Origin of the sequence: Helicobacter pylori (genome assembly GCF_014498195.1) — a bacterium.
Taxonomy (GTDB): Bacteria; Campylobacterota; Campylobacteria; order Campylobacterales; family Helicobacteraceae; genus Helicobacter; species Helicobacter pylori_DO.
In genome coordinates, this window is the sequence record NZ_JACTGH010000003.1 from 1 (window position 1) to 57,671 (window position 57,671).

At 38.8% G+C, this 57,671-nt stretch carries 55 protein-coding genes, 1 tRNA gene and 3 pseudogenes (1 of these 59 running past the window's edge); 37 read left to right on the forward strand and 22 right to left on the reverse strand.

The features are described 5' to 3' along the window. Window positions 1-424: 424 nt before the first annotated feature. The 5 genes from H7N67_RS01900 to H7N67_RS01920 all read right to left on the reverse strand — a co-directional run bounded on the left by H7N67_RS01900 (window position 425) and on the right by H7N67_RS01920 (window position 5,254). The gene (locus tag H7N67_RS01900; protein WP_187938868.1) at window positions 425-1,180 is read right to left on the reverse strand and encodes a HugZ family heme oxygenase; all 756 of its coding nucleotides are present in this window, start codon (window positions 1,178-1,180) and stop codon (window positions 425-427) included. A gap of 59 nt (window positions 1,181-1,239) precedes the next feature. Next, on the reverse strand, window positions 1,240-2,865 hold the full coding sequence (gene argS, locus H7N67_RS01905) for an arginine--tRNA ligase (protein WP_187938869.1): 1,626 nt from the start codon (window positions 2,863-2,865) through the stop codon (window positions 1,240-1,242). Between the two features lie 2 nt (window positions 2,866-2,867). After that, a complete protein-coding gene (gene tatA / locus H7N67_RS01910) occupies window positions 2,868-3,107 on the reverse strand; it encodes a twin-arginine translocase TatA/TatE family subunit (RefSeq protein ID WP_000508592.1) in 240 nt (79 codons plus the stop codon). 70 nt (window positions 3,108-3,177) lie between these two features. Beyond that, a complete protein-coding gene (gene gmk / locus H7N67_RS01915) occupies window positions 3,178-3,798 on the reverse strand; it encodes a guanylate kinase (protein WP_000551230.1) in 621 nt (206 codons plus the stop codon). Further along, the gene (locus tag H7N67_RS01920) at window positions 3,791-5,254 is read right to left on the reverse strand and encodes a hypothetical protein (protein WP_187938870.1); all 1,464 of its coding nucleotides are present in this window, start codon (window positions 5,252-5,254) and stop codon (window positions 3,791-3,793) included. The genes gmk and H7N67_RS01920 overlap by 8 nt, the downstream gene beginning before the upstream one ends. Window positions 5,255-5,395: 141 nt before the next feature. On the opposite strand from H7N67_RS01920, the gene H7N67_RS01925 reads away from it, so the two are divergent. Then, window positions 5,396-5,938 (forward strand): phospholipase D-like domain-containing protein, encoded by a 543-nt coding sequence (locus H7N67_RS01925; RefSeq protein ID WP_000932810.1) that lies wholly within the window; start codon window positions 5,396-5,398, stop codon window positions 5,936-5,938. 7 nt (window positions 5,939-5,945) lie between these two features. Here H7N67_RS01925 and H7N67_RS01930 read toward each other — a convergent pair whose 3' ends face one another. Next, window positions 5,946-6,683 (reverse strand): outer membrane protein, encoded by a 738-nt coding sequence (locus tag H7N67_RS01930; protein WP_187938951.1) that lies wholly within the window; start codon window positions 6,681-6,683, stop codon window positions 5,946-5,948. A gap of 131 nt (window positions 6,684-6,814) precedes the next feature. Here H7N67_RS01930 and flgH point away from each other — a divergent pair, with 131 nt between their 5' ends. From flgH to pseH, 4 genes are read left to right on the forward strand one after another with little or no spacing between them, the layout of a single operon-like run. After that, window positions 6,815-7,528: a flagellar basal body L-ring protein FlgH gene (flgH, locus tag H7N67_RS01935; RefSeq protein ID WP_022576909.1), complete on the forward strand. Its 714-nt coding sequence runs from the start codon at window positions 6,815-6,817 to the stop codon at window positions 7,526-7,528. Window positions 7,529-7,546: 18 nt separating this feature from the next. Next, window positions 7,547-8,236: a pseudaminic acid cytidylyltransferase gene (pseF, locus tag H7N67_RS08080; RefSeq protein WP_187938871.1), complete on the forward strand. Its 690-nt coding sequence runs from the start codon at window positions 7,547-7,549 to the stop codon at window positions 8,234-8,236. Continuing rightward, window positions 8,227-9,099 carry a CMP-N-acetylneuraminic acid synthetase gene (locus H7N67_RS08085; RefSeq protein ID WP_269566000.1) on the forward strand — a complete coding sequence of 291 codons (873 nt, stop codon included), beginning with the start codon at window positions 8,227-8,229 and terminating at the stop codon, window positions 9,097-9,099. Before pseF ends, H7N67_RS08085 begins: the two co-directional genes overlap by 10 nt. Beyond that, on the forward strand, window positions 9,096-9,638 hold the full coding sequence (gene pseH / locus H7N67_RS01950) for a UDP-4-amino-4,6-dideoxy-N-acetyl-beta-L-altrosamine N-acetyltransferase (RefSeq protein ID WP_187938872.1): 543 nt from the start codon (window positions 9,096-9,098) through the stop codon (window positions 9,636-9,638). The genes H7N67_RS08085 and pseH overlap by 4 nt, the downstream gene beginning before the upstream one ends. Here the strand turns inward: pseH and H7N67_RS01955 are convergent. Both H7N67_RS01955 and H7N67_RS01960 read right to left on the reverse strand, forming a co-directional pair. Next, window positions 9,571-10,509, reverse strand: a complete 939-nt coding sequence (locus tag H7N67_RS01955) for a tetraacyldisaccharide 4'-kinase (protein ID WP_187938873.1) — start codon at window positions 10,507-10,509, stop codon at window positions 9,571-9,573. The two genes, pseH and H7N67_RS01955, sit on opposite strands and share 68 nt — an antisense overlap. Beyond that, on the reverse strand, window positions 10,506-11,288 hold the full coding sequence (locus tag H7N67_RS01960) for an NAD+ synthase (protein WP_187841949.1): 783 nt from the start codon (window positions 11,286-11,288) through the stop codon (window positions 10,506-10,508). Before H7N67_RS01960 ends, H7N67_RS01955 begins: the two co-directional genes overlap by 4 nt. Window positions 11,289-11,372: 84 nt before the next feature. Between H7N67_RS01960 and H7N67_RS01965 the strand changes: the two genes are divergently transcribed. The 15 genes and pseudogenes from H7N67_RS01965 (at window position 11,373) to H7N67_RS02035 (ending at window position 19,671) form a co-directional block, all read left to right on the forward strand. Then, window positions 11,373-11,449 (forward strand) — tRNA-Arg (locus H7N67_RS01965). Between the two features lie 87 nt (window positions 11,450-11,536). Then, window positions 11,537-12,529, forward strand: coding sequence for a ketol-acid reductoisomerase (gene ilvC / locus H7N67_RS01970; RefSeq protein WP_187938874.1), 993 nt, complete (start codon window positions 11,537-11,539; stop codon window positions 12,527-12,529). Window positions 12,530-12,552: 23 nt separating this feature from the next. Further along, on the forward strand, window positions 12,553-13,359 hold the full coding sequence (minD, locus tag H7N67_RS01975; RefSeq protein WP_187938875.1) for a septum site-determining protein MinD: 807 nt from the start codon (window positions 12,553-12,555) through the stop codon (window positions 13,357-13,359). Beyond that, a complete protein-coding gene (gene minE, locus H7N67_RS01980; protein WP_000051414.1) occupies window positions 13,356-13,589 on the forward strand; it encodes a cell division topological specificity factor MinE in 234 nt (77 codons plus the stop codon). The genes minD and minE overlap by 4 nt, the downstream gene beginning before the upstream one ends. Before the next feature lie 6 nt (window positions 13,590-13,595). After that, entirely contained in the window at window positions 13,596-14,396 is an 801-nt protein-coding gene (dprA, locus tag H7N67_RS01985; RefSeq protein WP_187938876.1) for a DNA-processing protein DprA, read from the forward strand. After that, a complete protein-coding gene (gene ruvX / locus H7N67_RS01990; protein WP_187938877.1) occupies window positions 14,393-14,797 on the forward strand; it encodes a Holliday junction resolvase RuvX in 405 nt (134 codons plus the stop codon). The genes dprA and ruvX overlap by 4 nt, the downstream gene beginning before the upstream one ends. Before the next feature lie 129 nt (window positions 14,798-14,926). After that, a pseudogene (locus tag H7N67_RS01995) lies at window positions 14,927-15,477 on the forward strand (tetratricopeptide repeat protein). A 129-nt stretch (window positions 15,478-15,606) separates the two neighbouring features. Next, a complete protein-coding gene (locus tag H7N67_RS02000; protein ID WP_000699936.1) occupies window positions 15,607-15,912 on the forward strand; it encodes a hypothetical protein in 306 nt (101 codons plus the stop codon). After that, entirely contained in the window at window positions 15,896-16,462 is a 567-nt protein-coding gene (locus tag H7N67_RS02005; protein ID WP_042636018.1) for a hypothetical protein, read from the forward strand. The genes H7N67_RS02000 and H7N67_RS02005 overlap by 17 nt, the downstream gene beginning before the upstream one ends. Beyond that, window positions 16,459-16,725, forward strand: a complete 267-nt coding sequence (locus H7N67_RS02010) for a lysozyme family protein (protein ID WP_232262995.1) — start codon at window positions 16,459-16,461, stop codon at window positions 16,723-16,725. The genes H7N67_RS02005 and H7N67_RS02010 overlap by 4 nt, the downstream gene beginning before the upstream one ends. Before the next feature lie 2 nt (window positions 16,726-16,727). Next, entirely contained in the window at window positions 16,728-16,979 is a 252-nt protein-coding gene (locus H7N67_RS02015) for a hypothetical protein (RefSeq protein WP_001874674.1), read from the forward strand. Window positions 16,980-17,283: 304 nt separating this feature from the next. Continuing rightward, window positions 17,284-17,666 (forward strand): annotated as a pseudogene (locus H7N67_RS02020) (DUF1294 domain-containing protein). After that, window positions 17,666-18,451, forward strand: coding sequence for a hypothetical protein (locus H7N67_RS02025; RefSeq protein ID WP_187938878.1), 786 nt, complete (start codon window positions 17,666-17,668; stop codon window positions 18,449-18,451). Before H7N67_RS02020 ends, H7N67_RS02025 begins: the two are co-directional and overlap by 1 nt. Then, entirely contained in the window at window positions 18,441-18,626 is a 186-nt protein-coding gene (locus H7N67_RS08125; RefSeq protein ID WP_001885497.1) for a hypothetical protein, read from the forward strand. Before H7N67_RS02025 ends, H7N67_RS08125 begins: the two co-directional genes overlap by 11 nt. Before the next feature lie 214 nt (window positions 18,627-18,840). After that, on the forward strand, window positions 18,841-19,671 hold the full coding sequence (locus H7N67_RS02035; protein WP_080317449.1) for a hypothetical protein: 831 nt from the start codon (window positions 18,841-18,843) through the stop codon (window positions 19,669-19,671). On the opposite strand, the gene H7N67_RS02040 is transcribed toward H7N67_RS02035, so the two are convergent. From H7N67_RS02040 to pyrG, 3 genes are read right to left on the reverse strand one after another with little or no spacing between them, the layout of a single operon-like run. Further along, entirely contained in the window at window positions 19,665-20,561 is an 897-nt protein-coding gene (locus H7N67_RS02040; RefSeq protein ID WP_187938879.1) for an RluA family pseudouridine synthase, read from the reverse strand. The genes H7N67_RS02035 and H7N67_RS02040 overlap by 7 nt on opposite strands. After that, a complete protein-coding gene (gene recJ, locus H7N67_RS02045) occupies window positions 20,561-22,111 on the reverse strand; it encodes a single-stranded-DNA-specific exonuclease RecJ (protein ID WP_187938880.1) in 1,551 nt (516 codons plus the stop codon). The genes H7N67_RS02040 and recJ overlap by 1 nt, the downstream gene beginning before the upstream one ends. Window positions 22,112-22,119: 8 nt before the next feature. After that, window positions 22,120-23,736 (reverse strand): glutamine hydrolyzing CTP synthase, encoded by a 1,617-nt coding sequence (pyrG, locus tag H7N67_RS02050; RefSeq protein ID WP_000373188.1) that lies wholly within the window; start codon window positions 23,734-23,736, stop codon window positions 22,120-22,122. A 258-nt stretch (window positions 23,737-23,994) separates the two neighbouring features. Here pyrG and H7N67_RS02055 point away from each other — a divergent pair, with 258 nt between their 5' ends. The 8 genes from H7N67_RS02055 (at window position 23,995) to H7N67_RS02090 (ending at window position 33,287) form a co-directional block, all read left to right on the forward strand. Next, on the forward strand, window positions 23,995-24,663 hold the full coding sequence (locus tag H7N67_RS02055; RefSeq protein ID WP_187938881.1) for a phosphatase PAP2 family protein: 669 nt from the start codon (window positions 23,995-23,997) through the stop codon (window positions 24,661-24,663). Window positions 24,664-24,706: 43 nt separating this feature from the next. Beyond that, window positions 24,707-26,410: a flagellar basal-body MS-ring/collar protein FliF gene (gene fliF / locus H7N67_RS02060; RefSeq protein ID WP_187854210.1), complete on the forward strand. Its 1,704-nt coding sequence runs from the start codon at window positions 24,707-24,709 to the stop codon at window positions 26,408-26,410. A gap of 17 nt (window positions 26,411-26,427) precedes the next feature. Next, window positions 26,428-27,459, forward strand: a complete 1,032-nt coding sequence (gene fliG / locus H7N67_RS02065) for a flagellar motor switch protein FliG (RefSeq protein WP_000201853.1) — start codon at window positions 26,428-26,430, stop codon at window positions 27,457-27,459. Next, a complete protein-coding gene (fliH, locus tag H7N67_RS02070; RefSeq protein ID WP_000056265.1) occupies window positions 27,446-28,222 on the forward strand; it encodes a flagellar assembly protein FliH in 777 nt (258 codons plus the stop codon). Before fliG ends, fliH begins: the two co-directional genes overlap by 14 nt. Window positions 28,223-28,224: 2 nt before the next feature. Further along, window positions 28,225-30,075, forward strand: a complete 1,851-nt coding sequence (gene dxs / locus H7N67_RS02075) for a 1-deoxy-D-xylulose-5-phosphate synthase (RefSeq protein WP_187938882.1) — start codon at window positions 28,225-28,227, stop codon at window positions 30,073-30,075. Window positions 30,076-30,095: 20 nt separating this feature from the next. Next, window positions 30,096-31,886, forward strand: a complete 1,791-nt coding sequence (lepA, locus tag H7N67_RS02080; protein WP_187938954.1) for a translation elongation factor 4 — start codon at window positions 30,096-30,098, stop codon at window positions 31,884-31,886. A gap of 8 nt (window positions 31,887-31,894) precedes the next feature. Continuing rightward, on the forward strand, window positions 31,895-32,824 hold the full coding sequence (gene dcm, locus H7N67_RS02085) for a DNA (cytosine-5-)-methyltransferase (RefSeq protein WP_187938883.1): 930 nt from the start codon (window positions 31,895-31,897) through the stop codon (window positions 32,822-32,824). 61 nt (window positions 32,825-32,885) lie between these two features. After that, window positions 32,886-33,287, forward strand: a complete 402-nt coding sequence (locus H7N67_RS02090) for a group I intron-associated PD-(D/E)XK endonuclease (RefSeq protein WP_160271751.1) — start codon at window positions 32,886-32,888, stop codon at window positions 33,285-33,287. Between the two features lie 288 nt (window positions 33,288-33,575). Here the strand turns inward: H7N67_RS02090 and H7N67_RS02100 are convergent, their stop codons facing one another. The 8 genes from H7N67_RS02100 to H7N67_RS02135 all read right to left on the reverse strand — a co-directional run bounded on the left by H7N67_RS02100 (window position 33,576) and on the right by H7N67_RS02135 (window position 44,871). Continuing rightward, a complete protein-coding gene (locus tag H7N67_RS02100) occupies window positions 33,576-34,385 on the reverse strand; it encodes a flagellar hook-basal body protein (RefSeq protein WP_187938884.1) in 810 nt (269 codons plus the stop codon). 54 nt (window positions 34,386-34,439) lie between these two features. Further along, window positions 34,440-35,726 carry an MFS transporter gene (locus H7N67_RS02105; protein WP_187938885.1) on the reverse strand — a complete coding sequence of 429 codons (1,287 nt, stop codon included), beginning with the start codon at window positions 35,724-35,726 and terminating at the stop codon, window positions 34,440-34,442. Window positions 35,727-35,989: 263 nt separating this feature from the next. Beyond that, window positions 35,990-38,539 (reverse strand): DNA translocase FtsK, encoded by a 2,550-nt coding sequence (locus H7N67_RS02110; RefSeq protein ID WP_187938886.1) that lies wholly within the window; start codon window positions 38,537-38,539, stop codon window positions 35,990-35,992. Next, window positions 38,536-40,872 carry an ATP-dependent deoxyribonuclease AddB gene (gene addB / locus H7N67_RS02115; protein WP_187938887.1) on the reverse strand — a complete coding sequence of 779 codons (2,337 nt, stop codon included), beginning with the start codon at window positions 40,870-40,872 and terminating at the stop codon, window positions 38,536-38,538. Before addB ends, H7N67_RS02110 begins: the two co-directional genes overlap by 4 nt. Then, complete coding sequence (gene tkt / locus H7N67_RS02120; protein ID WP_187938888.1) at window positions 40,869-42,794, reverse strand: transketolase; 1,926 nt, start codon at window positions 42,792-42,794, stop codon at window positions 40,869-40,871. Before tkt ends, addB begins: the two co-directional genes overlap by 4 nt. A 46-nt stretch (window positions 42,795-42,840) precedes the next feature. Further along, entirely contained in the window at window positions 42,841-43,683 is an 843-nt protein-coding gene (locus H7N67_RS02125; protein WP_187938889.1) for a bifunctional riboflavin kinase/FAD synthetase, read from the reverse strand. Continuing rightward, a complete protein-coding gene (gene tlyA / locus H7N67_RS02130) occupies window positions 43,649-44,356 on the reverse strand; it encodes a 23S rRNA (cytidine-2'-O)-methyltransferase TlyA (RefSeq protein WP_187938890.1) in 708 nt (235 codons plus the stop codon). The genes H7N67_RS02125 and tlyA overlap by 35 nt, the downstream gene beginning before the upstream one ends. Further along, entirely contained in the window at window positions 44,356-44,871 is a 516-nt protein-coding gene (locus tag H7N67_RS02135) for a hypothetical protein (RefSeq protein ID WP_045005447.1), read from the reverse strand. Before H7N67_RS02135 ends, tlyA begins: the two co-directional genes overlap by 1 nt. Window positions 44,872-44,937: 66 nt before the next feature. On the opposite strand from H7N67_RS02135, the gene pyrB reads away from it, so the two are divergent. From pyrB to H7N67_RS02175, 8 genes and pseudogenes are all read left to right on the forward strand, one after another. Continuing rightward, window positions 44,938-45,861: an aspartate carbamoyltransferase gene (gene pyrB / locus H7N67_RS02140; protein ID WP_187938891.1), complete on the forward strand. Its 924-nt coding sequence runs from the start codon at window positions 44,938-44,940 to the stop codon at window positions 45,859-45,861. A 255-nt stretch (window positions 45,862-46,116) separates the two neighbouring features. Next, window positions 46,117-47,556: an outer membrane beta-barrel protein HofB gene (gene hofB / locus H7N67_RS02145; protein WP_187938892.1), complete on the forward strand. Its 1,440-nt coding sequence runs from the start codon at window positions 46,117-46,119 to the stop codon at window positions 47,554-47,556. A 90-nt stretch (window positions 47,557-47,646) separates the two neighbouring features. Further along, a complete protein-coding gene (locus H7N67_RS02150) occupies window positions 47,647-49,302 on the forward strand; it encodes an ABC transporter ATP-binding protein (RefSeq protein WP_187938893.1) in 1,656 nt (551 codons plus the stop codon). Then, window positions 49,296-49,919 carry a neuraminyllactose-binding hemagglutinin family protein gene (locus H7N67_RS02155; protein WP_187938894.1) on the forward strand — a complete coding sequence of 208 codons (624 nt, stop codon included), beginning with the start codon at window positions 49,296-49,298 and terminating at the stop codon, window positions 49,917-49,919. The genes H7N67_RS02150 and H7N67_RS02155 overlap by 7 nt, the downstream gene beginning before the upstream one ends. Window positions 49,920-49,922: 3 nt before the next feature. Next, the gene (locus tag H7N67_RS02160; RefSeq protein WP_187938895.1) at window positions 49,923-50,492 is read left to right on the forward strand and encodes a restriction endonuclease; all 570 of its coding nucleotides are present in this window, start codon (window positions 49,923-49,925) and stop codon (window positions 50,490-50,492) included. 132 nt (window positions 50,493-50,624) lie between these two features. After that, window positions 50,625-51,776: an AAA family ATPase gene (locus H7N67_RS02165; protein WP_187938896.1), complete on the forward strand. Its 1,152-nt coding sequence runs from the start codon at window positions 50,625-50,627 to the stop codon at window positions 51,774-51,776. A gap of 28 nt (window positions 51,777-51,804) precedes the next feature. Next, window positions 51,805-52,499: pseudogene (locus tag H7N67_RS02170) on the forward strand (DUF3226 domain-containing protein). Window positions 52,500-52,556: 57 nt separating this feature from the next. Beyond that, window positions 52,557-53,552: a HoxN/HupN/NixA family nickel/cobalt transporter gene (locus H7N67_RS02175; RefSeq protein ID WP_000780448.1), complete on the forward strand. Its 996-nt coding sequence runs from the start codon at window positions 52,557-52,559 to the stop codon at window positions 53,550-53,552. 3 nt (window positions 53,553-53,555) lie between these two features. Here H7N67_RS02175 and H7N67_RS02180 read toward each other — a convergent pair whose 3' ends face one another. Then, window positions 53,556-54,071, reverse strand: a complete 516-nt coding sequence (locus H7N67_RS02180) for a flagellar FLiS export co-chaperone (RefSeq protein WP_187938897.1) — start codon at window positions 54,069-54,071, stop codon at window positions 53,556-53,558. 132 nt (window positions 54,072-54,203) lie between these two features. Here H7N67_RS02180 and csd4 point away from each other — a divergent pair, with 132 nt between their 5' ends. Continuing rightward, complete coding sequence (gene csd4 / locus H7N67_RS02185; RefSeq protein WP_187938898.1) at window positions 54,204-55,514, forward strand: DL-carboxypeptidase Csd4; 1,311 nt, start codon at window positions 54,204-54,206, stop codon at window positions 55,512-55,514. 643 nt (window positions 55,515-56,157) lie between these two features. Here csd4 and copP read toward each other — a convergent pair. Together copP and copA are read right to left on the reverse strand one after the other, a co-directional pair. Further along, window positions 56,158-56,358, reverse strand: coding sequence for a copper-binding metallochaperone CopP (copP, locus tag H7N67_RS02190; RefSeq protein WP_128027394.1), 201 nt, complete (start codon window positions 56,356-56,358; stop codon window positions 56,158-56,160). Next, on the reverse strand, window positions 56,359-57,671 hold the 3' portion of the coding sequence (gene copA, locus H7N67_RS02195) for a copper-translocating P-type ATPase CopA (protein WP_187938899.1). It continues 913 nt past the right edge of the window; only the last 1,313 of its 2,226 coding nucleotides appear in the window; its start codon lies off the right edge, out of view; the stop codon is at window positions 56,359-56,361. It lies immediately after the preceding gene.

The window sequence follows — 57,671 nt, forward strand, 5'->3', positions numbered from 1 at the left end:
GGTTAAAAGCTTGCTCAAGTTTTCATAATTATCTGAAAGCTGTTGGATGCCTTTGGTGTTGGTTACCATTTGAGCGGCCTCACCGATTTGATAGCCTACGCTTGTGTAAAAGCCGTCGTCTTCAGCGTGGAGCAAAAACGAGAGAGAGAGAGAGTAAAAGGGTTTTTTTCATGTTTTCTCCTTTTTTGAAATGAGTATTTTGATGCATTATAGCATGAAAGCGTTTTTTTTTTTTTTTGTAATTTTGAAAAAATTGTGTCATTTTTTTTACTTTTTGATGTTTTTTGTGGTGCTTTTTGTTTGGTGTTAGCCCATAAAAAGGCTTTTAGCATTTTTTAAGGTTAAATAGTAAAGAGCTTGATTTTGCCATAACCTCTTTAAAAAGCGGTCTTTTGGGGCGTTTGCCCCTTATGGGTGAGAAAGCTTATTTTTTGTGGGGGAAATTGTGTGGGTTGCCTTTATCCCCAACATAAGCGATTTTATCGCCTAAAATGTCATAAGCCTGGCCAAAGCCTTTCACAAAACGCCCTTCTTTGAAATCCAATGCGATCAAATGGAAATCTTGCATGGCACGAATGGTTTTAATGCCCCCAGCACCGCCGGTTTTTTCAATGAAAGAATCAAACGCTTTGTCAAACTCCGCCCCTCTTTCAATAAATCTTGCGTTGGTTTTATAACGCAAGCGTTTCCTCAAAATAGCTGATTTAGCCTTGCTCTCATCTTCTAAAAACATCACTTCCACATTGTGGGGGTTGTTTTTAAGGCCCGCAAAATGCTCAGCCACTTCGCTCACATAAATGTAGTATTGTTTGCCATCGGTCATTAAAGGCGCATAAGAGCATACCACATGCCCATTAGGGTGTAAGGTCGCTAAACAAACAGAATCAAAGCTTCCTTTAAAGGCTTTAACTTCTTCTTCCACGCCTTTTAAGTCATGGGTTTTTTCCACGCTTTGGCACAATTCAATGATAGCGTTTTTGTAGTCTTTGGGGTCTTTAACTTCGTGGTTAAATTCAATCCTTAAGGTTTGGTTGTTGTTATAACCAATCACAATGCCTTGTGGATCCACGCTTTTAAAGGCGACATTTTCAGCGTGATGAACTTGCCCAAATTTTTTCAACAAACCTTTCATGTCTTCTACATGGTGAGCGTTCATGTGTTCTACAATACGATTAAGCAAAATATTCTCCTTAGTTTCAAAAATAAGGGGAATGTTATAACAAAAAATTAAATATTAGCTTAATCTTTAGCGGAAATTTTGGTTTTGATTTCTATGCCTAAAAGTTTGAAAGCGTTAGTCAAACTCAAACTCACCATTAAACAAATTTTTAAAAGCTCCTTAGCTTTAGGGGTGTCTAAGATTTTGCCAGCGTTATAGAAGCGGTGGAATTCTGAGGCGAGGGTTTTTGCGTATTCGCACATTTTTTGCAAGCCGTATTCTTCAAAAGAGGATTCAACCGCTTTAGGCAAGCTTAAAGCGCTAAAAAGCAAGTATTTTTCTTCAGCGTTTAAATTTTTTAAAGGGGTTTTCAAGATTTCTTCTTTAGAAAAAGGCGATTTTTCTAGCATGGTGTGGATGCGCGAATTAGCGTAATGGATATAGTAAATAGGGTTTGAGCTGTCTTGCTTTTTTAAAGTATTGACATCAAATTCTAAATGGGTATCAAGCCGTTTGCTCAAAAAAATAAACCTCAAAGCGTCTTTACCCACATCATCAATCACATCTTTAATCAAAATAAAATTACCCGCTCTTTTACTCATCTTGTAAGGCTCGTTATCTTTGAGCAAGCGCACCATTTGAGCGAGTAAGACTTCAAGCTTACTAGAATCATAGCCCAAAAACTCAAGGCTGGCTTTCACTCTAGCGATATAGCCGTGGTGGTCTGCCCCCCAAATGTTGATATATTTGGTGTAATTTTGTTGGAATTTTTCATCATGATAGACAATATCGCCGGCTAAATAAGTGCAACTTTTATCTTCTTTAATGAGCACCCGATCGCTTTCATCTTGGTAGAGTGAAGATTTGAGCCAGATTTTAGAATCCTTTTCATAAAGGGCGTTCGCTTTTTCTAATCGTTCAAACACCGCATCTTTATGTTTAAAAATTTCTTTTTCGCTCGCATAGGAATCAAAATGAATGCCTAAAGCGTCTAAATTATCTTTAATTTCTAAAAGCATTAGATCCTTAGCATAGCCGCTTAAAACTTCAATAATCGTCTCTTTATTTTCTTTAAAAAGGCTTGGCTCTAAATCGTTGTTCGCCTTTTTGGCGATTTCAATGATGTATTCGCCTTTGTAAAAGACTTCCGGGTAAGTTACGCTTTCTTTTAAAACATGCTCTCTGTAAGCGAGCCATACCGAAAGCCCTAACAAGCGGATTTGAGAACCCATGTCATTGACATAATATTCGCACAAAACTTCATGCCCTAAAAAGCGAGCGATTTTAGCCAAACTATCGCCAAAAACCGCCCCTCTAGCATGCCCTATGTGTAAAGGCCCTGTGGGGTTAGCACTCACAAATTCTAAAAAGATTTTTTGAGAATGTTTGCTTTTAACTTGAGAGCCAAATCGTTCTTTTAATTCTAAAGCCTTTTGGGTGAAACACTCTAAAAAATCTAAAGAAAGCGTGAAATTGATATAGCCCTTACAAGCCACTACGCTGTCAAAAAACCCTTGAGTTTTTTTGTGCGTGCTGATTTTAAGGGCTAACTCTTCAGCGATAACTAAGGGCGATTTTTTAAAAACTTTGGCGAGATTGAAAGCAATGGGCGTAGCGTAATGCCCATGCTCTCTGTCTTTAGGGTATTCAATAATGACTTCTTCTTCTAAAATCTCTTCTAAAACGCCCTTAATGAGAGTGTGCATGCTTAACTTTCTTGTTTGCTTTTAATCTCGCTACTCTCATGCACTTTGACTTGCGTTGCTTGAGCGTCTAGGGTTTTTGGCTCGTTTTTAGCCTCTTCTTCATCGTCTTTCACGGCCTTTTTGAAATTCTTAATCCCACTGCCTAAACCCTTAGCCAACTCTGGGATCTTTTTAGCCCCAAACAACAACACAATCACTAATAAAACGATGACCCAATGCCATATGCTTGTGAATCCGCCCATTTTTTACTCCTTAATCTATTGGTTGGTTTTTATTTGAATTATAGCTTTTTTAAAAAATAATTGATAGGTTTTATAGGGTTTCGTTTTTCCAAGCCTTACAGATTTTTTCAAAATTAAACGCTTTTAAGCGATGGACTAAAGTTTTTGCGATGCTTAAGATGATTTCTTTGGATTTTTCTAAATCTTCATTGATGATGAGGTAATCAAAGCTTTCCAAGCACTGCATTTCTTTATAAGCGTTGATCAAGCGTTTTTCTATCGTCTCTTTAGAATCCGTCCCCCTTAAAAGCAAGCGCTCTTTTAAAATCTCTTGGTTTTTGGTGCTAATAAACACTGAGCATGCGTTAGGGTAATGCTTCTTAAGGATCTCATGCCCTTGCACATCAATATCAAAAATGACGATTTTGCCCTCTTTTAAGGCTTTTTCTACAGGGATTTTAGAAGTGCCATAGTAGTGGTTATGCACGATCGCCCATTCTAAAAACTGCCCTTTTTCTATGCCTTGTTTGAATTCTTCTTCGCTGACAAAATTGTAATGCAAGCCATCAACTTCGCCCTCTCTGGGCTTTCTCGTGGTGGTGGAAAGGGAAAAATGGGTTTTTGGGATTTTTTCTTGCAAATACTTTGTAAGGGTGCTTTTACCCGCTCCGCTAGGGCCTGAAAGGATGAGTAAATTAAAATCGTTATGCATTAGGTTTTTTATCCTCTAAAGTGATTTTAATGCTTAAGGTTTTGTTTTCTAAAAGGCTTTTTAAGGACTCTTGATTGAGACTTTTTAATAAATCCTGTAAGTTTAAGCGCAATTCTAGGGGGCTGGAAGTTTTATCGCTTTCTTCTTTTTCTTGCGGGGTTTCTGTGGCATTCTCATTCTTGGAGGTTTCTGTAACACTCTCTTTAGGGGTTTCTGTGTCGTTCTCATTATTAGGAGTTTTTGCAACGGCTTCATTCAAAAAGGGCAATTCTTCCCCCATCGCTTTAGCCATCACCGGCTCAGGAATGTCTTCAATGCTTTCGTAATGGTCTTCTTGGGGTTTTTCATCTTGGGTTTGTGGCATTTCTTTTTCTTGGGTTTCTTGGGTTTCTTCTTGTGGGGTTTCTTTTTCTTGCACTTGGGGGATTTCTAATTCTTGCGGTGTTCCTGTATCTTCTTGTTTTTCTTTTTCTTGGGGCGTTTCTGCGTTTTCTTGTTTTTCTAATTCTTGTGCTTGGGTTTCTTGGAGAGCTTCTGCACTTTCTTGCGTTTTTTCTTTAGGAATTTCTAATTCTTGCACTTGGGTTTTTTCGGTAACAACTTCTTGGATTTCTTTATCTTGTGGAATTTCTGCGCTTTCTTGCGTTTTTTCTTTATTCTCTTGGCCGTTAGAGTTTTCTTGGATTTCTTTGACTAATTCTTGCATGGCTTCTAATTCTTGCGCACTTGGGGAATCTTGCGTTTCTTCTTGTTTTTCCTCCTTATTTTCTTGCGTTTCTTCTTTGATTGGCTCTTGTTCTTTGACTTGCTCTTCTTGCGTTTCTTCTTTAACTTCTTCTTGCATTTCCAACTCTTTAGAAACTTCTTTATCTTTGAGAGTTTCACCCTCTTGCGTTTCACCATCTTTAGGCTTTTCTTCTTGGGGCGTTTCTTTAACCTCTTCTTTTTCTTCTTGCGCATCTAAAGTGGGGAGTAGTTGCTCTTCATTGTTAGGCTCTTCTTTGGCTAGGGCCTCTAAATCGCCTAAATTTTCTAACTCGTCCCAATTGGTTTCTAAAACTTCTTGAGTTGGATCTAAATTCTGGCTAGGCTCTAGCTCGCTTGCGTTAGAACCAAGCTTTTTTTGAAGGACTTTCAACATTTCAGTGGGTAAAAAAGGTTTTTTGATTTTCATCTCAAAGCCCTCTAAAAAGGGCTGCGCTTCATTGCCCTTTTTATACATGCACACGCTGTTTTTATTTTGAGAGATGGTTTCTTTTAATTCTAGCCAATCCACTTGGTCTAGTTTTTCCAAACATTCATCATCGGCTATCAAAATCCATTCTGGATCTTCTTTAAGGCGTGTGGATAATTCTTGATAGTGGTTAAAATTTTCCATAGGCAATTCCAATTTCTTAGAGACACTCTCAAGCAGCTTTGTGATCATGGGGTTTTGGTTGAATAGAATCATTTTCATTTTAGGGACTCCTTATTTGATAAGAAACGCTTCTTTAAGCCTATCCATTTTATCGCTTTTTTTAAATCTTTTATTATAATCAAAAATCCACTTGGTTGGTTGTTTTTATCATAGAGTGTAGTTTAAAATAAGGATCATTTGATGTTAAACAAATTGAAAAAGATCGTTGGCGTGGGTGTGTTAGTGGGCTGTTTAGGGGTTTTGCAAGCTAAAAACAGCTTATTTGTCTTACCTTATGAGCAAAGAGACGCTCTCAATTCTTTAGTTTCTGGCATCAGTAACGCCAGAGAGAGCGTGAAAATCGCTATCTATAGTTTCACGCACAGAGATATTGCAAGAGCCATTAAAAGCGTAGCGAGTAGGGGGATTAAGGTGCAAATCATTTATGATTATGAAAGCAATCACAATAACAAGCAATCCACTATCGGCTATCTGGACAAATACCCTAACACGAAAGTGTGCTTATTGAAAGGGCTTAAGGCTAAAAACGGGAATTATTACGGCATCATGCACCAAAAAGTAGCGATCATTGATGATAAGATCGTGTTTTTAGGCTCAGCGAATTGGAGCAAAAACGCTTTTGAAAACAATTACGAAGTGCTTTTAAAAACCGATGACACAGAGACGATCCTCAAAGCCAAGAGTTACTATCAAAAGATGTTAGGGAGTTGCGTTGGGTTTTAAAAGCCCTTTAGAAGTGGTAATTATACCCCACATAAAAGGCAAAGACCCTACGCATTTGAACCTTGAGCGCATCAGTGGTGTAGTATTTGTTATTAATGGTGGGGAATTTAAAACCGATTTCAAATTCATGTTCATCTACAAATAAAGCCTTGAGGCCAAAGTTAAAGAGGAATTGAAAAGAGGTGTTATCAACCGCCTTGCTGTTAGTGATGCCTAATAATTCCTGCCCTTTACTGCCAATATACCAGCTATTCCCCGCAATCGCAATCCCCCCAAAAACGCCAATATCAACGCTAATGTCATCTTGATAGAAACTCCCTTGGAAGAAATTCCATATCGCATCCACGCCCACGCCATAAGTGATCATGTTATTGCCGCCATAATAGCCTTTAGGGTATCTCATGCCATAGCCTTGCCAGTCTAAAAAAGCGAAATAGCGCAAGCCCAAGATTTTATCCGGATGGAAAAAGTGGTTATAGCCCATGACTAATCCAATCCCATTAGATCCCATGTTGGTGAGTTTTCTAACGCTATTAACGCTAGTTATGATATTGGTGTAACCGGTTTGATAGTTAGTAACTTCTCTAACTTCATGGATATTAGTCATTAAATTGATAGAACCTGTTTGGTAATTGACTCCCATATACAAATTTTTTGTCCAAGAAGGTGCTGCACTTTCTTCTTTAGCTACTAAGGCGTGTGTTAGCAAGCTTGCACCAACTAACATTTTTAACAAGGTTCTCAATTTCATCTCCTGCAAGTTAAGTTTCATTATAAAGATCTAAATTTTACAACAACTTACTCAAAATTAAGCATTTATTCTTTATAAGAGAGTATAATTTAGGGCTTAAAATAACTCAAAAGTAAGGCTAGTGGATGAAAAAAGCGCTTTATTTAGGGGCTGTTGCGTTTAGCGTTATATTTAGCATGGCATCAGCCAATGAGCCAAAAATTGATTTTAACCCTCCCAATTATGTAGAAGAAACCCCCTCTAAAGAATTTATCCCTGAATTGAACAAGTTGGGGAGTTTGTTTGGGCAGGGTGAGCGCCCTTTATTTGCAGACAGGAGGGCGATGAAGCCTAACGATTTGATCACAATCGTTGTCTCTGAAAAAGCGAGCGCGAATTATTCCAGCTCTAAAGATTATAAAAGCGCTTCAGGGGGTAATTCCACGCCCCCAAGACTCACTTATAACGGGCTAGATGAAAGAAAGAAAAAAGAAGCGGAGTATTTAGACGATAAAAATAATTACAATTTCACCAAATCCAGCAATAACACGAATTTTAAAGGCGGTGGCTCGCAAAAAAAGAGCGAAGATTTAGAGATCGTGTTGAGCGCTCGCATCATTAAAGTGCTAGAAAACGGGAATTATTTCATCTATGGGAATAAAGAAGTGCTAGTGGATGGGGAAAAGCAAATCCTTAAGGTGAGTGGGGTGATCCGCCCTTATGATATTGAAAGGAATAACACCATCCAATCCAAGTTTTTGGCCGACGCTAAGATTGAATACACGAATTTAGGGCATTTGAGCGATTCCAATAAGAAGAAATTCGCTGCTGATGCGATGGAAACCCAAATGCCTTATTAATAAAGAGCAAAGCCTAGCATGAGAGCGATCGCTATTGTTTTAGCCAGAAGTTCTAGTAAAAGGATTAAGAATAAAAATATTATTGATTTTTTCAATAAACCCATGCTCGCTTACCCTATTGAAGCGGCACTAAATTCCAAGCTCTTTGAAAAGGTGTTTATCTCTAGCGATAGCATGGAGTATGTGAATTTAGCTAAAAATTATGGGGCGAGTTTTTTGAATTTACGCCCTAAAGTTTTAGCAGATGATAAAGCCACGACTTTAGAGGTGATGGCCTATCACATGAAAGAATTAGAATTAAAAGATGAAGATATAGCGTGTTGTTTGTATGGCACTTCAGCGCTTTTACAAGAAAAGCATTTGAAAAACGCTTGTAAAACTTTAAAACAAAATCAAAATACGGATTATGTTTTCACATGCGCTCCCTTTAGCGCTTCGCCCTATCGTTCTTTTAGCCTTGAAAACGGCGTTCAAATGGCTTTTAAAGAGCATTCAAACACGCGCACGCAAGATTTAAAAACGCTCTATCATGACGCAGGGTTGCTTTATATGGGGAAGGCTCAAGCCTTCAAAGAAATGCGGCCTATTTTTAGCCCAAATTCTATCGCTTTAGAATTATCGCCCCTAGAAGTTCAAGACATTGACACTTTAGAAGATTTAGAATTAGCCAAGCTCAAATACAGCCGTTTGAAAAACGCATGCCAGTAAAAATTTTGTGCGATTGTTTTTTAACAAGCGGTTTAGGGCATGTGAGGCGTTGTGAAAAAATCCTTTCTTTTATAGAAAAATTAGGGGTTGAAGCGAGCCTTTATTTACACAAGCAAAATAATATAAGCGCTTTTTTAGAGGGTGTTGGCAATGATGATTTTTTGATTACAGACAGCTATTGTTTAAATTCAAAGGATTTTTATCTTTTAAAAGAAAAAGCCAAAAGCCTTATGGTCATAGAAGATAAAGAGCATGCTAAGGGGTTTTACCCTAAAAACACTAAGATCATGAATTTCACGCTGAACGCTTTAAAACACTACCATCATTTATCAAAAGATTATCAGTATTATTTGGGGGCGGAATTTTACCCTGTTGATGCTCGTTTTGTTTATGAGCGTCCTATCAATACAGAAAATAAAGAAGTGCTGATCACTCTAGGGGGGAGCGAGCAAAAAACGCTTAAAGAGATAGTCAAAATTTTAGAAAATAAGGGCATGCATTTGCATATCATTTCACCCCATATCCCTAAAAATCCTCCCAAAAACACGCATTATTACAGCCCTTTAAACCCCTTAGAATTCAGTTCTTTGATGAAATTTTGCGCTTGCGCTATTAGTGCTTCTGGTCAAACCCTCTATGAATTGGCTCTTTCTCAAACGCCCTCTCTTATCCTTCCCATTGCTTCTAATCAAATCATTCAAAGCCAAGAATTTGAAAATTCAGGCATCTTCAAACAAACGAGTTTAAAAACTTTAGCTAGAGATTTTGAAAAATTACAAATTCAAAAAAATCAAGCCTGGGCAAAAAACCTGGTCTTTGGGAGTGAACTAGAGGGCGCATTAAGGGAGTTTTTAGAAATTTGAAAAAAAATTATTCTTATGGAAATATCCAAGCGATTGATTTTGTGCATTTAAACGATGGAGAAAAGTTGCTGGTTTTAGAATTTCGTAACCACCCAAACACTGCCTTATGGATGTATAGCGCTAATATTTCTTTAAAAACGCATTTGCAATTCATAGAAGATCTCAAAAATTCGCCTAGCCACCGCTATTTTTTGTTTAAAGAAGAGGGCGTTTATTTAGGGGTTGGCTCTATCACTAAAATCAATTTTTTTCATAAGCATGGGTATTTGGGGATTTATAAGAACCCTTTTTTGAAAAATAAGGGAGAAACGATTTTAAAAGCTTTAGAATGCATCGCTTTTGAAGAGTTCCAATTACATTCTTTGCACTTAGAAGTGATGGAAAACAATTTCAAAGCGATCGCTTTTTATGAAAAAAACCATTATGAGTTAGAGGGGCGTTTGAAAGGCTTTATCTCTAAAGATAAGGAGTTTATAGATATTCTTTTGTATTACAAGGATAAGAAAAAATATAATGGTCAATCTTTTCTAAAACTTTAGGGCAAATTTCTAGTTTTAAATTTAATACGCTTAAAGGCAATTTGCAATCTTGTAATTTGACGAGATCTTTTGAAGTAACCAATAAGGAAGTGGCGTTGTTTTGATAAAACTCTTTTTCTAAAAGCTCCAAATCAAAAGGGGCATGGTCTCTAAAATACAATTTTTTAACCACTTCTTTGGGTAAAAACGCATCAAGCCTGCTGGGATTAGCGATAGCCGTTACTAAAAGCATGCGTTTGGTGGGGTGGGCGATAGAGGTGATTCTTTTATAATCCTTATCTTCTGTAACGACTAAATGGGCTTCTTTATAGCTTTCAATACTTTCTCTATACAACCCGCTAGGCAAACAAAAGGGGTAGCAGGGGGGGACTTTAGGCTTTAAAAGTAAATTGAATTGGTTGAAATTAAACCTAAAACCATCGTCTAAAAACACGATTTTTGCCCCTAATTCAAGGGCTTTTAAAACGCCTAGCTCCCTTTTTTCGCTCACAATCACGCTCGCTTGTTTTAGATTTAAGGCTAAAAGATAGGCTTCATCGCCCGCTGTTTGTTGAGGAACTAAAATGTTTCCTTTAACGCTCACCACCACTAAGCCTTTAGAATCCCGTTGATACCCCCTAGAGACAATAGCCACTTCTTGGTATCTTGGAGCGATCTCTAAAATAAAGGGCGTTTTACCGCTTCCCCCAGCGATCAAATTACCGATGCTGATAAGGGGGATTTTAAAATCATGCTTTTTAGCGGTTTTTCGTTTAATTGTGGCAATGCATTGATAAATTAAAGAAAAAGGATAGAGCGCGAAAATCAACCCCTTTTGCAAAAGAGTGGGGTCATAAAAATAGCGTTCTAAAAAGGGTTTATCGCTTTTCATTCAGGGTCAAATCGTTTGGCGATAGTGGGTAATTCCAATTTAAAAGCGTTTTTTTGGATACGGCTTATGATGTTTTTCACTAAAATTTCATCATAGCCTAATTGAGTGAGCGTTTCTGCATCAATGGGCTTGTTTTTGAACAACGCTTCAATATCCTTCAATAAAGGGTCAATCATGCTATAAGGATAGCCTAAATCTTGTTCATCGCTTTGCCCCACAAATAAATCCGCGCTAGGGGGCTTGTTTAAAATCTTTTTAGGGATATTTAAACGGCGAGCGAGTTCATAAACTTCGGTTTTAAATAATTCCCCAATCGGGTTAATCGCGCATGCCAAATCCCCAAATAAAGTGCCATAGCCTAACATTCTTTCGCTTTTATTGCTCGTGCCAATGACTAAAGAATCGCTTTTTAAAGAATAGTCGTATAAAAAAGCCATGCGTAACCTTGCGCAAAAATTCCCCTTTCTAGTAAGGCTTGCGTCTTTAAAATGAGAGCCAAAGATTTTATCATAGGGGGCGATAGAATATTCTGTATAAGGGATAGAAAATTTTTCGCACAAATCTAGGGCGTCTGTTTTACTTTCTGGCATAGAGACTGAAGAGGGCATTAAAAGGGCATGGGCGTTTTCTTTAAAAACCTTTTGGCACAGCACCCCAACGACCGCGCTATCTAGCCCCCCACTCAGCCCGTAAACGACTTTTTTAAAGCCACGTTTTTGCACTTCTTTTTCTAAAAAATCGCATAAATAGACGATGAGTTTTTGGTAATCTTTTTGCATGCCTTAAATTATAATAGAAAAAACGCATCGTTTAAGTGAAAAATTAGCTTTTCTTGCTATAATTATCGTTTCACTTCTTTAAAAGTGCTCGTAGCTCAGCTGAATAGAGCAACAGGTTGCGGTCCTGTAGGTCGGGGGTTTGAATCCCTCCGAGCACACCATTTTTTAATATTCTGCATGTTTTTAAACATTATCGCTCCCATTATGGTAAAATAAATACTTGCTTAAACACGCTAGGAGATTTGATTTTGGCATTACCCGTTTATTATGATAAAGACATTGATTTAGGCGTTATCCAATCCTTACAAGTGGGTGTTATTGGCTATGGTGCGCAAGGAGAAGCCCAAGCGCTCAATTTGAGGGACTCTAAAGTAAAGGCGCGTATTGGCTTGTATCAAGGGAGTTTGAGCGCTTTAAAAGCAAAAAAAGAGGGTTTTGAAGTGCTGGGAGTCAAGGAGTTAGTCCAACAATCTGATGTGATCATGGTGCTACTCCCAGATGAATTGCATAAGGAAGTGTTAGAAAAAGAAGTGATCCCTTTTTTAAAAGAAGGCCAAATTATAGGCTTTGCTCATGGTTTTAGTGTGCATTTCAATCAGGTTGTTCTTCCAAAAGGCGTGGGCGCGATTTTAGTTGCGCCAAAAGGGCCTGGGAGCGCTTTAAGAGAAGAATACCTTAAAAATAGGGGCTTATACCATTTGATCGCCATAGAGCAAGAAAGTTCAAAAAATAACGCTAAAGCGGTGGCTTTAAGCTACGCTAAAGCGATGGGTGGGGGGAGAATGGGGGTTTTAGAAACGAGCTTTAAAGAAGAATGCGAGAGCGATTTATTCGGCGAGCAAGCGGTTTTGTGTGGGGGGTTAGAAGCGATTGTAAGAATGGGGTTTGAAACTTTACTCAAGGCAGGATACCCTGAAGAATTAGCCTATTTTGAATGCGTGCATGAAGTGAAATTGGTGGCGGATTTATTGCATTATAAGGGGGTAGAGGGCTTAAGGAAGCACATTTCTAACACCGCTGAATTTGGGGCGATTAAAAATAGAGAGCCTATGGGAAAGCTGTTAGAAAAACGCATGCAAAAAATCTTAAAAAAGATTCAAAACGGCGCATTCGCTAAAGATTTTTTACTAGAAAAGAGCTTGAATTACCCCAGGTTAAACACAGAGAGAAAAGCCCTTAAAGAGACTAAAATAGAACAAATTGGGGAAATTTTACGCGCCCCATTCAATCATAAAAAATAAATCATTAAATTAAAAGGAATTATATGGCAATAGTAGTTACTATCACTTCAGGTAAGGGGGGCGTGGGTAAAAGCACCACCACGGCTAATTTAGCGATTGGCTTGGCTGAGAGCGGTAAAAAAGTCGTAGCGGTTGATTTTGACATAGGCCTTAGGAACTTGGACATGATTTTAGGCTTAGAAAATCGCATTGTTTATGATGTGGTGGATGTGATGGAAAAAAATTGCAACCTTTCGCAGGCTTTGATCACGGATAAAAAGACTAAAAACCTTTCTTTTTTAGCGGCCTCACAAAGCAAGGATAAAAATGTTTTAGATAAGGAAAAAGTAGCGATTTTAATCAACGCTTTAAGGACGGATTTTGACTATATTTTGATTGACTCACCGGCTGGGATTGAAAGCGGCTTTGAGCATGCGATTTTGCATGCGGACATGGCGTTAGTGGTGGTAACGCCGGAAGTGAGTTCCTTAAGGGATAGCGACAGAGTGGTTGGCATTATTGACGCGAAGTCTAACCGGGCTAAAAGGGGCGAAGAAGTGCATAAGCATTTGATAATCAATCGCTTAAAACCTGAATTAGTGGCAAATGGAGAGATGATTCCCATAGAAGAAGTGCTTAAGATTTTGTGCTTGCCTTTAATTGGGATCATTCCAGAAGATCACCATATTATTTCAGCGACCAACAAGGGCGAGCCGGTGATTCGCACGGACTGCGAGAGCGCGAAGGCTTACCAACGCATCACCAGACGGATTTTAGGCGAAGAAGTGGAATACGTGGAATTTAAGGCTAAAAGAGGCTTTTTTAGCGCGTTAAAAGGGATATTTTCATGAGTTTGTTTGATTTTTTTAAAAACAAAGGGAGCGCGGCTACCGCAACAGACCGATTGAAATTGATTTTAGCTAAAGAGCGCACCTTAAATTTACCTTATATGGAAGAAATGCGTAAAGAAATCATTGCCGTCATTCAAAAATACACTAAATCTTCAGACATCCATTTCAAAACCCTTGATAGCAACCAGAGCGTGGAAACGATTGAAGTGGAAATTATATTGCCTAAATAGTTTAAAATGAAAAGTAATTTCCAATACAGCGTGCTAGAGAACATCCCTAAAGCCTTTGACATTCTCAAAGACCCTCCTAAAAAGCTCTATTGTGTGGGCGATACCAAGCTTTTGAGAGCACCTTTAAAAGTGGCTATCATCGGCACAAGAAGACCCACCCCTTATAGCAAGCAACACACGATCACTCTAGCCAGAGAGCTTGCTAAAAATGGTGCGGTTATTGTGAGCGGGGGAGCGTTAGGCGTGGATATTATCGCTCAAGAAAACGCCTTACCAAAAACCATCATGCTTTCGCCTTGCAGTTTGGATTTTATCTATCCTACGAATAACCATAAAGTGATTCAAGAAATCGCGCAAAACGGCTTGATTTTAAGCGAATATGAAAAAGACTTCATGCCCATTAAAGGCTCTTTTTTAGCCAGAAACCGCCTAGTGATCGCTTTAAGCGATGCGGTGATTATCCCCCAAGCGGATTTAAAAAGCGGCTCTATGAGCAGCGCGAGATTAGCCCAGAAATACCAAAAACCCTTATTTGTTTTACCCCAACGCTTGAACGAAAGCGATGGAACTAATGAGCTTTTAGAAAAAGGGCAGGCTCAAGGGATATTTAATATTCAAAATTTTATAAACACCCTTTTAAAAGACTACCATTTAAAAGAAATGCCTGAAATGAAAGATGAATTTTTAGAATATTGTGCGAAAAACCCTAGCTATGAAGAAGCGTATCTCAAATTTGGGGATAAGCTTTTAGAATACGAGCTGTTAGGTAAGATTAAGCGCATCAATCATCTCGTGGTGTTAGCATGATTTTGGCATGCGATGTGGGGTTAAAACGCATTGGCATCGCTGCGCTTTTAAACGGCGTTATTTTGCCTTTAGAAGCGATTTTACGCCACAACAGGAATCAGGCCTCTAGGGATTTGAGCGATTTATTGAGGGAAAAGAACATTCAAGTGCTAGTGGTGGGCAAGCCTAATGAAAGCTATGCGGACACCCACGCCCGCATTGAGCATTTTATCAAGCTTGTAGATTTTAAGGGCGAAATCGTTTTTATTAACGAAGATAATTCCAGCGTAGAAGCTTATGACAATTTGGAGCATTTGGGTAGGAAAAATAAGCGGCTCGCTATCAAAGACGGCCGGCTAGACTCTTTGAGCGCTTGCAGGATCTTAGAGCGCTATTGCCAGCAGGTTTTAAAAAATCATTAGATCTGATTGTAATTTGATTATAATAAAGTCTAAATTTTTTAATAAAAAGGAGAGCATCATGTTAGGGAATTTCAAAAAAGCGATTTTTAGGGCTTTATGCTTGTGTTGTGTGTTGATTGGGGGGGGTTAATGGCAGAGCCAACCCCTGAAGAGCTTTTTGATCAGGGCAAAGAGATTCTTGATTTTGCCGTGAGTGGTGGGGGTGGCACATTTAGAGGAGATAGTCTTGAGGCTAAGAAATATTATATTCAAGCTAAGGAATATTTTGAAAAAGCGTGTGAATTAAACTATGCTAAGGGTGTGTTAGTCTAGGGGGTCTATATGAGGGTGAAAATCTAGTAATAGGAGAGAATCCTAGGTTAAAAGAGCGTTTGAAAAAAGCCATTCAATACTACTCTAAAGCGTGTGATTTAAACGATGAGTTTGGGTGTTCCACACTAGGAGCTATGCAATATATTGGAAAGGGTGTAGTCAAAAATGAAAAACAAGCGATGGAAAAATTTGAAAAAGCTTGCAAACTAGGAAAGCAAGAAGCATGCGAGATGGTTACTTATAAAGGGCTTTGCGAATTAGGACATAAAGAAGCATGCGAGATATTTAGCCTTGAAGTGCTTTGCGAATCATCAGATCAAAAGGCATGCGATATGTCCTATGACAAGCAAAAAGCCTTAGGTTTTTAAGGGGGTTAAGAACATCGCCAAAATGCCCCCTATTCTTTTAAGAAAATATTTTTACTAGAGAGTTTTAATCTTTTTTTGGTATTCTTTTAGAGATCATTAGTTTTAAAAACTCTTTAAAAACGGATAATAATGAAAATCATGCATCAAGTTAGGGATTTTTTAGATTCTTGCAAACAAACGATCCAAAAAAATTCTAGTGAAGTCTTTCAAAAAACCAAACGAGCGCTTTTTAAAGAAGAATCTCAAAAAATCAGAGAGCAAGCGGTTAAAATCGTGGAAAAACGCTTGAAAAAAGAGGGCATGAAATTGAGCGATTTTAACGAAGAAGAATTGAAAATCATGTTTGAAGCCGAAGAAAAAAGGCTTTTAGAACAAATCCAAACTAAGCATTTCAAAGAAGTTTGGGAAAAGGGCGACAATGAGCAAGGAAAATAGCTTTATCTCTAGCTTAATGGGGTTTTTTAGCGAAAAGAATGAACGCTGGCTCTTAGCCCACAGGCACACGAGAGGGTTTGTGATCGTGGCGTGGCTTTTTCGGTTTAAAAGCATTGCGTTTTCTATTCTGATCACTTTGTTGGTGATTTGGGTGGATATTTGGGTGTATAGCGATGTGCGCCAGTTTTTATTGGACACTTCTAGCTCGTTTGTTTGGCTTTTAAGCGCTTTACTGATCAAGTGGGGCGTGATTGTCATAAGCGTGCGCCAGTGCTATAAGTTCAGCCAGAAAATGTTTGTGCTCATCCAAAAAAAAAGGCGAATTAGAGAGAATTTGAAAAACCGCCCCAATCAATCAGACACCAAAAATTCTCCTAAAGAGAGGCTCTCTAGCGTTACTGAAGAAATCATTTCAAAAAAACAAGAAGAATTACAGAGCCAAGAAACCAAAGAGGGTAAGCATGATGGAGAGAGGCTCTCTAGCGTTACTGAAGAGATTATTTCAAAAAAACTAGAAGAATTGAAAGCTAAGAATAATAAGGGCAGTTGAAAGGGTGTGGGACGCTCTGTCTTAGCAAATTGATCTTAGCGGCGTCGTTTTTGATAGTGGATTCAGAGGGGTTTTCGCCTTCTATTTATACCGACAAGACGGGGCATCCCATGATTGGCTATGGCTATAATTTGAGCGTTTATTCTTATGAGGGTAAATGTATCACCAAAGCGTATGGGCTTTTAACTGACATATCAAAAGAGAATCATAAGATCCTCCTCTCTTATGGGTGGTATAAAAATTTGGACGCAATGAGATTTTGAAATTGGGGGGTTGCGAAAAACATTGTAAGAAAAAATACACGATAGAAAAGGTGATCAAAGAGGTGGGGCTTGAGCTCAAATCAAAGTCAGTCATGCCGTATTTTTTCAACGAATACGATCTGACCAAAAACGCCAACAGAGAAGAGCCTGAGAGGTTGAGAAGCCAAATAATATCTATTTTGATGAAAACCCCTAAGGGGCGAGAGATTTTGAAAGAGTATTTGAACGAGGGCTGTATTTTGCTTGGGGAATAAAGAATATTGTCATGCTAAAGAATTTCAAAAAGGCCTTTTTAGGGCTTTGTGCTTGGGTGCGTTGTGTTTATTGGTGTGGGGTGTAATAATTTAGGGAGGCTTTAAAAAAGCAGGGGAGCGGAAATGTTAAAAAGTAAGGGCTTGATGCGATCAGGCCAAAAATCATGTTAAAACACCCAGTCTTAACTTTTGTAAAGGAATAGATTTGAGAATCAATCTTAAAATTTTGCTTTCTCTCTCTCCCTCTCTCTAAAAAGCTAAGTGGTAGCGTTTGGGTTGTTAAAACGCTCTTGAAAGCGTGAGCGTGGAATTTGCTTCTATCATTTGGTTGCTCATAGTCAATATTCTGATCTTTATTCTCATGCTGGTGGATAAAAATTGAGCAAAAAATGCGGCGTATTCCTGAAAAAGCTTTGTGGGTTTTATCGCTCCTTGGCGGGTCTGTCGGGTTTTTGGTCGCTATGGTTGTGTCCCGCCATTAAGATCTTAAAGCTTAAGTTTAAATACGGCGTTTCGCTCATTTGCTTGATAGAGAGTGCGATCCTTTACTTTGTCAGCAAGGATCTTTTTTGGATAGTAGCGCTAACGATATTCTCACTATCCTTGATACTGGTAGCGTTTAAGATTTTTCTCCTTAAAGATAACCCTGACAAACGCTTCAAAAACAACAAAAGGGATAAAAGATAATGTCTTATTTTTTTAAAATCATTCTGGGTGCAAGTGTGATCGTTGGGGTGTTGTTGGTCTTGTGGCGTTTGACTTATGATAAGTTCTGTTTCTCGTTGGTCTTTGTGCTGCTGATACTAGGGATTGTCGCTTTTAGCTATATTTCTTTAAAAATGCATCAGAGGAAGTGCTTCGCCAAGTGTTTCGTGAATAGCGAATCTTTTTTATCCAAGATGTTACGCTCCACAATAATGGTAATTTGCTTTTATTTTATTTTTTCAATTTCCACATCCATATCCATCGCTTATAGCGTGCTGGACTATAATTGGATGATGTGGGGGCTTGTTTTTTGCACTATCGTTGTTTGCGCTGCGGTGTTTGGCGCGCTTGAAAAAATGCTCAAGAGTATCATCAAAGAAGATTATTTGATGCTGATGTCTAGAGAAGTGAGCGCTTTTGTGGGGACTCTTTTCTTCATTGGCTTGAGTTGCTATGTGATCTATCATGGCAACATGCCCGATTATTTGAGACCGGCTTTGATAGACACTATTAAGGCAGCGAGTGATTCCGCTTATTCAAATTGTGATTATACGAGTTATGTTTTAGAATTTAAAAAAATGTTAGAGGGGGTTACTTGGTGGGGCATGCGCAAAGCAGAGAGCATGGGCTTAAATAAGGGGTTTATGGTTGCGGGCTGGGTAGCGTTTATCATCTATAACGCTCTTAGCGGGATAGCCATCAGCAGGCTGAGCGCTCAAATCATTTATTGGTTATCAAAATATTTTAGGGGTGAGTGTGGAAAATGATGTTAAAGAAGATCTAGAGCAAGCAAGACCAAAGCTAGAACTAAAAAAGCAAAAGCAAGAGCTAGAGGAACAGAAACAAGAAAAACAAGACAAACAAGAGCAGAAGCCAAAGCAAGAAAAAGAAGAGCCAAAGAGCAAGGAACAAGAAGAAATCAAAAAAACAAAAGAGATATAGCTATATTTTTTGGGGATGTCTTATTGTTTTATTTGTCGTCTATTTTAGCGTCAAATTCTTTGCGTATAGCGAACCCAGTCAGGAGGCAAAAGCAGACAAACCAAAAAAACTCTTTAAGTATGCTGAAAAATTTTTACCTACCGATATTATAAAAGATAATCTTAATAACCATCAAGCAGAGATCAACGCCGCTCTCAATAGTGGCATAGAGGAAATGAATGGCGTGATAAACACTCAAATAGATGGGTTTTTTGATATAGTAGAATACAATGTGGATAAGTTCTTAGATTGGCATTATTCTATCAAGGGGGATTATAGCGAGCTTGCTCTTTTTGTAGCTAAAAAGACCGGCTTGAGCGCCGAAGATGCGATGGCTAATGTGTTGCAGGAAAAACTTTTAGTGAAAGATTACAAGCAAAGATTGGATGCTATAACCAAGAGGCTTTCTAAAACTTATGCAAGTTTGTTAAACCAACACGAAAAATTTGTGAGTGAGACCGCTTTAAAAGGAGTGGATACCGATCTTTCTCAAAACGCAAAAATTTTAGACACTCTTGGCGATGAAGTGGCAAGGAAATTGAAAGCCAATTTTACAGGAGCAATAGGGGCAACGGCTAGCGTGAGTGGCTTGGCTATTGCGGCAAAGCTAACCCCAAAACTTGTGGCAAAAATTGGTGCTAAACTTGGGGCGAAAGTAGGGGGTAAATTCCTCGCAAAGATTGGCACAGCTTTGAGCGGTTCTTGGACTTGCGGGCCTTTCGCTCCTGCTTGCGCTATTACACTTTGGTTTGGAAGCGATGCGGTGATCAATTTTATTGATGAATGGATCCACAGAGACGGATTCAAAAAAGAAATTTTGAACAACATCAATGAAGTGAAAAAATATCTGAAAGAAAGCTACAAAATGGGTTTTGATAACAGTATTACCAAATTCAGCCAAGAACTTCAAGAGGATTTAAAAAATATAGAAACAATAAGCGTTAAAGCGCATGTGGAAAAACTCAAACAAACCCCAGAAGAGGACAACCAAAAGATCAATCAATAAAAAAAGGATAGATCTTTTAAAAAGGGCATGAAGCGTTCGGGCATGGGAGAAGCGATTTTATAGATCGCCCCTTTAAATTCAAATTCTAAACTAGCGGCATGGAGCATGAGGGTTGGGGCGTTATTTTCACGCTTCAATTGAAGGTATTCTCTAGCGTTTTCATCTGCCACCCCATAAAGCCCCTCGCCCACAATCCTATGCCCCACGCTGCTTAAATGCAAGCGGATCTGGTGCGTGCGCCCAGTGAGTGGGGTTATTTTAAGCAAGCTTATATCCAAAAAAGGGTTATAGCTTAAAGGCTCAACAAGCGTAATTGAAGGCTTGCCTAAAGGAGAAATTTGAGATCTAATGCGCAAATCTTTTTGAATGTTTTGTGGCGTTAGAATGGGTTTGTCTATGATGATACTTTTATCCACCAACCCATGCGCTAGCGCTAAATAAGTTTTTTTTACTTTTTTTTGCATGAAAAGCGCTTTTAAATCCTTAACGCTTTGTAAGGTCTTGCCCGCTAAAACTAACCCGCTCGTTTCATAGTCTAATCTGTGGGCTGGATGGGCGTTTTTACCCAAATGCGATTGGATACAATCTAATAAGCTTTCATGGTAAAAATAGCCTTTAGGGTGGGTATAGATTTGAGCGGGTTTGTCAAACACGCCAAAATCCTTAGTCTCAAAAACAAGCTTTTCTTGTTTTTCATTAGGCTTGAAATAAATCAAGCGAACGACCCCTTGAATGATTTGAGATTTACGCACGGCTTGTTGGTTTTGTTTTAGGCGTTGTTTGTCAAGGTGCCGTTGGGCTTCTTTTAGAGAGCATTTTAAAACATCGCGCACCAAAAACAAGGCTTTGGTGGGTTTTAAAATTTCAAATTCTTCTTCAACAAAAGGCACTATAATAAACTTTTAACAAACATTTTAGGCTCATTAGAACACTCATCTAATTCCACGCTAAAAAGCACGCTCACCTTTTCGCCCGCTTTCAAAAACCGCTCAGCGTTAAAATAAATAGCCTCTTTGACGCATTCTTTATCCTTAAAACGCAGAATTTGGTGGCTTTCTTTAATGATTCTTTCTTCTATGACTTCTAAATTTTGCGCCTGGAATAAAGGCTCAGGGTTTTCTTGCCCATAAGGTTCGCCCACTTCTATAATCTCTAAAAGCTCTCTGTCAATGTCTTTTAAATTGAGCGTTAAAGGGGGTTCTTTTTCACAAAAAGGCAAGACTTTAAAATCAAAATTTTCTAAAGTTTCAAAGAGCGAGACGATATTGTTTTTTCCAACGCTCAGTCCGCAAGCTTGCCTATGCCCTCCATAGCCGAGCAATAAAGAAGAAACCCCATTCAAAGCGTCAATCAAGTCAATATTTGGAGAGCTACGAGCGCTCCCTTTATACACCCCTTCTTTAAAGGTAAAAACCAGGCTTGGCTTTTGGGTGGCTTCCACTAATTTTGAAGCCACGATCCCCAGCACGCCTTCATGCCAATTATCCTTAAAAGCGATGATGATTTTTTCTCCAACCATCGCATGTTTAAAGGTTTCTTCAAAAACCTGCTGTTGGATCATTTTACGCTTCGCATTGCATGCTTTCAAGCGTTCATACAAAGAATAGCCATCTTGAAAATTATTCGCGCTTAAAAAATCTAAAGCCATTTTAGCGTCTTGCATGCGCCCTGCGGAGTTGATTAAGGGGGCGATATTAAAAGAAATATCGCTCGCTTTTAAAGAGCGTTTTCTAAAAACTTCTCTTTGGCGTAAAAACCCCATCGCCCCTAAGGATTCTTTTTGCAAAAAATGCAAGGCTTTAGAAACTAAAAAGCGGTTAAAAAAAGTTAAAGGCATCATATCAGCGATAGTCGCCACGCCCGCTAAACACAACAACTCACTAGAATGGCTTTTTTCTTTTTTTAAAAGTTGGTGGATTCCATAGCACAAATAAAACGCCACCAACGCCCCGCACACTTCCTTTTGGATAAAATCACAATCCGGTTGCTTGGGGTTGATCACCGCATAAGCGTCTGGGACTTCATTATTATTTAAGCAATGGTGATCGGTGATGATTAGGGTGTAGTTTTTTTCCTTGCAAAATCGTGCGGCTTCAAAGGCGCTGATCCCGTTATCCACCGTGATGATTAAAGGGGCGTGGTGTTTTTCTAAAAATTTTTTAGAAATCCCATAGCCATCCATGAAGCGATTAGGGATTGCAATACGAACATGCTTGTAATCTAAACTTTTAAAGAATTTTGCCATGATAGTAGAGCTAATCACGCCATCAGCGTCATAATCGCCTACCACTAAAATTTCTGTGTTTGCGTGCATGGCTTCTATGATTTTGAGCGCGGCTTTTTTCAAGTCTTTAAATAAAAAGGGACTAGGAAACCCTTTTTCATTATAGGCGATAGAAACCAATCGCTCTTTGATTTGAGCTTTAAGCTTTTGTTTCATTCTTTAGATTAGGATTTATGAAGAGCGCTCTTAATGAAATCCAAAATAATAGGGTTAGGGCTTTGCAACCTGGAGGTGAATTCCGGGTGGAATTGCACCCCCACAAAGAAAGGGTGATCTTCTAATTCAATCGCTTCAATCAAATGATTCGCCCCAAAGCCCACCACTTTCAAACCCTTATTTTCCCACTCTTGGCGGTATTTGGGGTTGATTTCATAACGATGGCGGTGTCTTTCTTTAATGCTAGGCTTTTTATAAGCTTTTTCTAACAAGCTATTAGGCATGATTTCGCATTCGTATTCCCCTAATCGCATGGTGCCACCCAATGGCGAATTATAGGTGCGCACCTGTTTTTGGTGGTTTTGATCCATAAAATCTTCAATCAAATACACCACAGGGTATTCGCAGCGTTGGTTAAATTCCGTAGAGTTAGCCCCTTTTAAGCCTAAAACATTGCGGCAAAACTCCACGATCGCTAATTGCATGCCCAAACAAATCCCTAAAAAGGGGAGTTTTTCTAACCTAGCCCTTTGAATGGCGCAAATTTTGCCCTCAATCCCCCTTTCTCCAAAGCCCCCCGGCACTAAAATCGCATCAACGCCCTCTAAATCAGTCTTTTCATTAAAATTCTCGCTATCCAGCCATTCAATATTGACTTGCGTATCCAAATGCGCCCCCGCATGGATTAGGGCTTCAATCAAGGATTTATAAGATTCTTTTAAGCTTAAATACTTGCCCACAAAACCAATTTTGACCTTGTGTTTAGGAGCGATGATTTTTTCTACTAAAGTGTTCCAAGCCGCCATTTTGGGGTGTAATTTATTCAAATTAAAGCGTCTGGCAATGGGGGTTAAAATGCCTTCTTGCAAGAAAAGAATAGGGCATGCGTAAATGCTTTTAGTGTCTGTGGCCACAATCACGCTGTCTTGCTCCACATCGCAACTCAAAGCGATCTTCTTTTTCAATTCTTTATCCAAAGGCTTAGGCGATCGCGCCAAAATGATTTGAGGGGTTACGCCAAGGCGCCGTAATTCTTGGACGGAGTGTTGCGTGGGTTTGGTTTTTAATTCGTTAGTGGTTTGGATATAGGGGATCAAGGTTACATGCACATTGATGACTTTTTCATTCCCCAATTCCAATTTAAGCTGGCGGATCGCTTCCAAATAAAACATGCCCTCCATATCGCCCACGGTTCCGCCCACTTCCACGATTAAAAAATCCAACCCCTTAGCCGCGCTTTTAATGCGCCTTTTGATTTCATCGGTTACATGGGGGACGATTTGAATGGTTTTGCCTAAATACTCCCCTTTCCTTTCGTTTTCTATTACGCTTGAAAAAATCTGCCCGGTAGTGAAATTGTTCAACCTGGTTAAATTCCTGTTCAAAAAGCGTTCATAATGCCCGATGTCTAAATCCGTTTCAGCACCATCGCTAGTTACAAACACTTCCCCATGTTCTAAAGGGCTCATGGTGCCTGGATCAATATTGATATAAGGATCAATCTTCAAAATAGAAACCTGGTAATTGCAATGCTGTAAAAGCGTAGCGATTGAAGAAGATGAAATCCCTTTCCCTAGAGAGCTTAACACGCCCCCTGTAACGAATATAAATTTGGCTCTATCCATTATGTCGTGTTCCTTTGATTTTTACTCCTCGCATTGTAGTCTAAAAAGGGTTAAAAAGCTTTAAAAAAAGGGCAAAAATTAAAGCGATTTCAAAAAAAAAAAAAAAAACAATTTCAGTTTCTTATTAGCTAGGTTTGATTAAAATGAAAAGCTTTTATGTGTTTAAACTTCATTGTCTTAAAACTTTTAAGAGCGATTTTAAAGTTCGTTGGCGTATAATATAAGTTTTGAATGAACTGACTAAAAGGGTTTTAAATAATGGCTGAAAATTCTTTCAAAAATGTTTCCACACACCCCAAAGTATTTTTCTTATTACCAGTTAAAACCCTGTTTCTTTTAGGGGGTATTTTTAGTGCATTTTTTATCCTTATTGCTGGCTTGGTTTTTTTTGATTACGCCAATTCAATGGATAATGCCATTTTTAATTTCGCGCGTTCAACCCCCTTTAATTCCAGCCCTATTTTAACTCTAATCCTCCAAAATATCGCCCGTTTAGGCTCTTCTCAATTCGTGTTGCCTTTGAGCTTGTTGGTGGGGGTGTTTTTAAGCCTTTATCGCAGAAATTTAGCGCTTGGGGTGTGGTTTGTGCTAAGCGTGATCTTATTTGAAGCCCTTTTAGAATCTTTAAAACACCTTTTGGCACACTCCATTCAATGGCTTTCGCACAGCGCTAATTTCCCTAGCGCTATTGCACTTTCTTTGACGCTATTTTATGGGTTGCTTGTTTTATTGATACCCCATTTGATCACGCATCAAATATTTCAAAACATTCTCTCTTATAGCTTGCTTGGTTTGATTCTTTTAATAAGCTTAGTGCTGATTGTTTTAGGGGTGTCTTTTAGCAGTGTTTTAGGAGGGTTTTGTTTAGGGGCGTTAGGGGCTTGTTTTTCCATAGGGATTTATTTGAGTGTGTTCCAAAAGATCTAAGCGAACGGCTTAAAAGAATGAAAATTTTATCAAGGTTTTAATATTGGATTTAAAGGTATTATTGCAACGGATTGTTGATTTTTTCATCAAGCTCAATAAAAAGCAAAAAATCGCCCTGATTGCAGCGGGGGTTTTGATCACCGCTTTGCTCGTGTTTTTATTGCTCTATCCCTTTAAAGAAAAAGACTACGCGCAAGGGGGCTATGGGGTTTTATTTGAAAGATTGGACTCTAGCGATAACGCCTTAATCTTACAGCACCTCCAGCAAAACCAAATCCCTTATAAAATCTTAAAAGATGACACCATTCTCATTCCTAAAGATAAAGTGTATGAAGAAAGGATCACTCTAGCTTCTCAAGGGATCCCTAAAACGAGCAAAGTGGGCTTTGAAATCTTTGACACTAAGGACTTTGGGGCGACTGATTTTGATCAAAATATCAAACTCATTCGCGCCATTGAGGGCGAATTGTCGCGCACGATTGAAAGTTTAAACCCCATTTTGAAAGCCAATGTGCATATTGCAATCCCTAAAGACAGCGTGTTTGTGGCTAAAGAAGTCCCTCCTAGCGCTTCGGTGATGCTCAAACTCAAGCCTGACATGAAGCTTTCACCCACTCAAATTTTAGGGATTAAAAATTTAATCGCTGCAGCTGTGCCTAAACTCACGATAGAAAACGTGAAAATCGTGAATGAAAACGGCGAATCAATAGGCGAGGGCGATATACTAGAAAACTCCAAAGAATTAGCCCTAGAACAATTGCATTACAAACAAAATTTTGAAAACATTTTAGAAAATAAGATTGTCAATATCTTAGCCCCTATTGTGGGGGGTAAAAACAAGGTGGTCGCAAGGGTCAATGCGGAGTTTGATTTCAGCCAAAAGAAAAGCACTAAAGAGACTTTTGATCCCAATAATGTCGTAAGGAGCGAGCAAAATTTAGAAGAGAAAAAAGAAGGCGCTTCTAAAAAACAAGTTGGCGGTGTGCCTGGGGTTGTGAGCAATATCGGGCCTGTGCAAGGATTGAAAGACAATAAAGAGCCAGAAAAATACGAAAAGTCTCAAAACACGACCAATTATGAAGTGGGTAAAACCATTAGCGAGATTAAGGGCGAGTTTGGCACTTTAGTGCGTTTGAATGCGGCGGTTGTGGTGGATGGCAAGTATAAAATCGCGCTTAAAGATGGGGCAAATACTTTAGAATACGAGCCTTTGAGCGATGAATCGCTTAAAAAAATCAACGCCCTAGTGAAACAAGCCATTGGCTATAATCAAAATAGAGGCGATGATGTGGCGGTGAGTAATTTTGAGTTTAACCCTATGGCACCCATGATTGACAACGCCACTTTGAGCGAAAAAATCATGCACAAAACTCAAAAAATCTTAGGCTCATTCACGCCTTTAATCAAGTATATTTTGGTGTTTATAGTGCTATTCATTTTCTATAAAAAAGTGATCGTGCCTTTCAGCGAACGCATGCTGGAAGTGGTGCCTGATGAAGATAAGGAAGTGAAATCCATGTTTGAAGAAATGGACGAAGAAGAAGATGAGTTGAACAAACTGGGCGATTTGAGGAAAAAAGTAGAAGATCAATTAGGGCTTAATGCAAGCTTTAGCGAAGAAGAAGTAAGATATGAAATTATTTTAGAAAAGATTAGAGGAACCCTTAAAGAGCGCCCTGATGAAATCGCCACGCTTTTTAAACTCTTAATCAAAGATGAAATCTCTTCAGACAGTGCGAAAGGTTAAAAGATAGAAGGTTAAAAATGGCAACCAAGCTTACCCCCAAACAAAAGGCTCAATTAGACGAACTTTCCATGAGTGAAAAAATCGCTATTTTACTCATTCAAGTGGGCGAAGACACCACAGGCGAGATTTTAAGGCATTTAGACATTGACTCCATTACAGAGATTTCTAAGCAAATCGTGCAATTAAACGGCACAGACAAGCAAATCGGCGCGGCGGTTTTAGAGGAATTTTTTGCGATTTTTCAGTCTAACCAATACATCAATACCGGCGGTTTAGAATACGCTAGAGAGCTTTTAACCAGGACTTTAGGGAGCGAAGAAGCTAAAAAAGTGATGGACAAACTCACTAAAAGCTTGCAAACGCAAAAAAACTTCGCTTATTTAGGCAAAATCAAGCCCCAACAACTCGCTGATTTCATCATTAACGAACACCCTCAAACCATTGCCTTGATTTTAGCCCACATGGAAGCCCCTAATGCGGCTGAGACTTTGAGCTATTTCCCTGATGAAATGAAAGCCGAGATCTCCATTAGAATGGCGAATTTAGGCGAAATATCGCCCCAAGTGGTTAAAAGGGTTTCCACGGTGTTAGAAAACAAACTAGAATCGCTCACCAGCTATAAAATTGAAGTGGGCGGTTTGAGAGCGGTGGCTGAAATCTTTAACCGCTTGGGCCAAAAGAGTGCTAAAACCACGCTCGCTCGCATTGAAAGCGTGGATAACAAACTCGCCGGCGCGATTAAAGAGATGATGTTCACTTTTGAAGACATTGTGAAATTGGATAATTTCGCCATCAGAGAGATTTTGAAAGTAGCGGACAAAAAAGACTTGTCTTTAGCCTTAAAAACTTCCACGAAAGATTTAACCGATAAATTCTTAAACAACATGAGCAGTAGGGCTGCAGAGCAATTTGTAGAAGAAATGCAATATTTAGGGGCGGTTAAAATCAAAGATGTGGATGTGGCCCAAAGAAAGATCATTGAAATCGTGCAGAGCTTGCAAGAAAAAGGCGTGATCCAAACCGGTGAAGAGGAAGATGTCATTGAATAGCCGCAAAAATTTGATCCAAAAAGACCATTTGAATAAGCATGACATTCAAAAATACGAATTTAAGAGCATGGCAAACTTACCCCCTAAAACTAATCCTAATGGTGCGTCTTTAGAAACGCCTAACCCACAAGAGCCTTTGGAAAAAAAAGCGATAGAAAACGATTTGATTGATTGCTTATTGAAAAAAACCGATGAGCTTTCAAGCCATTTGGTGAAATTGCAAATGCAATTTGAAAAGGCCCAAGAAGAGAGTAAAGTTTTGATTGAAAACGCTAAAAACGATGGCTATAAAATCGGCTTTAAAGAGGGCGAAGAAAAAATGCGTAACGAACTCACTCACAGCGTGAATGAAGAAAAAAACCAGCTTTTGCATGCGATCACGGCTTTAGATGAAAAAATGAAAAAATCACAAGATCATTTAATGGCTTTAGAAAAGGAATTGAGCGCGATTGCGATAGATATAGCCAAAGAAGTGATCCTTAAAGAAGTGGAAGACAACAGCCAAAAAGTAGCCCTTGCTTTGGCTGAAGAGCTTTTAAAAAACGTTTTAGACGCAACGGATATTCATTTAAAAGTCAATCCCTTGGATTACCCTTATTTAAACGAGCGTTTGCAAAACGCTTCCAAAATCAAATTGGAGAGCAATGAGGCTATTTCTAAAGGAGGCGTTATGATCACTAGCTCTAACGGGAGCCTTGATGGGAATTTGATGGAGCGCTTTAAAACGCTCAAAGAAAGCGTGTTGGAAAATTTTAAGGTGTGATTTTGCAAAATAAAACTTTTGATTTAAACCCTAATGATATTGCAGGCTTGGAGTTGGTGTGTCAAACGCTGCGGAGTCGTATTTTAGAGGTGGTGAGCGCTAATGGGGGGCATTTAAGCTCTTCTTTAGGGGCTGTGGAGCTGATTGTGGGCATGCATGCCTTATTTGATTGCCAAAAAAACCCTTTCATTTTTGACACTTCGCACCAAGCTTACGCTCACAAGCTTTTAACCGGGCGCTTTGAAAGCTTTAGCACTCTAAGGCAATTTAAAGGCTTGAGCGGTTTTACTAAACCTAGCGAGAGCGCATACGATTATTTCATTGCCGGGCATAGCTCCACTTCTGTGTCCATAGGCGTGGGGGTGGCTAAAGCTTTTTGTTTGAAACAAGCGTTAGGCATGCCTATAGCTTTACTAGGCGATGGGAGCATTAGTGCAGGGATTTTTTATGAAGCTTTAAACGAATTGGGCGATAGGAAATACCCCATGATCATGATTTTGAACGATAATGAAATGAGTATCAGCACGCCTATTGGCGCTTTATCCAAAGCCCTTAGCCAGCTGATGAAGGGCCCGTTTTACCAGTCTTTCCGCTCTAAAGTTAAAAAAATCTTAAGCACCTTACCTGAAAGCGTGAATTACTTAGCGAGCCGTTTTGAAGAATCTTTCAAGCTCATCACCCCGGGCGTGTTTTTTGAAGAATTAGGCATTAACTATATAGGGCCTATTAATGGGCATGATTTGAGCGCGATTATTGAAACCTTAAAATTAGCCAAAGAGCTTAAAGAGCCAGTGCTAATCCATGCGCAAACCTTAAAAGGCAAAGGCTATAAAATCGCTGAAGGGCGCTATGAAAAATGGCATGGGGTGGGGCCTTTTGATTTGGATACCGGCTTGTCTAAAAAATCCAAAAGCGCGATTTTATCGCCCACTGAAGCGTATTCTAACACCCTTTTAGAATTGGCCAAGAAAGATGAAAAAATCGTAGGCGTAACCGCGGCGATGCCTAGCGGCACAGGATTAGACAAACTCATTGACGCTTACCCTTTGCGTTTTTTTGATGTCGCTATCGCTGAACAACACGCCCTAACTTCTAGCAGCGCTATGGCTAAAGAGGGGTTTAAACCTTTTGTGAGCATCTATTCTACTTTTTTGCAAAGGGCTTATGATTCCATTGTGCATGACGCTTGCATTTCTAGCCTACCGATTAAATTAGCCATTGATAGGGCTGGGATTGTGGGCGAAGATGGCGAAACGCACCAAGGGCTTTTAGACGTGTCGTATTTGCGCTCTATCCCTAACATGGTCATTTTTGCCCCACGAGACAATGAGACTTTAAAAAACGCCGTGTATTTTGCTAATGAACACGATTCAAGCCCTTGCGCGTTCCGCTACCCTAGGGGGTCGTTTGCGTTAAAAGAGGGGGTTTTTGAGCCTAGCGGTTTTGTTTTGGGGCAAAGCGAATTATTGAAAAAAGAGGGCGAAATTTTACTCATAGGCTATGGTAATGGCGTGGGGCGGGCGCATTTAGTCCAACTGGCTTTAAAAGAAAAAAACATAGAGTGTGCGCTTTTGGATTTGAGATTCCTTAAACCTTTAGATCACAATTTAAGCGCGATCGTTGCCCCTTATCAAAAGCTCTATGTTTTTAGCGATAATTACAAGCTTGGGGGGGTGGCTAGTGCGATTTTAGAGTTTTTGAGCGAACAAAATATTTTAAAGCCTGTTAAAAGCTTTGAAATCATTGATGAATTTATCATGCATGGGAACACCGCTTTAGTGGAAAAATCCTTAGGCTTAGACACAGAGAGTTTGACTGACGCTATTTTAAAAGATTTAGGACAAGAGAGATGAAAGAAAAGACGCCTACGCCAATGAAGAATATCCGCAATTTTTCCATTATCGCTCACATTGACCATGGTAAAAGCACTTTAGCGGATTGTCTGATCGCTGAATGCAACGCTATCAGCAACAGAGAAATGACGAGCCAAGTGATGGACACTATGGATATTGAAAAAGAAAGGGGCATTACGATTAAGGCTCAAAGCGTGCGCTTAAATTACGCTTTTAAGGGGGAGGATTATGTTTTAAACCTCATTGACACCCCAGGGCATGTGGATTTTAGTTATGAAGTGTCTCGCTCTTTGTGTTCGTGCGAAGGGGCGTTATTGGTGGTGGATGCCACTCAAGGCGTGGAAGCTCAAACCATCGCCAACACTTACATCGCTTTAGATAACAATTTAGAAATTTTACCGGTGATCAATAAAATTGATTTGCCGAATGCGAATGTTTTAGAAGTCAAACAGGATATAGAAGACACGATAGGGATTGATTGCTCTGGTGCTAATGAAGTGAGCGCTAAAGCTAAGCTTGGCATTAAAGATTTGTTAGAAAAAATCATTACGACCATTCCTGCCCCTAGTGGTGATCCTAATAATCCCTTAAAAGCGCTCATTTATGATTCATGGTTTGACAATTATTTAGGGGCGCTAGCGTTGGTGCGTATCATGGATGGGAGCATCAACACAGAGCAGGAAATTTTAGTGATGGGGACGGGTAAAAAACATGGCGTTTTAGGACTATATTATCCTAACCCTTTGAAAAAAATCCCCACCAAGAGTTTAGAATGCGGCGAGATTGGCATTGTGAGTTTGGGGCTAAAGAGCGTTACTGATATTGCGGTGGGCGACACGCTCACAGACGCTAAAAACCCTACCCCTAAACCCATTGAGGGCTTTATGCCGGCCAAACCCTTTGTTTTTGCGGGGCTTTACCCTATAGAAACGGACCGATTTGAAGATTTAAGAGAAGCGCTATTGAAACTCCAGCTTAACGATTGCGCTTTAAATTTTGAGCCTGAAAGCTCGGTAGCACTTGGCTTTGGCTTTAGGGTGGGCTTTTTAGGGCTATTGCACATGGAAGTGATCAAAGAAAGGCTGGAAAGGGAATTTGGCCTTAACTTAATCGCTACCGCTCCCACGGTGGTGTATGAAGTGCATTTAACGGATAATAGCGTCAAATATGTCCAAAACCCTAGCGAATTGCCCCCTGAAAACCATATCGCTTGCATCAAAGAGCCTTTTGTGAGGGCGACGATCATCACGCCGAGCGAATTTTTGGGTAATTTAATGCAGTTATTGAACAATAAAAGAGGCATTCAAGAAAAAATGGAATATTTAAACCAGTCTCGTGTCATGCTCACTTATTCCTTGCCGAGCAATGAAATTGTGATGGATTTTTATGACAAACTCAAATCTTGCACGAAAGGGTATGCGAGCTTTGATTATGAGCCTATAGAAAACAGAGAGGCTCATTTAGTGAAATTAGATGTGAGAGTGGCAGGCGATGTGGTGGATGCGCTTTCTATCATTATAGATAAGAATAAGGCGTATGAAAAGGGGCGCGCTTTAGTGGAAACGATGAAAGAGCTTATCCCAAGACAGCTTTTTGAAGTCGCCATCCAAGCGAGCGTGGGGAATAAAATCATCGCCAGGGAGACGATTAAATCTGTCGGTAAGAATGTAACGGCTAAGTGCTATGGGGGCGATATTACACGAAAAAGAAAACTCTTAGAAAAGCAAAAAGAGGGCAAGAAACGCATGAAAGCTATCGGTAAGGTGGAGCTTCCCCAAGAAGCGTTTTTAGCGATATTAAAGATTGATTAGGGCGTTTGATGAAAGTAGGCTCACTTTTTGCTGGGATTGGAGGGTTTGAATGCGCGTTTTTGCAAGCGGGCTTTGAAATTGGTTGGGCGAATGAATTGGACAAAGACGCATGCAACACTTATAGGGCTAATTTCAAACACAAGCTTTTAGAACAAGACATTAAAGATTTAAACCCTAATGAATTAGAAGATGTTGGGTTGATAAGCGCGGGATTTCCTTGTCAAGCGTTCAGCATTGCCGGGTTGCAAAAAGGGCTTAATGATGAAAGAGGAGCGATTGTTATGGAGATGTTTCGCATCATTCAAGCCAAAAAACCTCAAGTTTTATTATTAGAAAATGTCAAAAATTTAGTGAGCCATAATAAGGGGGAAACCTTAAAGTTTATTTTAGAAACTTTAAAAAACTTAGGCTATTTTGTCCATTATAAAATACTAAACACTTATGAATATTCTACTATACCACAAAATAGAGAGCGGGTTTATATTATAGGATTTTTAGATAAAAACCATTACAAGCGTTTTCATTTTCCTTTAAAAATCAATCACACACAAAGTATTAAGGATTTATTAGAAATAAAAGTGGGTGAGGAATTTTATTACAAGCGGTATCGTTTTTATGAGACTTTAAAGAAAGAAATCACCAAAAGAGACACTTGCTACCAATGGCGCAGGCATTATGTAAGAGAAAATAAAAACAATCTTTGCCCCACTCTTACAGCCAACATGGGGACAGGAGGGCATAATGTACCTTTAGTTTTAGACGAGCAAGGTATAAGAAAACTCACGCCTAAAGAATGTCTGAATTTTCAAGGTTTCGCTAAAGATTATGTTTTACCTAATACCGCTAAAAGCAAACTTTATAAACAAATTGGTAATTCTGTGAGTGTGCCTGTGATTAAAGCTTTAGCGTTAGAAATTAAAAAGGTTGTTTATGGATAATCATGCACATCAAACTTGGGTTATCAATTTAACCGGTATTGACAAGGGGATTTTTCGCACAATGAATGGCAACGCTGATGAACTCATTGCTATAGGGAGGGTGATTAAAGCAGGATTTCCTTGCAGCAGAGTGGATGTTACAAACGCTAAATATGATGCCATTGTGGATCTAGGGGGAAAGCAGAAACTATTAAGGATACAGATTAAAGGCACAGGGGGAGATACCTTGAATTTTACAGGGGGCTATAGGAGTGGGGTTCAAATTGATAGGAATGCCCCCAAACGCACTTATAAATACACCAAAAAAGATTGCGATTTGATTTTAGGGATAGACACTCGCACGAGCGAATGCTATATCATCCCTATTGAAGACACACAAGAATGGGGTAACGCAAAGAGTTTGTCGCAACTCCAACACTATAAAGAGAATTGGCAAATTTTGATTGACTTGGCGTTGGAGTAAAACTATAAAATTACATCCATGAGCAAGAAAATTGATAATAAAAAAGCTTGATTTTAATGGGGCGATAAAAACATTAAGGGAATTAGAGACCAAGCCGACACTCTCTAACCATTACAGAAACGGCTATAGCGTCTCAAACCTTAATGGGGGTAATCCTACCACAAACGAGTTTAAAACACAAGAACCACAACGAACTAAACAATAAACAATATATAAATATATAAAAAATAAACATGCAAACACACGCACGCATGAAAATTTTTCACAAGCCAAAAAGACAAATCGTTTTTAAGCTTTTGTGGCGAGTTTGTTGATCGCTTCAGCGTTCATGTCATCTTGATGGGTTTTTAGCACTTTAGAATACATGTCCAAAAAGCGGTTGATTTCAATCAAAGCGCTCATCTCACGCACCGCATTGACATTGCTTTTTTCTAGCATGGATTGCCTTAATGCGCCAGAGTCAGAGACTTGATGGACGCCTTCGCCCTGATAAGTATAAAGGTTTTGCCCTATTTTTTTAAGATTTTTAGGTTCGCTAAAACTCACTAAAGCTAACGCGCCCGCTTGAATTTGGGCTTCATTATCCCTAAAAGTGATTCCACCATTTTGATCCACTTCAATTTCAGCGTCAGGCATGAGCATGATCCCTCCTTTTTCGTTCAAGCCAGAGCGTGAAAGCACCTTAAAGCCATTAAGGGTTACCAAAAAGCCGTCTTTATCAACGCTGAAATGCCCGTCTCTGGTATAAGCGACGCCCTCATTAGTTTGTATCGCAAAATAGAGGTTAGGGCTTGTTAGGGCAAAATCTAGGGGGTTATTCGTCCCTTCAAACGCGCCAAGACTCCTATCCGTATAGATTTCTGATAAAATAGGCACACGATTGAGATTGCGGTTTAAATACTTCGCGCTCGCTTTGGTTTGATCTTCTAAGGGCAGTTGCTCTCGGTATTGTTGGTAAAGCCTTAAAAAATCGCCTGTAACCGCATCGTCTCTTTTAAAGCCATTGGTGTTTAAATTAGCTAAATTATTAGAGGTTAAATCCAAGCGGTTAAATTGTGTCGCCATAGCTCCCGTGGCTGCATAATACCCATTTTGCATGCAAGAATCCTTTTAAAAGAAAGATTATAGCAAAAATTAAATAAAAACCAGGATTTATTCCAAATAGGTTTTTTTAGGGAATATGATAACCATAACCATAAAGATAATAACACTAAACATGACATAGCCCACAAACCCCGCTTCAAAACCATGCTGTTTGAACTCTAACGCTACATAGCTCGCGCTCCCTCCAAAAAGCGCATTGGCGATCGCATAGGCTAGACCCACGCCAAGTGCTCGCACATGTTCAGGGAATAATTCCGCCTTAATGACCCCAGCAATGCAAGTGTAAAAACTCATGCTGCTTAATGCGAGTATTTCATAAAATAGGGCTTCATACACGCTAGTGGCATGCTTGATACCATAAAAGACAACAGGCGTTACAATAAGCCCTGTGATAGCAAAAACCATCAGCATTTGGGTGCGTTTAATTTTATCCGCAAGCATCCCGCATAAGGGCTGTAAGAAGATAAAATAAGAGAGCGCTAAAAGCATGATAAAACTGCTTTCTTTAGGGCTGAATGATGAGCTGTTGGTTAAAAAGATTTTTAAATACACCGTAAAAGTATAAAAACACAAACTCCCTCCCATAGTGAGTCCAAAAACTATCATTAAGGCTTTTTTATGGTGGAGCAATTCCTTTAGGCTGCCTCTTTGGGTTTCTTCTTTAATAGTGGTTTTGGAAGTTGTTTTACTATCCATGGTTTCTTCCATGATATTTCTTAAAAAGAGCGAGAGTAGGGCTAATATACCCCCTAAAGCGAATAAATAACGCCAAGCAAACGCGCTGATTTGCTCATGCGTGTAAATGTTTTCAACGATAAAGAGCGAAAAAATAGCTAAGAGCTGCCCTCCAACTAAAGTTACATACTGGAAAGAGCCATAAAAACCTTTTTTGCCATTCTTGCCCAATTCAGAGAGGTAAGTAGCGACCACGCCGTATTCTCCTCCCACGCTAAAGCCCTGTAAAAGCCTGGCTAACAATAAAAACAAGAACGCCCATTCCCCTACGATTTCTTTAGTGGGGAGCAATGCGAGCAAAAAAGAGCCTAGCGCCATAAGGATAATGGAATACACCATAGAAGTTTTACGCCCCTTTTTATCCCCCAATTTACCAAAAAACAAACTCCCCAAAGGGCGCATGAAAAACCCTAGCATGAAAACCAAAAAAGCTGAGATGAGCGCTAAAGTGGGGTCATTGGTGTGGGTAAATTCCTTAGCGAAATAAGGGGCAAGGAACGCATAAGCGTAAAAATCATACCATTCCACTAAATTGCCTGAACTAGCGGCTAAAAGGGATTTTAAGGGTTTTTTGGTGGCGGGTTGAATCTTGGGGTTCATGGCTATCCTTGAACATGAAATTTTTAGGTAATTTTACTAGGAGTTAGGGAAACCACAGATAATATTTGATTAATAGATGAAAGGTTGGTATCGTTTGTATCATTGAGAAAAGTTTTTGTTTTTAATGAAGGATTGATAATAAAGTCTAAAAAATGCGCAAAGGCATTTTTAAAATCAATCATAAAAAGCTTGCGAAAAGCAGGCGGTAACTTTTTAAAAATTAAAAATAATGTTTTTATTGCCAATATCCAATGAAAAAAAGCCTAAAAGTTTTGCAAAATCTCTCTGTTGCCTTTAGCGTTTCTTGGGGATAAAAAGCCTTGAGCTTCTAATTCGTCCGTAATGGTAGCGGCTTGGTTGTAGCCGATTTTTAATTGCCGTTGTAAAAAACTCGTAGAAGTGATCTTTTTTTCTAAAATCACCGCTTTAGCCCTTTCTAGAATGTCATCGCCTTGATAGTTAGGGGCGTCTAAAGGCATGCGTGATTCTTCTAGCAAGAAATCTTTGTCGTATTGTACCTCTTTTTGGGCTTTAATAAAATCCACGATTTTTTTGATTTCATCTTCAGTGGCAAAGGGGGCATGCAAGCGCACTAACCCGTTCGCTCCCGGTGGGGTAAAGAGCATATCGCCTCTTCCTAACAAGCTTTGTGCCCCATCGGTGTCTAAAATCACTTTAGAATCAATTTTAGTGCCTACCCTAAAACTCACCCTTGAAGGCAAATTGGTTTTAATCAAGCCGGTTACGACATCCACGCTTGGGCGTTGGGTCGCTACAATGAGGTGCAAGCCGCTCGCTCGCCCCATTTGAGCGATTCTAGCGATAGGAAACTCCGCTTCTTTGCCCCCTGTCATCATCAAATCCGCTAATTCATCAATCACCACAATCAAATAAGGGAACGCTTCAACGCCGTTACTTTGGGCTTGCTCATTATAAGAATCAATGGTTTTAACCTTGTATTCGCTCATTAAAGAGTATCGGCGCTCCATTTCTTTAGCCACGCTTTGCAAAGCCCCGATAGCTTTTTTAGGATCAGTGATAATGGGCGTGAGCAAATGAGGGATATCCGCATAAATGCTAAATTCCACCATTTTGGGATCGATCATCACTAATTTGAGTTGATCGGGGGGGTTTTTATAAAGTAAGGATAAAATCATCGCATTCACGCCCACGCTCTTACCGCTCCCTGTCGTGCCGGCGATGAGCAAGTGAGGGAGCTTTTTTAAATCCGTGATGAAAGGGTTACCCACAATGTCTTTGCCTAAAGCTAGAGTTAAGGGCGAGCTGGATTTTTGAAACAATTCGCTTTCTAAAATTTCTCTCAAATAAATAATCTGGCTTTGGCTGTTAGGGATCTCAATACCGACAACATCCTTACCCTTGATAGGGGCTTGAATGCGAATGGATTCAGCGCATAAAGTCATCGCTAAATCATCGCTCAAGCCTAAAATACGGCTCACCTTAACGCTAGGGGCTGGGCGGAATTCAAAAGTGGTTACAATGGGGCCTGAATAAGTGCGGATAATATCGCCATCAATTTTAAAGGTGCGCAGCTTGCTCAATAAATCCTGGATTTTTTGGTCAATCTCGTTTTCGTCTAAAGAAGTGTCTTTCAAACAAACCGCATTCAATAATTGCGTGGTGGGAAGCTCATAATCTTTGGGTTTTTGCACTTCGCCATAATCCAATCCGTCTAATATCTCTTTATTTTCGCTCAATTCTTTAACCATAACGGGTTTTTTAGTGCTTGTGGGGGTTAGTGGGCTAAAGCTTGGAGCGTTTTGTGTTTCTTTTTCTTCTTCTTTGAGATTTTCTTTTATCGTTTCTTCTATCATTTCTTCTTGCGCGTTTTCTTGTGGGCTTTCTTCTTTTTTAGGGTGGTTGGGGGTTTTTTGGTTTTGTGTTTTGTTGTCACTTTCTGTGTTGGGTGCGGATATTGGCATGATAGGTTTGGGCGTGGTGGGCGTTTCTTTTGTAAGCGTGGGTTCTCTTTCTTTAGTTTCTTGCTTAGGTTCTTTTAAAGGGGGGTTAGTGGGGTTAGTCAAATCATCAAATCGGTTTCTTTTAGGGTAAATGGTGTAATGGGTAGGGGGGTGGGAGGAAATTTGGACTAAGCCTTCTTGCGGCTTTAAATCGTTTAAAGTCGTGTTATAGGGGGTAGGGATCGCTAAAAACGATTCTTCGTTAGGGGTTTTGTGGTTTTCATCAATAAGGTTTTCTTTAAGGTTTTCTTTTTCTTTGTCGTTGTTGGTTTCTTTTTTTTGAAGATCTGATAAGGTGTTTTCAAAACCCTCTTTTTTTGGGCTAAAATTAGGGCTGAAAGCCTGTAAGCATTGTTGATAAATCTCTTTTAAAAGGTTTTGCGTTTTGTTTATATAAGGATAAAAAACGCTTTTAGGGGGCAGTTTGAATAGAATCAAATAAGAAATAACTACCATAAGCATTATCAGCGCATAAAGCCCAAAATCCCCTATAAAAGGGCGTAAAAACAAACGCGCGCTGTTGCCGATTTCCCCTTGATTCAACAGGCTAGATTGTAAAAAGAGCAAAGATAAAATGCCTAATAGATGCCCTAAAGTTTTTTCTAAAACGATTTCTGTAAAAGGGTTTTTAGCCTTGTATAAAAGGAATAAAACCCACACTAAATAGGGTAAATTAATGAATGAAAGATACCCAAAATATTTTTTATTGAGTGCGGCAAACCACACCCCAAAACGCCCCACTAAACCGCTATTACCCAGCCATGAAGATAGGGTTAAAAACGCTAATAAAACCCCTATGATTAAAGCCAAATAAAGTTTTTTAGATTTCATCGGTTGCACATGTCTTTAAAAGAGCAATACTCACAATCTTTAACTTCTAAAGTTTTTTCAAAATCAATTTCTTGCTTGAGCTTGGGGATAAGAGAATATTCCAAATGATCCATTTTAGCCTGTAAAATAAGCTCGTCTTCTTCTAGTAACTCGCCCTTTCTCAAATCATAAAAAAAGGCTTTTATAGGCTCTTTGTAACCCAGATTTTTAAGGGCGCACGCGTAGATGGCCATTTGATAATCGGTGCTGATTTGAGCGATTTCTATGGGGCTTAAGCTTTTTCGTTGTTTTTTACTCATGTTGTCTAATTTCAAATCGTTTTTAAATTTGTAATCCAATAAAATAATTTCATTGTCAGCGGTTTTGTCAATCCTGTCTATACGCCCTTTAAAAATAACGCCTTGAATGGCCGTTTCAAAGCTTTTTTCAAGATCAAGGATTTTGATTTTTGTATTAAAGCGTTCTTTTTCTTTAAGATAAAAAGCCTGGATTTTTTTGAGCGCTATAAGAGTGTCTAAACGCTCTTTAGGGGTAATGTTTTCTCTTGTTTCTAAGAGCCAAATGAGCCTCTCTTCTAATGCATAGGGGTTTTTGTCTTTTTCATAAGCTTCTTTTAAAAGTTCATGGAGCAAACTGCCCACAGCGCTATTATTTTCATCTTTAGGGCTTTCTTTGAAGCGCTTCATGTAGTGGTAGTAAAAACGGCGCTTGCAAGTTAAAAAAGCGTTTAATGAGCTAGCGCTAAAGCTAAAATCTTTAGGGATAGCGGCTTTGATTTCTTCTTCTTGGTAGTCTTTTAAAGGACTTGTTGCAAAAAGCGTGTAAGCGTCTTTGATAGGCTCTATATGCAAATTTAATTCTAAAAGCATGTTAGAGGCTTTTGAAGTTTCGCTTTCTATATAAGAAAGCGTTATTTCTTTAGAGTTTTTAAAGAGCTGGCAGTAATAGTGTTTTTGCAAATTTTTCTTATCCAATAAAGTGGGGAGGTTGAGCGATTTTCTTAAAGCAGAGTTTAAAAATAAATCGCAATCTTTAAGGCTTGGCACGCAAGTTTCATTGAAATCTACAATAACCACTTTATCAAATTGCATGCCCCTTGTCTCTAAAGTGTCCATGACTCGTATTTTGCCCCCACTAGAATCGTCTAAGCGGAAGTTGGCTTCAAATTCTTGCAAATACAAATGCAATAAATCTTTAAGGCTGTAGTTTTGAAGCGTGTCTTTTAAAAGATGATACTGGTGCATGATTTGAGAATGCACTTCTTTTAAGGGAGCTTTTTCTTTAGAGCTTTGTTGTTCTAAAAGCGGGAGCGTAATATTTTCTAAATCCAATAACGCAGACTCGCTTAAATTAAAATCGCTTGTTTGTAAATCTTCTGAGATTTTTACAAGCTCTGTATAATAAGGGCTGTTTTTAGCCCCTAAGCCCATAGCGAAATTCAAATTGTTGTTTTTGTCTAAGAGTTTTAAAAAAGGTAAAAAATCCGCATTAGGCGTGATGATCGCCATTTTATTAGGATCGTTATCTTTTTGCAAATATTCTTCTATGGTTTGTAAAACTAAAGCGCCTTGTTTTAAATAACTGGAGTTAGCATAAAGCTTTGGTTCTATTTTTTGATCATTAAAAGTTTGAGAAAGGATCTTTTGGGTTTTAAAATCAATAGAATAATCGCAATCTGTCTCTAATTTGAGATTCAAAAATTCCAAAAATTTTTGGTTGTATTTATCGCAAGATAGGTGTAAAGTGATAGGCACTAACTCGGCCGCTTCTAACAGGCATTGCCTTTCAAAAACGCTCATAAAGCCGTCTAAATACCATTCAATGGAGGAAAAATGCTCAAAAAATTCTTTTAAAATGGCGGGCTTTTCTTGCATGATTTTGTCATAAAAGCCTAATTCTTCTAGCTTTTTAATGTAGCGATCATAAATCATTTCTAAGACTTCTAAATGCTTTTCATAATCCAAATAAATGTCTTTAGAAGAAAGTTCATTGAGTTTGATGCAAGCAGAGCTTAACTCATCAAACAAATCAAACAAGAAAGAAGTGCTTTCCAAATACCCCAAAAAGCTGTTTTCAAAAAGCAAAAGCCCTTCAAGAATGGATTTTTTTTCTTTAGCGATAGCTTTAATGGTGTCTATCATTAAAATTAGCCGCGCGTTGTTAGGGATTTTCTTTTTATTAGGGATGTAAAAAGCCTGTTCAAAAAAACTCCCCATGCTCATTGCGTTAGGCAAAAACCCTTCGCCTTGCTCTAAATAGAAATGTTTTAAACGCCTGGTGGAGCTAAAAACAAACAAGAGGGTTTTTTCTAAAAAAAGTTTTTCTAAGTTCATGCGTTGAGCAACCTTTTAGCTTGAGTGGTGATGTTTTCAACGCTGAAGCCGAATTTTTCAAAGAGTTTATCGCCCTTTGCTGAACTCCCAAAAGAATCCATGCTAATGATTTTATTCGCAAAACGATACCACTCTATCGCGCGGCTCGCTTCAATCGCTAAGACTTTACCCTTAAAGAGTTCTTTGAGATAGCTTTCATCTTGCTCTATCAACAAGTCAAAGCATGGCGCGCTCACCACTTGAGTGGGGATATTTTCTCGCTCTAACATTTTAGCGCTCTCTAAAGCCAAAGACACTTCGCTCCCGCTCGCAACGAGCGTGATAATGGGATCTTTAGAATGGTGTTTAACATACGCCCCTTTTAAAACCTGCTCTTTAGAAACCTCATCAAGCACGGGTAAATTCTGGCGCGATAAAATAAGAGCGCTAGGAGCGTTCAAACTTAACGCTATTTGCATGCAAGCCGTATTTTCAAAAGCGTCGCTGGGTCTGAAAGCATAGAAATTGGGCAAAGCGCGTAAATGGCTCAATTGCTCTATGGGTTGGTGCGTCGCCCCATCTTCGCCCACGCCAATGCTGTCATGCGTAAAGATAAAAAGGGCTTTTAATTTCATCAAAGCGCTCAAACGCATGCTAGGCATTAAATAATCGCTAAACACAAAAAAGGTCGCGCAAAAAGGCACCAACAAGCCATACGCCGCTAAAGCGTTAGTGATAGCCCCCATGGCATGCTCTCTGATCCCAAAATGCAAGTTTTGCCCTAAAGGGAAATCGCCAGAGTGTTTTAACTGCGTGTTATTAGAGGGGGCTAGATCCGCGCTCCCCCCTAAAAAGCCCTCGCATTCTTTAGCGATAGCGTTTAAAATCATGCCGTTACTCACTCTCGTGGCTAGAGATTCGCCTTTTTTAAAGGTGGGGTAATGGATGGCGTTAAAATCAAAATCCTTTAACGCATGGATTTTTTCTTTTATTTTAGGGCTTAAGGATTTTTCCCATAAGGCCTCTAAGCTAACGCCCCTAACTTTCACTTCTTCAAAATGCATTTTGTTTTTTGGACTAATGATAAAGCTTTCATCAGGGTTGATTTGAGCGTTTTCTTTGGATTGTTTTAACACTTCTTTATTTAAAGGCGAGCCATGCGTTTTTTCACTCCCTTCTAAGCCAACAGCTCCCTTACCAATAATCGTATGAGCGATTAAAAGCGTGGGTTTATGGGATTTTTTGGCTTCTTCTAAAGCGTTATGAATCGCTTGATAGTCATGCCCATCGCATTCTAGCACTTCCCAATTTTGTGCCACAAACCGCATCTTAACCTGTTCGCTAAAACTAATATTGATAGCGCCTTCAATGCTGATTTGGTTGCTGTCATAAATCACAATGAGATTGTTTAGGTTGAGGTGCCCGGCTAAAGAAGCGCTCTCATAACTAATGCCTTCTTGCAAATCCCCATCCCCACACAAGCAATAGACTTTATGAGAAATGGCTTTTTTATCTAAAAGGTTTTGAGCGTATTGGCTCGCCATGCTAAAGCCCACAGCGTTAGCAAAACCTTGCCCCAAAGGGCCTGTCGTGATTTCAATGCCTTCGGTGTGGTGTAATTCAGGGTGTCCTGGGGTTTTAGAGTGTAATTGCCTGAAACGCTTTAAATCGTCTAAACTCAAATCAAAGCCCCACAAATGCAACAAACTATACGCTAATGCGCTCGCATGCCCTCCGCTAAAAACCAACCTGTCCCTATTGAGCCATTTAGGGTTGGTGGGGTTAAGGTTTAGGTGCAAGCTTAAAACCACCATCACATCGGCTAATCCCAAGCACACGCCCGGATGCCCGCTATTAGCCTTATCTATCATGTCTGCGCATAAAAAACGAAGCGTGTTCGCCATGCTTTTTAATCGTTCTAAGTCAGCGTTACTCAATTGCATCAAATTTTTCCATTTTTAAGGTTTTTGAAAGCCATTTTAACACAAATTATCTCAAAATCTCTTTGGCTCTTAAGATGTCTTGTTGGATCTGATTTTTAAGCTCTTTTAATGAATTAAAACGCATGTTGTCTCGTATTTTTTGAACCCAACGCAAAGCGATTTCTTTGGGCGGTTTTTCTATGATGGCATCAAGAACATGGCATTCTATGGCGAAATTGTGATCCGTGCTTAAGCGATTGCCTATAAAACTCACGCTTTTTTGATAAATTGGATCCTTTATTTTCACCAAACTCGCATACACCCCAAAGCTAGGGAGGATAAAATCTTTAGTTTTGATATTTAAAGTAGGAACTAATTCTTTATGCCCTAAGCCTTGATCGCTAATGACTTCCCCACACACTTCATAAGGCCTGCCTAAGAGCTTGTTAGCTAAAGATAAGTCGCCATGACTTAGGGCTAGTTTGATCATCTTAGAATGCACGCTAATGTTTTGGACTTTCACTTCAGGCACAATAATGGTTTTTTCAAAACGCTCTTTTAAAAATAAAGCGTCATTTTGCCTCCCATGCCCAAACCTGAAATCATAGCCCACGACTAGGCGTTCTAAATGGGGGAATTTCTTTTTTAAAAGCTCTAAAAAATCTAGGGCGTTTAATTGTGAAATTTCTTCTAAATACACAAAAAATAAAGGCATCTTAACGAGTTTGGCGCGGTATTTTAGGGGGGTTAAATAGCCTTTAGTGTAATGCTTTTTTTCTATGATTAAAAGGGCTTTGGGATCTTTTAATTTTTTAAAAAGGGCTTGATGCCCTAAATGCAAGCCATCAAATTTACCGATAGCTAGGCTTTTAATCTCAGGCTCGCTTGAAATGGATAAAAAATTCAACATTCCCGTTTTTCCCTTTCACTAAGCTTTCTTGGATCTTTAAGATTTGAAAATCCTTTGTTTTTAAATGGTTTTTAAAGTTTTCTAAAGCGTTCAAAATGGCTTCTTTATCCATCACCACCCCCTTTTTATTGCGTTTTATGGCTCTGCCCACTTCAAATTGCGGTTTGAAAAGCGCTAAAAATTCACCGCTTAAAGGCAAAATCGCTTCTAAAATACAATATAAAGAAATAAAGCTCACATCACAAAGCGCTAAATCAATTGTTTCTGGCGTTTTAAACCCTCTAATATCGCATTCTTCATAACATTCTATGCGTTTGTCTTGTTTCAAGCCCTCATCTAATTGCATTTTCCCCACATCCACGCAAAGCACCTTTTTAGCCCCTTTTAAAAGAGCCACTTGACTAAAGCCCCCCTTGCTCGCTCCCACATCTAAAACAACCTTTCCCTTAAAATCCACGAAATGGGTTTCTAAAAAAGCCCCTAATTTTTCCCCAGCCCTGCTAACGAAAAGTTTTTCAGCGATGAGCTCAATCTTATCGTCCTCTTTAACGATAAAAGAGGGTTTAGAGATGACTACTTTATTGACTAAAACCTGATTTTTTAAAACCAACGCTTTAGCTTTTTCTCTGCTATTTGCTAAATGCTGGTTGAATAAAGCGTAATCTAGGCGCATTAAAATTGAGGCAAGGGGACTTGATAAGCGAAATTAAAAACAATCTTGCCCAAACTATAGGCATCAAGCTCTAGTTTGGCTTCTTGCACCGCTAAATAATCCAATTTGTTAAAAGCGAGCAAAAAAGCTCGACTCCACCTGTTCGTGGTTTCTAAAATGCCATCAAATTCATCTTTTGTGATTTCTCGCACCCATAAAGGCTCTGAGCCTGTAGGTTTTGTGCCAAAAAGTTCATAAGAAATATAGCCATCATCTATCCAGTCGTTATTTTGCGTGAAAATCTCCACTAAAAAATACTCATGGTCATAGTAAGTGCCGCTATCCACATCGTTTAAATGCGTAGCGATAGCCGTGATGATAGGCACATTATCTTTGGTGATTTCGCCTTTTCTGCTGGCTTGGATCTTTTTTTCTAAAACTAAGTCTAGCGTGTAGGTGTCTTCATTAAAATTGCTCACACACCCCAAACAAAAGAATAAAAACACCAGAAGTGTTGAGAGATTTTTCAAGCCCATTCCTTGCTAAAACCCATGCCATTTTTAGCTAAAATAAAGTCTATATTATAACTAAAAGGGGGTTTTATGCCAAAAAAATGCCGACACTTGCTCCAAACCAGCGATTTAAGCCTAGATGAAATCAAGCTTTTATTAAAAAAAGCGAGCGTTTATGCGAACGATTTTAACGCCGTATCTTTAGAAACAAAAGAAAAAATGCAAAATAAAATCATCGTGGCTTTATTTTTTGAAAATTCCACCAGAACGGTGTCTAGTTTTGAAATCGCAAGCTTGAGATTGGGGGCAAAAATCGTGAAATTAAACATGCAAACAAGCTCCACTTCAAAGGGTGAAACTCTAATAGACACTTTTAAAAATATCCATGCCATGCAACCTGACGCTATCATCACACGGCATGCTTTTTCAAGCGCGCCTTTTAAATTGGCTGAATTTTCACAATGCCCCTTGATTAACGCAGGAAGCGGCACAAGCGCTCACCCTACCCAAGCCTTATTAGACTTGCTCACCCTTTATCGGCATTTTGGCAGTTTGGAAAATCTAAAAGGGAAGAAAATCGCTTTCATAGGCGATGTGAAAAATTCCAGAGTGGCTAATAGCAACATTAAATTGCTCCAAAGACTAGGGCTTGAGATCATGCTGTGCGCTCCAAGCTCCATGCTCCCTACCACTTCTTTAAAAACGACGCATAACATTGAAGAAGCGATAGGATTTGCTGACATCTTAATGAGCTTGAGGACCCAAACCGAACGGCACAACGCGCCCATTTTTGCGAGCTTGAAAGATTATGGCAACGCTTATTGCATCACCCAAAAACGCCTAGATGATCACGCTAAAAATAAAGAGGTCATTATTTTACACCCAGGCCCGGTGCATAGGGATATTGATATAGAAAGCGCGGTGTTAGAAGACAAGCGATCTAAAGTCTTAGAGCAAGTCAAAAATGGCGTAGCGATGCGCATGGCGGTGTTGGAGTTTTTGCTATTAGATTGATTATCAAATTTAAAAACGCTTTTTGGCATTTTTTAAAAAAATGGGTTTGGTTGTAAAACGGTGCAAAAATCCCACTTTGATTAAATTTTGATTTACTCTATCTCATTTTATGATGAAACTAAAAAAATTTCGTTATAATCTAAAATAGTTGAGTTAATTAAAAGTAAATAAATAGCTTGATTACGCTTCTTTGTTTTTTAGATCAGTTAAGAATTGTATAATCTTTAAGATGTATTGGCTATTAAAAGGGAAAAAATGAAAAATAGTGCGCCTTTAAAGAATAAAGTTTTTTGTGGGTTATATGTTTTGAGTTTGAGCGCTTCTGTGCAAGCGTTTGATTATAAAATTGAAGTTTTAGCGGAGTCCTTTTCTAAAGTTGGCTTTAATAAAAAAAAGATTGACATAGCTAGGGGGATTTATCCTACAGAGACTTTTGTAACCGCTGTAGGTCAGGGCAATATTTATGCGGATTTTTTATCTAAAGGCCTTAAAGATCAAGGGCATGTTTTAGAGGGAAAAATCGGTGGCACGCTAGGAGGGGTCGCTTATGATGATACTAAATTCAATCAAGGCGGATCGGTTATTTATAACTACATTGGTTATTGGGATGGCTATTTAGGGGGTAAAAGAGCCTTGCTTGATGGCACGAGTATCCATGAGTGCGCGCTTGGATCTGATGGCAAGGTGATTGATTCTATAGCGTGCGGGAACGCTAGAGCCAATAAGATCCGCCGTAATTACTTGATGAATAACGCTTTTTTAGAATACCGCTATAAAGATATTTTTTTAGCTAAGGGAGGGCGTTACCAATCCAACGCTCCTTATATGAGCGGTTACACGCAAGGCTTTGAAATCAGCGCTAAAGTCAAGGATAAAAATGAAGGAATCCACAAATTATGGTGGTTTAGCTCATGGGGTAGGGCGTTCGCTTATGGGGAGTGGATTTATGATTTTTACTCTCCAAGAACCGTGATTAAAAACGGGCGCACTCTAAATTATGGTATCCATTTAGTGGATTACACTTATGAAAGAAAAGGGGTTAGCGTCAGCCCTTTTTTCCAATTTTCGCCCGGGACTTATTACAGCCCTGGGGTGGTTGTAGGCTATGATAGTAACCCTAATTTTGATGGCGTGGGCTTTAGATCCGAAACAAAAGCTTATATTTTGCTCCCTGTCCATGCCCCCTTAAGAAGGGATACTTATCGTTACGCTATAAAGGCTGGCACTGCCGGGCAAAGCTTGCTTATTAGGCAACGATTTGATTACAATGAATTTAATTTCGGGGGAGCGTTTTATAAAGTGTGGAAAAACGCAAACGCTTACATCGGCACGACAGGAAACCCTTTAGGCATTGATTTTTGGACCAATAGCGTTTATGATATAGGGCAAGCCTTAAGCCATTTGGTAACCGCTGATGCCGTCTCTGGTTGGGTTTTTGGTGGAGGCGTGCATAAAAAATGGCTGTGGGGGACTTTATGGCGTTGGACTAGCGGTGCTTTAGCCAATGAAGCGAGCGCGGCTGTTAATGTGGGCTATAAGATCAGTAAGAGTTTGACAGCGAGCGTGAAATTAGAATATTTGGGCGTGATGACGCATTCAGGCTTTACGGTAGGGAGTTACAGGCCCACGCCCGGCTCTAAAGCGCTTTATTCAGACAGGAGCCATTTGATGACAACTCTTAGCGCCAAATTCTAATAAATAGCTTTAAGCTGTTTATTAAAGCGTTAAAAATCCCTTAATAAAAACACTATAATACAAGTTTAATCAAATCCAAAGGTTAAGCATTTGAAACTCTTTTTCAGGCGGTATTCTAAATACCTTAAAGAGCATTATAAAAGTTTTATAGTGGTTTTATTTTCTTCTTTAGTGGTGGCTTTAAGCACGGCTTGGGGGACTTATTTAGTCAAGCCCACTTTAGATGAAATTTTTATCAATAAAGACACTCACATGCTCAAAATCCTGCCTTTTTTAGTGATCTTAGCGTATTTGGGTAAGAGTGGGGGCATGTATTTAGGCACTTATTTCACTAACTTTATTGGGCTTGATATTGTCAAAAAAATACGCAATACTATGCTAGAAAGCCTTCTTAAAATGGAAATGGATTTTTTTAACAGGACGAAAAAGGGCGAATTGATCGCAAGGATCACCAATGATATAGGTTTGATTAGAGCGAGTTTGTCCAATTACCTTTCAGAGAGCATAAGGGAGGGGCTAACGATTGTCGGGTTAGTGGGGGTGGTGATCTATCAAAGCCCTAAATTAGCGTTAGTGGGGCTAGTTATCATGCCGCTAGCTGCTATTCCTATCAGTAAAATCATTCGTAAGGTTAAAAAACTCGCTAAATCCCATCAAGAGAGTAACGCTAAAATCACCGCTCGTTTGAGTGAAGTCTTTAACAATGTGGAAGCGATTAAAATCTCTAATGGCGAAAAATTAGAGCATAAGGCTTTTGTGAAAGAAAATGAAGCGTTTTTTAAAATCGGTATCAAAAACATCGCCGTGGCTGAAATTTCTTCGCCTTTAATGGAGTTTTTAGGCTCAATCGCTATAGCGTTAGTGATTTATTTAGGGGGGAATGAAGTGATTAGGGGCCATATTAGCGTGGGGGCGTTTTTTTCTTTCATCACAGCCCTTTTTATGCTCTATACGCCGATCAAACGCTTAACTAGGATTGTTTCTAATTTTCAAGAAGCTTTAGTCGCTAGCGACAGGATCCATGAGATTTTAGAAAGAGAGCCGGCTATTGTTGATGGGGAATTAACGCTAAATAACGCCATACACACCATAGAATTTAAAAAGGTATGGCTGGCTTATGCGCTAGACAATCAAGAGCGTTATGTTTTAAGCGATATTAGTTTGAAATTCCAACAAAATGAAATCATTGCTTTAAAGGGCGAAAGCGGGAGCGGTAAAAGCTCATTAGTGAATCTGATTTTACGCCTTTATGAGCCAAGCCAGGGCGAAATTTTCATCAATGATCAAAAAATAGAGAGCATCACTCAAAAATCCTTAAGAGAAAAGATTAGCGTTGTTACTCAAAGGGTGTTTATTTTTAACGGGAGCGTGGCTGAAAATGTGGCGTATGGTTTAGAAATTGATGAGGTAAAAATCAAAGAATGCCTAAAAAAAGCTCAAGCCTTAGATTTTGTGGAAAAAATGTCTCATGGGATAGAAAGCGTTTTAGATGAATTTGGCGCTAATCTTAGCGGCGGCCAACGCCAAAGAATCGCCATTGCAAGAGCTTTGTATAAAGACGCTCAAGTTTTAATCTTTGATGAAGCCACTTCCGCTTTAGACAATCACACAGAAGAGAGCATCAAACAAAGCATTTTAGAATTGAAACAAAACCGCTTGATCATTCTTATTTCGCACAACCCAAGCACGCTTAAATTAGCCACTAAGCATGTGAAATTAGAGCATGGGCGTTTGACAGAATGCTAAGGATTTTAAGCGTTGGTGTTGCTTTTGTTTTACTAGGGTGTCAGTTTTTCAACAAAACGACTCTGCATTTAAAATATAAAGATTACCCCAAAAACAGCCCTTTAAAAACCGCTTCCACTTTAACCCCCCCTAAAATCTTTTTTAACGCTCATTTTGTGCCACCCTTTTACCAAAAGGAATTTAAAAAAGCGCTCACCCAGCAAATCGCTTATTTTTTAAAAGATAAAAGCGCTTTCACTTTCAATGTTTCAGGCAATGTTTTTTTTTCTTTTGAAGAGAGTCCTAAAGATTTAAAAGCCATTAAAGAAAGGCTTAAAAAGACGATTGAGCCTAACGCTGACCCTAAATCTGTCATGCGTTTTTTAAACCTTCAAGCGAGCTTGATTTTAGAATGCGTCCCGCAAACGACTTGCCCGTTTGACACCCTTTTAATCCCCACCGCTTTCAGCGTGCCTGTTTATTACGCTAATCGTTTGGGCGATAACCCCTCTCTTTTTTCCCAAGAAGATAAAACCTATCATAACGCTTTAATCAAAGCCCTTAATAAGGCTTACTATTCTCTTATGGAGGGTTTAGAAAAGCGTTTGAACGCTATAGAAAATGCAGAGTGGCTTTAAGGCATGAAAAAGATTGTATTTTTTATTTTTGTCATTTTGTTTTCGGTAGGGATTTATTTAATTTGGCATGTTTTATTGGAAAAAGCCCTAGAATTGAAATTAGCAACCTCAGCTAATGATTTGCTTTTAAAATTGTTGGCAATTCTTGGCGTTTTTTCCATGTTAGTGCTTTTTCAAGGCGTTATCTCTTCGTATAAGAAGCACCAACTCAAACGCATTTTGCAAAAAATAGACGCCATGAACGGCTTTGAATTTGAAGAATATTCCAAAATCTTTTTCACTTCAAAGGGTTTTGAAGTGAGCATCACGCAAAAAAGCGGCGATTATGGAGCGGATTTGATTATAGAAAAAGACGGCATCAAATGGGCGGTTCAAGCCAAACGCTACTCGCATAAAGTTTCGCCCAAAGCCATTCAAGAGGTGGTCTCTTCTAAAGCTTACTACGCTTGCGAAAAAGCTTGCGTGATCACCAACAGCTATTTCACGCAAGCCGCTCAAAAACTGGCTCAAGCTAACGAGGTGCTTTTGATTGACAGAGACGAATGGATCAAATTTTTGGGTGGGAAAAACTAATCCAAATAGGATAATTTATATAATGCTTTTATTTTTATGATTTCTTATTTATTTCCTATTAAATTTTTTCGTAATCGCATGCGTTATAATATGAAAATTTAGCATCAATTTTTGTTTGGATAAAGGGGTTCAATGATTCAGTCTGTTCACATTAAAAATTTTAAGACTTTTAAGGACACTCAAATTGATGGTTTTACCAAGCTTAACATTATCACTGGTGAAAACAATGCGGGAAAGTCTAATTTGTTAGAGGCGTTATATTGTTTAGTGGGAAAATCCATGCACCCATGCGCCAATATATTAGAGATTTATGACAATATACGCAAAGAGCCTTTAACCATAGAATCAAAAAACCTAATGTTTTATGGTTTAGACACCGAGAAAGAAATACAAATTGTTACAACTTTAGATAACAATCAGACCTTGGACTTGCAAATAAAATTCATAGCCAGTGAATATCAAAATACAATAGAGTCGCAAATAATACCCACAGCAGAACAAGCGCAAGTGTTCTCACAACTTAAGTTTATTTTTAAAAAAGATAAAGAAGAAATCTATAACGATTATTTAAATATCGCTAGAATTCACAATTTTCCACCAATTCCTAATCAGTCAAGCTACAACAGGCAATTTAATAATTTCAAACCTAATTTATCACGGAAGCTTTTGCCCTTTGAAAGTGCTGCCATCATAACGCCTAGCGATGTTGCTCGTAAGCGAAATGTTATGAATCCTAATGCTATCCATATTATGGATCCCAATATCATTCAAGCAGTGGGTAAGATTCTTGATGATAATCAACTAGAAAAAAGGCTGAATAAAAGCCTTAACCAATTTGATAAAAACATTCAAGCTATTAGATTTAATGCTAACAACCAACTCAAATTAAAAGTGAAAAATATCAAAGAAAAAGTCCCACTATCTGTGTTTGGCGATGGTTTGAAGAAATATTTGCATATTGTAAGCGCTTTTATGGTTGATAACGCAAAAACGATTTATATTGATGAAGTAGAAAATGGCTTGCATTTTTCTCGCATGGGGTTATTGTTAAAAAATATTATTGATTTTATCAATAATAATAAAGATGGTAATTTGCAAGTGTTTATGACTACCCACAACCAAGAATTTATAGAAATTTTAGATCAAGTTATCAAAGAAAAGGATTTTGCACATCAAACTAAGTTGTTTTGTCTTAAGCAAGACGATCAATATGTTATTCCAAGAACTTATTATGGAGAAAATTTAGAATATTATTTTGAAAATGAAGAGAATCTTTTTGGCTAAAGCATCATACTAAGATTAGGATCATTCAATGGCAGATAAAGAAATACTGATTTTTGTAGAAGGTTCAAGCGATAGATTCTTTTTAGAAATTTATCTGCTTTATTTGTATTTTCAAGAAAAATTTCCAATCAAAAACTTTAAAGTGCAAAATGTAGATGGAAAAGATAACCTATCTAAACGATTGCTTGAAATTGAAAAATACGATAAAACACTTATCATTTTTGATGCGGATAAAGACTATGAGAGTAATAAAAAAGAGATTTTAAAAATCGTATCAGAATCGAAACAAACTATTTCAGAAGAACAAATCTTTTTATTCCCCAACAATCAAGATGATGGTGATTTAGAAACCCTACTATTAGAAATTGCTAAACACAAAGAGTTTATAAATTGTTTTGAAGGATATTTGGATTGTATTAAAAAGACAGAACATTGCAAACCGATTAAAAACATCAGAAAAAATAAGTTGTATGCCTATTTAGAAGCGCTTGGATTAGAAAAATTTTTCCAATACACATGGGACACAGAGAAAAAGAATAATAAAAAAAGCTTATCATTGACGATAAAGATGGAGATGAGATTGAGATAAAAGATCAATATAAAGGAGATTATGAAGAACTAAAAAAAGTTCTTGATCTTAACTCAAAATCTCTCATTCCCCTTAAAAATTTTCTAGGGCAATTCGCAGAAAATAAACAAAAAACAAAACTTAAGATTTTCTAATTTAACAAAATATATTACAATTATTCAAAAAATATTATTTTTACAAAAAGGCGCGTTGTGAAATTGTGGTTTCCTTATTTTTTAGCGATTGTGTTCTTGCATGCATTGGGTTTAGCGTTACTTTTTATGGCTAATAATGCTTCGTTTTATGCGGCGGCGTCTATGGCTTACATGCTCGGGGCAAAGCATGCGTTTGATGCGGATCACATCGCTTGCATAGACAACACCATTAGAAAGCTCACCCAACAGGGCAAAAACGCCTATGGCGTGGGGTTTTACTTTTCTATGGGGCATTCAAGCGTGGTGATCTTAATGACTATTATCAGTGCGTTTGCGATCGCTTGGGCTAAAGAGCATACGCCGATGCTAGAAGAAATAGGGGGGGTAGTGGGGACTTTAGTTTCTGGGCTTTTCTTGCTCATTATAGGGCTATTGAATGCGATTATTTTAGTAGATCTATTAAAAATCTTCAAAAAATCGCATTCTAATGAAAGCCTAAGCCAGCAACAAAATGAAGAGATCGAGCGGCTCTTAACGAGTAGGGGCTTACTCAACCGCTTTTTTAAACCCTTGTTTAATTTTATCTCCAAGTCGTGGCATATTTATCCTATCGGTTTTCTTTTTGGGTTGGGTTTTGATACCGCTAGTGAAATCGCGCTTTTGGCCCTCTCTAGCAGTGCGATTAAAGTGAGTGTGGTGGGCATGCTCTCTTTACCCATTCTTTTTGCCGCTGGCATGAGTTTGTTTGACACTTTAGATGGGGCGTTCATGCTCAAGGCGTATGACTGGGCGTTCAAAACCCCTTTAAGAAAAATCTATTACAATATCTCTATCACGGCCTTAAGCGTGTTTATCGCGCTCTTTATCGGCTTGATTGAGCTTTTTCAAGTCGTTAGCGAGAAGCTCCACTTAAAATTTGAAAACCGCCTTTTAAACGCCTTACAAAGCCTAGAATTTACAGACTTGGGCTATTACTTGGTGGGCTTATTTGTAATAGCGTTTTTAGGCTCATTCTTTTTATGGAAAATCAAGTTTTCTAAACTAGAGGGCTGAATTTTAAGCCCTCAAATTATCGCTTAACAAATCTTTAAGGCTTTTTTTTGAAAAACTTGGCATAAAGGCTTTAGGGTTTGAAAGGCTTTCGCTCAAATAACCTAATAATTCCTTAATTTCGTTTAATTTTTCTTCCAAATAAGCTTGAAATTCGCCCGCATTTTCCAATAAATCCAACGGATTATCCACAATCATGGAAAAAACTTCATCATTGATTGCAATATTGAGCTGAGTGTCAAACAAAGGGGAGGCTAAAAACTGGCAATTTTCTACAATTTCTCGCAATTCCTGTTTAATGATAGAAGCTTGCAAAGCGTCTTTATCTTCTAAACCCATGCTCTTATTGAGAAGCTTTTTGCAAGCGATTTGCAAGACTTGTAACGCTCCAACGCTCTCGTTTATATTTTTCATGTCCCTACTGAATTTGGCGATTTGTTGGGATTTTTCTACCGCATTGGTTTTAAAATCGCTTGTTTCAACATCGCCCAAATGCTTTTGAAGAGTTTTTAAAATATCCATAAAAAACCTTTAAATAGAATTGATTATTCACAAGCATTTTTCGTTCCTTTTTATGAAAACTTTAAAAACACCCTTAAAAAGGTTTTTAGGTATAATTAGCGATCTTTTAGTTTCAAATAGGAGAGAGGTTGGATGAAAAAAATATGGCTTTTAGTGTGGGGCTTGTATTCGTTTTTGCATGCGATAGAAACGATAGAAAAAGTCCCTACAAATGCAAAGGATAAAGACAAAGCCCCCCATTTGTTGCTTTTAGCAGGGATTCAAGGCGATGAGCCTGGGGGGTTTAATGCGGCTAATTTGTTTTTAATGCACTATAGCGTTTTAAAAGGCTTGGTGGAAGTGGTTCCCGTATTGAATAAGCCTTCCATGTTAAGAAATCATAGGGGCTTGTATGGGGATATGAACCGCAAATTTGCCGCTTTAGACAAGAATGACCCTGAATACCCCACTATCCAAGAAATCAAATCCTTGATTGCAAAACCCAGCGTGGATGCCGTCTTGCACTTGCATGATGGCGGTGGGTATTATCGCCCTATTTATATTGATGCGACGCTCAATCCTAAGCGTTGGGGGAATTGCTTTATCATTGATCAAGATGAAGTTAAAGGGGCGAAATTCCCTAATTTGCTTGCTTTTGCAAACAATACGATTGAGAGCATCAACGCCCATTTATTGCACCCCATTGAGGAGTATCATTTAAAAAACACGCACACCGCACAAGGCGATACAGAAATGCAAAAAGCCCTAACTTTTTATGCGATCAACCAAAAAAAGAGCGCTTTTGCCAATGAAGCCAGCAAAGAACTCCCTTTGGCATCAAGGGTGTTTTATCATTTGCAAGCCATTGAAGGCTTACTCAATCAACTCAATATCCCTTTTAAGCGCGATTTTGAGCTTAACCCTAACAGCGTGCATGCCCTAATCAATGATAAAAGCTTATGGGCAAAAATCAGCTCTCTGCCTAAAATGCCCCTTTTTAACTTACGCTCTAAACTCAATCATTTCCCTTTACCTAATAACACTAAAATCCCACAAATCCCCATAGAGAGCAACGCTTACATTGTGGGGCTAGTCAAAAATAAACAAGAAGTGTTTTTAAAATACGGCAACAAACTCATGACACGATTATCACCCTTTTACATAGAGTTTGATCCTTCTTTAGAAGAAGTGAAAATGCAAATTGATAATAAGGATCAAATGGTTAAGATAGGGAGCGTGGTTGAAGTGAAAGAGAGTTTTTATATCCATGCTATGGATAATATCCGCGCGAATGTGATTGGTTTTAGCGTTTCTAATGAGAGTAAGCCTAATGAAGCGGGCTATACGATTAGATTTAAAGATTTTCAAAAACGCTTTTCACTGGACAAGCAAGAAAGGATCTATCGCATAGAATTTTATAAAAACAACGCATTTAGCGGGATGATTCTAGTGAAATTTGTGTAGGAATGGATAAATCTTACCAAAAGATCTCATAGCGTTTTAAGGCAACGCATGACATAACATGATAACCGCCAATAAAGGATAGTCATGCCAGACATTAGAAATCTTTATCTATCATTACTTGACTTAACGAAGAGGCTATGCAAAATAAGCAGAAGACTTTACGCCATGCGTTCATCTCATTCTTTTTTAGCAAGGGAACATTGTATTTTAGAAAGAATGCATGAGATAATCGCATGGATGGCTTAATACAGCGACTAGACAATGACTTAAAAGATGGTAACTCCCGTATTCGTGTCCCTATTGAATGCATACAGGGCTTATGCCTTGTTGGCAACATGAAACCTGACGAGCTATGCATGTTGTTTGTTAAAATCTGTGAACTTATTCGTTCGCAATGCAGAAGCAATCTGTCTCGTAATTCCCTTTTTTTTATTAGTGGTGTAATTAGCAGCTTGAACAGGCAGATTCGTTTGTATCAAAAATGGAAATGAGAAAAGGAAAACGCGATAATTTCTTTCTCTTATGGTTATGATAAATCACCATTGAAGGGCGTAAAAACACCCAAACAAAGTATTAAAAGACAACAACCCTTTTGAACGTTGCGGTCTTTAAACTACTACCTCTATATCACACCACTTCTATATCACACCACTTCTTGCCCCGCATCCAATAAAGCTTCTTTGATCAAATCCTGTGTTGCCGGATCGTCAAACTCTACAACCACGCTCTTTTTTTCCACGCTCGCATCAATAAAGCTCACGCCTTCAATTTCGCCCACAAATTTTTCAATTTTATCCACGCAATGGTTGCAAGTAATGCTTGGCACCTGAAAAGTAACTTTCATTCAATGATCCTTAATTTTAAAATTCCTTAGCCTTTGGGAGTTTAAAACCACACTCACAGAGCTTAAGCTCATCGCTAAACCCGCAATCGCCGGGCTTAACATGATATTAGCCTTATAAAGAACCCCACAAGCTAAAGGGATAGACACGCTATTATAACAAAAAGCCCAAAACAAATTTTCTTTGATATTTTTAATGGTCGCCTGGCTTAATTTAATCGCGCTATAAACCGATTTGATGTCGTTATTAAAGCTCACAATATCCGCTGCTTGCACGCTCACATCGCTCCCTTTAGCCATCACCACCGCCACATCGCTCATAGCAAGGCTAGGGGCGTCATTCAAGCCATCGCCCACCATCATCACGATCCGCCCTTTTTCCTTAAGCTCTTTGATCTTATTGAGCTTGTCTTGTGGTTTAGCGTTGCTGATATAACCATCTATCCCTAATTCAAGCGCGCATTTTTTGACATTTTCCCTATTGTCCCCACTCAAAAGAAAAGTGTTAATGCCTAAATTTTTGATTTGAGCGACATGCTCTTTCACGCCTTTTTTGGGCAAATCTTCTAAAACAAACGCCCCTAAAAGCTCGTCTTCTTTTTCATTAATCGCTCTACCCACAAACACTAAAATCCCGTTTTCTTGAATTTCTAGCGTGTTAATAGGGTTAAAAAATTCGCTGTTACCCACTTTGATGATTTCTTTAGCGCCTTGATAATCTACTTTAGCGCTGATGCCAAAGCCTGTTTTTATTTTAACTTCGCTAATATCTTTTAAGGGGGCGTCATGCTCTTTGGCGTATTCTACAATCCCCTTAGCAATGACATGTTCGCTGCTCTTTTCAATGCTGCTCGCTAAACTCAATAGCTCTAATAATTCTATGTTAGAATGGACGCTTTTAACGACAGGCTTGCCGTTAGTGAGCGTGCCGGTTTTATCAAAAACGATCGTATTGACTAGCCTTGCTTTTTCTAAACTTTTAGCGTCTTTAAAAAATAAGCCCAAAGAACTCGCTTTTTGGTTCGCCACTAAAATACTCATAGGCGTAGCCAACCCTAAAGCGCAAGGGCAAGAAATCACTAAAACCGATACAAACACTTCTAAAGCGGTGCCGAAATTCCACCAAAAATCAGGTTTAGGCGCGATGATGAGCCACACCACAAACGCTAAAACAGCGATAGCGATCACGCTTGGCACAAACACGCTTGAAACCTTATCCGCTAAGCGAGAAATCTCTGCCTTTGAGCTTTGAGCGTTATGGATCATTTCTATAATTTGAGACAAGGTGCTGTTTTTGTTATCTTGCGTGGCTTTCA

What these genes read in the sequence shown, in the direction of transcription:
- H7N67_RS02105 (WP_187938885.1), bottom strand. Translation starts at nt 35,726, where the DNA reads ATGAACCCCAAGATTCAACCCGCCACCAAAAAACCCTTAAAATCCCTT.
- addB (WP_187938887.1), bottom strand. Translation starts at nt 40,872, where the DNA reads ATGAACTTAGAAAAACTTTTTTTAGAAAAAACCCTCTTGTTTGTTTTT.
- H7N67_RS02100 (WP_187938884.1), bottom strand. Translation starts at nt 34,385, where the DNA reads ATGCAAAATGGGTATTATGCAGCCACGGGAGCTATGGCGACACAATTT.
- csd4 (WP_187938898.1), top strand. Translation starts at nt 54,204, where the DNA reads ATGAAAAAAATATGGCTTTTAGTGTGGGGCTTGTATTCGTTTTTGCAT.
- recJ (WP_187938880.1), bottom strand. Translation starts at nt 22,111, where the DNA reads ATGAAACAAAAGCTTAAAGCTCAAATCAAAGAGCGATTGGTTTCTATC.
- flgH (WP_022576909.1), top strand. Translation starts at nt 6,815, where the DNA reads ATGAAAAAAGCGCTTTATTTAGGGGCTGTTGCGTTTAGCGTTATATTT.
- tkt (WP_187938888.1), bottom strand. Translation starts at nt 42,794, where the DNA reads ATGCAATTGAGTAACGCTGACTTAGAACGATTAAAAAGCATGGCGAAC.
- H7N67_RS02135 (WP_045005447.1), bottom strand. Translation starts at nt 44,871, where the DNA reads ATGGGCTTGAAAAATCTCTCAACACTTCTGGTGTTTTTATTCTTTTGT.
- pyrG (WP_000373188.1), bottom strand. Translation starts at nt 23,736, where the DNA reads ATGGATAGAGCCAAATTTATATTCGTTACAGGGGGCGTGTTAAGCTCT.
- H7N67_RS02005 (WP_042636018.1), top strand. Translation starts at nt 15,896, where the DNA reads ATGAGCAAGGAAAATAGCTTTATCTCTAGCTTAATGGGGTTTTTTAGC.
- H7N67_RS02155 (WP_187938894.1), top strand. Translation starts at nt 49,296, where the DNA reads ATGCTAAGGATTTTAAGCGTTGGTGTTGCTTTTGTTTTACTAGGGTGT.
- H7N67_RS02110 (WP_187938886.1), bottom strand. Translation starts at nt 38,539, where the DNA reads ATGAAATCTAAAAAACTTTATTTGGCTTTAATCATAGGGGTTTTATTA.
- fliH (WP_000056265.1), top strand. Translation starts at nt 27,446, where the DNA reads ATGTCATTGAATAGCCGCAAAAATTTGATCCAAAAAGACCATTTGAAT.
- argS (WP_187938869.1), bottom strand. Translation starts at nt 2,865, where the DNA reads ATGCACACTCTCATTAAGGGCGTTTTAGAAGAGATTTTAGAAGAAGAA.
- ruvX (WP_187938877.1), top strand. Translation starts at nt 14,393, where the DNA reads ATGATTTTGGCATGCGATGTGGGGTTAAAACGCATTGGCATCGCTGCG.
- H7N67_RS02000 (WP_000699936.1), top strand. Translation starts at nt 15,607, where the DNA reads ATGAAAATCATGCATCAAGTTAGGGATTTTTTAGATTCTTGCAAACAA.
- pseF (WP_187938871.1), top strand. Translation starts at nt 7,547, where the DNA reads ATGAGAGCGATCGCTATTGTTTTAGCCAGAAGTTCTAGTAAAAGGATT.
- H7N67_RS02125 (WP_187938889.1), bottom strand. Translation starts at nt 43,683, where the DNA reads ATGTTGAATTTTTTATCCATTTCAAGCGAGCCTGAGATTAAAAGCCTA.
- dprA (WP_187938876.1), top strand. Translation starts at nt 13,596, where the DNA reads ATGAAAAGTAATTTCCAATACAGCGTGCTAGAGAACATCCCTAAAGCC.
- H7N67_RS02165 (WP_187938896.1), top strand. Translation starts at nt 50,625, where the DNA reads ATGATTCAGTCTGTTCACATTAAAAATTTTAAGACTTTTAAGGACACT.
- tatA (WP_000508592.1), bottom strand. Translation starts at nt 3,107, where the DNA reads ATGGGCGGATTCACAAGCATATGGCATTGGGTCATCGTTTTATTAGTG.
- H7N67_RS02090 (WP_160271751.1), top strand. Translation starts at nt 32,886, where the DNA reads ATGAATGGCAACGCTGATGAACTCATTGCTATAGGGAGGGTGATTAAA.
- H7N67_RS01920 (WP_187938870.1), bottom strand. Translation starts at nt 5,254, where the DNA reads ATGAAAATGATTCTATTCAACCAAAACCCCATGATCACAAAGCTGCTT.
- H7N67_RS02180 (WP_187938897.1), bottom strand. Translation starts at nt 54,071, where the DNA reads ATGGATATTTTAAAAACTCTTCAAAAGCATTTGGGCGATGTTGAAACA.
- H7N67_RS08085 (WP_269566000.1), top strand. Translation starts at nt 8,227, where the DNA reads ATGCCAGTAAAAATTTTGTGCGATTGTTTTTTAACAAGCGGTTTAGGG.
- lepA (WP_187938954.1), top strand. Translation starts at nt 30,096, where the DNA reads ATGAAGAATATCCGCAATTTTTCCATTATCGCTCACATTGACCATGGT.
- copP (WP_128027394.1), bottom strand. Translation starts at nt 56,358, where the DNA reads ATGAAAGTTACTTTTCAGGTGCCAAGCATTACTTGCAACCATTGCGTG.
- H7N67_RS01955 (WP_187938873.1), bottom strand. Translation starts at nt 10,509, where the DNA reads ATGAAAAGCGATAAACCCTTTTTAGAACGCTATTTTTATGACCCCACT.
- hofB (WP_187938892.1), top strand. Translation starts at nt 46,117, where the DNA reads ATGAAAAATAGTGCGCCTTTAAAGAATAAAGTTTTTTGTGGGTTATAT.
- fliG (WP_000201853.1), top strand. Translation starts at nt 26,428, where the DNA reads ATGGCAACCAAGCTTACCCCCAAACAAAAGGCTCAATTAGACGAACTT.
- pyrB (WP_187938891.1), top strand. Translation starts at nt 44,938, where the DNA reads ATGCCAAAAAAATGCCGACACTTGCTCCAAACCAGCGATTTAAGCCTA.
- H7N67_RS02035 (WP_080317449.1), top strand. Translation starts at nt 18,841, where the DNA reads ATGAATGGCGTGATAAACACTCAAATAGATGGGTTTTTTGATATAGTA.
- gmk (WP_000551230.1), bottom strand. Translation starts at nt 3,798, where the DNA reads ATGCATAACGATTTTAATTTACTCATCCTTTCAGGCCCTAGCGGAGCG.
- H7N67_RS02025 (WP_187938878.1), top strand. Translation starts at nt 17,666, where the DNA reads ATGTCTTATTTTTTTAAAATCATTCTGGGTGCAAGTGTGATCGTTGGG.
- H7N67_RS01925 (WP_000932810.1), top strand. Translation starts at nt 5,396, where the DNA reads ATGTTAAACAAATTGAAAAAGATCGTTGGCGTGGGTGTGTTAGTGGGC.
- H7N67_RS02055 (WP_187938881.1), top strand. Translation starts at nt 23,995, where the DNA reads ATGGCTGAAAATTCTTTCAAAAATGTTTCCACACACCCCAAAGTATTT.
- minE (WP_000051414.1), top strand. Translation starts at nt 13,356, where the DNA reads ATGAGTTTGTTTGATTTTTTTAAAAACAAAGGGAGCGCGGCTACCGCA.
- tlyA (WP_187938890.1), bottom strand. Translation starts at nt 44,356, where the DNA reads ATGCGCCTAGATTACGCTTTATTCAACCAGCATTTAGCAAATAGCAGA.
- dcm (WP_187938883.1), top strand. Translation starts at nt 31,895, where the DNA reads ATGAAAGTAGGCTCACTTTTTGCTGGGATTGGAGGGTTTGAATGCGCG.
- H7N67_RS01960 (WP_187841949.1), bottom strand. Translation starts at nt 11,288, where the DNA reads ATGCAAAAAGATTACCAAAAACTCATCGTCTATTTATGCGATTTTTTA.
- H7N67_RS02160 (WP_187938895.1), top strand. Translation starts at nt 49,923, where the DNA reads ATGAAAAAGATTGTATTTTTTATTTTTGTCATTTTGTTTTCGGTAGGG.
- minD (WP_187938875.1), top strand. Translation starts at nt 12,553, where the DNA reads ATGGCAATAGTAGTTACTATCACTTCAGGTAAGGGGGGCGTGGGTAAA.